The organism is Desulfuromonas versatilis, assembly GCF_019704135.1.
GTDB classification, from domain to species: Bacteria; Desulfobacterota; Desulfuromonadia; order Desulfuromonadales; family NIT-T3; genus Desulfuromonas_A; species Desulfuromonas_A versatilis.
Map to the genome: position 1 here is coordinate 1,194,216 of NZ_AP024355.1, position 57,110 is coordinate 1,251,325.

General features: G+C 61.9%; 47 protein-coding genes, 1 tRNA gene and 1 pseudogene (2 of these 49 cut by a window edge). 23 read left to right on the forward strand and 26 right to left on the reverse strand.

Annotated features, from left to right (window positions below; all coding sequences use genetic code 11):
- The 3 genes from DESUT3_RS05255 to tpx all read left to right on the forward strand — a co-directional run.
- Positions 1-768: the 3' end of an SBBP repeat-containing protein gene (locus DESUT3_RS05255; RefSeq protein ID WP_221251403.1), read on the forward strand. The gene continues 1,257 nt to the left of window position 1, outside the view; the window shows 768 of its 2,025 coding nt (coding positions 1,258-2,025); the start codon falls outside the window, past its left edge; the stop codon is at positions 766-768.
- Positions 769-880: 112 nt separating this feature from the next.
- On the forward strand, positions 881-1,387 hold the full coding sequence (locus DESUT3_RS05260; RefSeq protein WP_221251404.1) for a cytochrome P460 family protein: 507 nt from the start codon (positions 881-883) through the stop codon (positions 1,385-1,387).
- Between the two features lie 192 nt (positions 1,388-1,579).
- Positions 1,580-2,098, forward strand: coding sequence for a thiol peroxidase (gene tpx, locus DESUT3_RS05265; protein WP_221251405.1), 519 nt, complete (start codon positions 1,580-1,582; stop codon positions 2,096-2,098).
- Between the two features lie 75 nt (positions 2,099-2,173).
- Here tpx and DESUT3_RS05270 read toward each other — a convergent pair whose 3' ends face one another.
- Positions 2,174-2,365, reverse strand: coding sequence for a Sec-independent protein translocase family protein (locus DESUT3_RS05270; protein WP_221251406.1), 192 nt, complete (start codon positions 2,363-2,365; stop codon positions 2,174-2,176).
- 154 nt (positions 2,366-2,519) lie between these two features.
- On the opposite strand from DESUT3_RS05270, the gene DESUT3_RS05275 reads away from it, so the two are divergent.
- The 3 genes from DESUT3_RS05275 (at position 2,520) to DESUT3_RS05285 (ending at position 5,286) form a co-directional block, all read left to right on the forward strand.
- Positions 2,520-3,581, forward strand: coding sequence for a hypothetical protein (locus tag DESUT3_RS05275; RefSeq protein WP_221251407.1), 1,062 nt, complete (start codon positions 2,520-2,522; stop codon positions 3,579-3,581).
- A 27-nt stretch (positions 3,582-3,608) separates the two neighbouring features.
- Complete coding sequence (locus DESUT3_RS05280) at positions 3,609-4,790, forward strand: vWA domain-containing protein (protein WP_404827032.1); 1,182 nt, start codon at positions 3,609-3,611, stop codon at positions 4,788-4,790.
- Between the two features lie 91 nt (positions 4,791-4,881).
- The gene (locus DESUT3_RS05285; RefSeq protein WP_221251409.1) at positions 4,882-5,286 is read left to right on the forward strand and encodes a hypothetical protein; all 405 of its coding nucleotides are present in this window, start codon (positions 4,882-4,884) and stop codon (positions 5,284-5,286) included.
- A 118-nt stretch (positions 5,287-5,404) separates the two neighbouring features.
- Here DESUT3_RS05285 and selD read toward each other — a convergent pair whose 3' ends face one another.
- The 3 genes from selD to selA all read right to left on the reverse strand — a co-directional run bounded on the left by selD (position 5,405) and on the right by selA (position 9,960).
- Complete coding sequence (gene selD / locus DESUT3_RS05290; protein ID WP_264082190.1) at positions 5,405-6,451, reverse strand: selenide, water dikinase SelD; 1,047 nt, start codon at positions 6,449-6,451, stop codon at positions 5,405-5,407.
- 162 nt (positions 6,452-6,613) lie between these two features.
- Complete coding sequence (gene selB / locus DESUT3_RS05295; RefSeq protein ID WP_221251411.1) at positions 6,614-8,539, reverse strand: selenocysteine-specific translation elongation factor; 1,926 nt, start codon at positions 8,537-8,539, stop codon at positions 6,614-6,616.
- Entirely contained in the window at positions 8,536-9,960 is a 1,425-nt protein-coding gene (gene selA / locus DESUT3_RS05300; RefSeq protein WP_221251412.1) for an L-seryl-tRNA(Sec) selenium transferase, read from the reverse strand. The genes selB and selA overlap by 4 nt, the downstream gene beginning before the upstream one ends.
- Before the next feature lie 374 nt (positions 9,961-10,334).
- On the opposite strand from selA, the gene DESUT3_RS05305 reads away from it, so the two are divergent.
- From DESUT3_RS05305 to DESUT3_RS05330, 6 genes are all read left to right on the forward strand, one after another.
- The gene (locus DESUT3_RS05305) at positions 10,335-10,553 is read left to right on the forward strand and encodes a hypothetical protein (RefSeq protein WP_221251413.1); all 219 of its coding nucleotides are present in this window, start codon (positions 10,335-10,337) and stop codon (positions 10,551-10,553) included.
- Positions 10,554-10,629: 76 nt separating this feature from the next.
- A complete protein-coding gene (locus DESUT3_RS05310) occupies positions 10,630-11,805 on the forward strand; it encodes a thiolase family protein (protein WP_221251414.1) in 1,176 nt (391 codons plus the stop codon).
- A gap of 168 nt (positions 11,806-11,973) precedes the next feature.
- Complete coding sequence (locus DESUT3_RS05315; protein ID WP_221251415.1) at positions 11,974-13,338, forward strand: 3-oxoacid CoA-transferase subunit B; 1,365 nt, start codon at positions 11,974-11,976, stop codon at positions 13,336-13,338.
- Positions 13,339-13,350: 12 nt separating this feature from the next.
- A complete protein-coding gene (locus DESUT3_RS05320) occupies positions 13,351-14,109 on the forward strand; it encodes a 3-hydroxybutyrate dehydrogenase (protein ID WP_221251416.1) in 759 nt (252 codons plus the stop codon).
- 184 nt (positions 14,110-14,293) lie between these two features.
- Positions 14,294-15,619 (forward strand): sigma-54 interaction domain-containing protein, encoded by a 1,326-nt coding sequence (locus DESUT3_RS05325; protein WP_221251417.1) that lies wholly within the window; start codon positions 14,294-14,296, stop codon positions 15,617-15,619.
- 84 nt (positions 15,620-15,703) lie between these two features.
- A complete protein-coding gene (locus DESUT3_RS05330) occupies positions 15,704-17,707 on the forward strand; it encodes a molybdopterin oxidoreductase family protein (protein WP_221251418.1) in 2,004 nt (667 codons plus the stop codon).
- Positions 17,708-17,878: 171 nt separating this feature from the next.
- Here DESUT3_RS05330 and DESUT3_RS05335 read toward each other — a convergent pair whose 3' ends face one another.
- From DESUT3_RS05335 to DESUT3_RS05400, 14 genes are all read right to left on the reverse strand, one after another.
- A complete protein-coding gene (locus tag DESUT3_RS05335; protein WP_221251419.1) occupies positions 17,879-18,088 on the reverse strand; it encodes a YgaP family membrane protein in 210 nt (69 codons plus the stop codon).
- Between the two features lie 90 nt (positions 18,089-18,178).
- Positions 18,179-18,403 (reverse strand): hypothetical protein, encoded by a 225-nt coding sequence (locus DESUT3_RS05340; RefSeq protein WP_221251420.1) that lies wholly within the window; start codon positions 18,401-18,403, stop codon positions 18,179-18,181.
- A gap of 253 nt (positions 18,404-18,656) precedes the next feature.
- Positions 18,657-19,361, reverse strand: coding sequence for a thrombospondin type 3 repeat-containing protein (locus DESUT3_RS05345; RefSeq protein ID WP_225911630.1), 705 nt, complete (start codon positions 19,359-19,361; stop codon positions 18,657-18,659).
- A gap of 156 nt (positions 19,362-19,517) precedes the next feature.
- A complete protein-coding gene (locus tag DESUT3_RS05350; RefSeq protein ID WP_221251421.1) occupies positions 19,518-20,435 on the reverse strand; it encodes a cytochrome c3 family protein in 918 nt (305 codons plus the stop codon).
- Positions 20,436-20,467: 32 nt separating this feature from the next.
- A complete protein-coding gene (locus DESUT3_RS05355; protein ID WP_221251422.1) occupies positions 20,468-21,265 on the reverse strand; it encodes a cytochrome c family protein in 798 nt (265 codons plus the stop codon).
- Positions 21,266-21,327: 62 nt separating this feature from the next.
- Positions 21,328-23,064, reverse strand: coding sequence for a cytochrome c3 family protein (locus DESUT3_RS05360; RefSeq protein ID WP_221251423.1), 1,737 nt, complete (start codon positions 23,062-23,064; stop codon positions 21,328-21,330).
- The gene (locus tag DESUT3_RS05365; protein WP_225911631.1) at positions 23,061-24,128 is read right to left on the reverse strand and encodes an SMP-30/gluconolactonase/LRE family protein; all 1,068 of its coding nucleotides are present in this window, start codon (positions 24,126-24,128) and stop codon (positions 23,061-23,063) included. Before DESUT3_RS05365 ends, DESUT3_RS05360 begins: the two co-directional genes overlap by 4 nt.
- 20 nt (positions 24,129-24,148) lie before the next feature.
- Positions 24,149-26,152, reverse strand: coding sequence for a hypothetical protein (locus DESUT3_RS05370; RefSeq protein ID WP_221251424.1), 2,004 nt, complete (start codon positions 26,150-26,152; stop codon positions 24,149-24,151).
- 10 nt (positions 26,153-26,162) lie between these two features.
- Positions 26,163-26,741, reverse strand: a complete 579-nt coding sequence (locus DESUT3_RS05375) for a cytochrome c3 family protein (RefSeq protein WP_221251425.1) — start codon at positions 26,739-26,741, stop codon at positions 26,163-26,165.
- 12 nt (positions 26,742-26,753) lie between these two features.
- Positions 26,754-27,881 (reverse strand): NHL repeat-containing protein, encoded by a 1,128-nt coding sequence (locus DESUT3_RS05380; RefSeq protein ID WP_225911632.1) that lies wholly within the window; start codon positions 27,879-27,881, stop codon positions 26,754-26,756.
- Positions 27,882-27,883: 2 nt separating this feature from the next.
- The gene (locus DESUT3_RS05385) at positions 27,884-29,239 is read right to left on the reverse strand and encodes a cytochrome c3 family protein (RefSeq protein WP_221251427.1); all 1,356 of its coding nucleotides are present in this window, start codon (positions 29,237-29,239) and stop codon (positions 27,884-27,886) included.
- Between the two features lie 344 nt (positions 29,240-29,583).
- A complete protein-coding gene (locus DESUT3_RS05390) occupies positions 29,584-31,956 on the reverse strand; it encodes a hypothetical protein (RefSeq protein WP_221251428.1) in 2,373 nt (790 codons plus the stop codon).
- Positions 31,957-32,244: 288 nt separating this feature from the next.
- Entirely contained in the window at positions 32,245-35,676 is a 3,432-nt protein-coding gene (locus DESUT3_RS05395) for a cytochrome c3 family protein (RefSeq protein WP_221251429.1), read from the reverse strand.
- Positions 35,677-35,764: 88 nt separating this feature from the next.
- On the reverse strand, positions 35,765-36,520 hold the full coding sequence (locus DESUT3_RS05400) for a cytochrome c3 family protein (protein ID WP_225911685.1): 756 nt from the start codon (positions 36,518-36,520) through the stop codon (positions 35,765-35,767).
- 734 nt (positions 36,521-37,254) lie between these two features.
- Here DESUT3_RS05400 and DESUT3_RS05405 point away from each other — a divergent pair.
- Positions 37,255-37,635 (forward strand): response regulator, encoded by a 381-nt coding sequence (locus DESUT3_RS05405; protein ID WP_221251431.1) that lies wholly within the window; start codon positions 37,255-37,257, stop codon positions 37,633-37,635.
- A gap of 98 nt (positions 37,636-37,733) precedes the next feature.
- Here the strand turns inward: DESUT3_RS05405 and DESUT3_RS05410 are convergent, their stop codons facing one another.
- Positions 37,734-42,146: a PKD domain-containing protein gene (locus tag DESUT3_RS05410; RefSeq protein WP_221251432.1), complete on the reverse strand. Its 4,413-nt coding sequence runs from the start codon at positions 42,144-42,146 to the stop codon at positions 37,734-37,736.
- Positions 42,147-42,234: 88 nt separating this feature from the next.
- Positions 42,235-42,990: a cytochrome c3 family protein gene (locus DESUT3_RS05415; RefSeq protein WP_225911685.1), complete on the reverse strand. Its 756-nt coding sequence runs from the start codon at positions 42,988-42,990 to the stop codon at positions 42,235-42,237.
- A gap of 777 nt (positions 42,991-43,767) precedes the next feature.
- Between DESUT3_RS05415 and DESUT3_RS05420 the strand changes: the two genes are divergently transcribed.
- The 5 genes and pseudogenes from DESUT3_RS05420 (at position 43,768) to DESUT3_RS05440 (ending at position 49,411) form a co-directional block, all read left to right on the forward strand.
- Positions 43,768-43,968 (forward strand): hypothetical protein, encoded by a 201-nt coding sequence (locus tag DESUT3_RS05420; RefSeq protein ID WP_221251433.1) that lies wholly within the window; start codon positions 43,768-43,770, stop codon positions 43,966-43,968.
- 285 nt (positions 43,969-44,253) lie between these two features.
- Positions 44,254-45,410 (forward strand): IS3 family transposase gene (locus DESUT3_RS05425; protein WP_221248485.1). Its coding sequence is split into 2 segments (ribosomal slippage): positions 44,254-44,503 and positions 44,503-45,410, totalling 1,158 coding nucleotides; the frame shifts between segments, so codons are not numbered across the junction.
- A gap of 85 nt (positions 45,411-45,495) precedes the next feature.
- Entirely contained in the window at positions 45,496-46,329 is an 834-nt protein-coding gene (locus tag DESUT3_RS21290) for a transposase (RefSeq protein WP_221251434.1), read from the forward strand.
- A 121-nt stretch (positions 46,330-46,450) separates the two neighbouring features.
- Positions 46,451-47,920, forward strand: a complete 1,470-nt coding sequence (locus DESUT3_RS05435; RefSeq protein ID WP_221251435.1) for a sensor domain-containing diguanylate cyclase — start codon at positions 46,451-46,453, stop codon at positions 47,918-47,920.
- Between the two features lie 239 nt (positions 47,921-48,159).
- A pseudogene (locus DESUT3_RS05440) lies at positions 48,160-49,411 on the forward strand (ISL3 family transposase).
- Between the two features lie 49 nt (positions 49,412-49,460).
- Here DESUT3_RS05440 and DESUT3_RS05445 read toward each other — a convergent pair.
- Positions 49,461-49,865, reverse strand: coding sequence for a GFA family protein (locus tag DESUT3_RS05445; protein ID WP_221251436.1), 405 nt, complete (start codon positions 49,863-49,865; stop codon positions 49,461-49,463).
- Between the two features lie 133 nt (positions 49,866-49,998).
- Between DESUT3_RS05445 and DESUT3_RS05450 the strand changes: the two genes are divergently transcribed.
- Together DESUT3_RS05450 and DESUT3_RS05455 are read left to right on the forward strand one after the other, a co-directional pair.
- Positions 49,999-50,415 (forward strand): DUF4398 domain-containing protein, encoded by a 417-nt coding sequence (locus tag DESUT3_RS05450; protein WP_221251437.1) that lies wholly within the window; start codon positions 49,999-50,001, stop codon positions 50,413-50,415.
- A 27-nt stretch (positions 50,416-50,442) separates the two neighbouring features.
- Positions 50,443-51,327 carry an OmpA family protein gene (locus DESUT3_RS05455; protein ID WP_221251438.1) on the forward strand — a complete coding sequence of 295 codons (885 nt, stop codon included), beginning with the start codon at positions 50,443-50,445 and terminating at the stop codon, positions 51,325-51,327.
- A 164-nt stretch (positions 51,328-51,491) separates the two neighbouring features.
- Here DESUT3_RS05455 and DESUT3_RS05460 read toward each other — a convergent pair.
- The 3 genes from DESUT3_RS05460 to yedF form a co-directional block, all read right to left on the reverse strand.
- Positions 51,492-51,587, reverse strand: a tRNA-Sec gene (locus DESUT3_RS05460).
- Between the two features lie 57 nt (positions 51,588-51,644).
- The gene (locus DESUT3_RS05465) at positions 51,645-52,277 is read right to left on the reverse strand and encodes an outer membrane protein (RefSeq protein ID WP_221251439.1); all 633 of its coding nucleotides are present in this window, start codon (positions 52,275-52,277) and stop codon (positions 51,645-51,647) included.
- A 65-nt stretch (positions 52,278-52,342) separates the two neighbouring features.
- Positions 52,343-52,927: a sulfurtransferase-like selenium metabolism protein YedF gene (gene yedF / locus DESUT3_RS05470; protein WP_221251440.1), complete on the reverse strand. Its 585-nt coding sequence runs from the start codon at positions 52,925-52,927 to the stop codon at positions 52,343-52,345.
- Between the two features lie 167 nt (positions 52,928-53,094).
- Here yedF and DESUT3_RS05475 point away from each other — a divergent pair, with 167 nt between their 5' ends.
- Entirely contained in the window at positions 53,095-53,334 is a 240-nt protein-coding gene (locus tag DESUT3_RS05475) for an outer membrane protein assembly factor BamD (protein WP_225911633.1), read from the forward strand.
- Between the two features lie 183 nt (positions 53,335-53,517).
- On the opposite strand, the gene DESUT3_RS05480 is transcribed toward DESUT3_RS05475, so the two are convergent.
- Both DESUT3_RS05480 and rlmD read right to left on the reverse strand, forming a co-directional pair.
- Positions 53,518-53,841, reverse strand: coding sequence for a hypothetical protein (locus tag DESUT3_RS05480; RefSeq protein WP_221251441.1), 324 nt, complete (start codon positions 53,839-53,841; stop codon positions 53,518-53,520).
- Positions 53,841-55,277, reverse strand: a complete 1,437-nt coding sequence (rlmD, locus tag DESUT3_RS05485) for a 23S rRNA (uracil(1939)-C(5))-methyltransferase RlmD (protein ID WP_221251442.1) — start codon at positions 55,275-55,277, stop codon at positions 53,841-53,843. Before rlmD ends, DESUT3_RS05480 begins: the two co-directional genes overlap by 1 nt.
- A gap of 167 nt (positions 55,278-55,444) precedes the next feature.
- Here rlmD and ispG point away from each other — a divergent pair, with 167 nt between their 5' ends.
- Together ispG and DESUT3_RS05495 are read left to right on the forward strand one after the other, a co-directional pair.
- Positions 55,445-56,509 carry a flavodoxin-dependent (E)-4-hydroxy-3-methylbut-2-enyl-diphosphate synthase gene (ispG, locus tag DESUT3_RS05490; protein WP_221251443.1) on the forward strand — a complete coding sequence of 355 codons (1,065 nt, stop codon included), beginning with the start codon at positions 55,445-55,447 and terminating at the stop codon, positions 56,507-56,509.
- A 6-nt stretch (positions 56,510-56,515) separates the two neighbouring features.
- Positions 56,516-57,110: the 5' portion of a YceI family protein gene (locus DESUT3_RS05495; RefSeq protein WP_221251444.1), read on the forward strand. It continues 77 nt past the right edge of the window; 595 of the gene's 672 nt are visible here — the first part of the coding sequence; its start codon is at positions 56,516-56,518; its stop codon lies off the right edge, out of view.

A 57,110-nucleotide genomic window follows, 5' to 3' on the forward strand; every position in this document is an offset into this window, starting at 1 on the left:
GGGCAGTCTTTTGACTTCGATGATGCCTTCCTGACCAAGTTCGCTCCGGACGGGACCCAGCTCTGGGTGCGGCAGTATGGTACCGACGACGACGACACCGCCAAGGCCCTGGCCCTCGACGCGGCGGGCAACATCTACGTCACGGGCAGCGCCATGGGGGACCTGGAAGTTCCGGCGACGACTTTCCTGGATGCCGATGCCTACCTGGTCAGCTTCGACCCCGATGGGGTCGGGCCGACGCTGATCGAGCAGTTCGGCACCGACGGCAATGACGAGGGCTCCGGAGTGGTGGTCGACTCGCTCGGCAACGTCTACGTCGGCGGGTTTACCGGCGGGGATTTCGACAACGGCGGGATCCTGGCCCCCAGTATCGATGCCTTCATCGCCAAATTCACCAACGGCACGGGAACTTCCGTGATCCGTCAGTTCGGCAGCGATCAATTCGACGACGCCTTCGGCGGGCTTGCCGTAGACTCGGCCGACAACGTCTATGTCGCCGGGGAAACCTCGGGCGATATCAACGGTGAACTGGGCCAGGGCGTTGACGATGGCTACGTGGCCAAGTTCGACGGCAGCCTGACCCTGCAGTGGACGCGGATCATCGGTGTCGCGGGTGCCTCCGGATTTTCCAGCCGAGTCGCCGTCGACCCGGCCGGAAACCTGTTTGTCAGTGGCTCTACCGATGGTGACCTGTTCAAACCCAACCTTGGAGTCATTCCGAGCGACGGCTTCCTGGTCAAATTCGACCCGGATGGAACCGAACTGTAAGCGGCGAGGCACGGCCCGCCCGTCGCCTTGACTCGCAAGGAAATCCTGCTTGATTTAAAAAGGTTTGTCTGTGTCCACACCCCTTGTCTTCAAACGGTTTAAGGAGGGTTGCATGCCGAAGCTGTCCAGAATCATCCACTGTCTGCTTCCCCTGGCTCTGCTGGTCCTGCTGGGCGCCTGCGCGAAGGGCGGCTCGGTATCGGAAGGGTTGCCGGCCGCGGACGGGCAGGCGGTCATCGACTATGTCACCAGGACCAATCCCTACCAGGGGTGGGCGCTCTGGCCGGGCAAGGGCAAACTCTACAAGGGACAACACCCCCACGGCGCATTTCTGACTACCTACATATCAGCGGAGGTTGCCCAGGCCTTTGCCGCCAAGTCCACTTCCGTCCCCGTCGGTGGCCTGATCGTCAAGGAGAACTACACCCCGGACAAGCAGCTGGCCGCCACCACCGTGATCTACCGGATCAAAGGCTACAACCCTGAAGGGGGCGACTGGTTCTGGCTCAAGTACGCCCCGGACGGCAGCATCGAGCAGGAAGGGAAGGTCGAGGGCTGCATCAATTGCCATGCCGCAGTCCAGGCCAACGACTGGCTGTTCACCGGGCCGATAAAATAAACGTCTCTGGCATGCTGCAAGCAACAGGCCGTTCGGGTTTTCCGGGCGGCCTGTTTTGTATCCCCCGCATTGGCACCTCGGTTCGCCTGCCCGGGGGGATAGGGGAAATTTTCTTCCCTGCCTTGACAGCCCAGATCGGGCCGCTAGAATTATGACTTGTTCGATTATATATTTATCCAAGGAGATTACCCGATGACTCAGGAACGTAAAGGCGCCGTTACCTTCAAAGGCAACCCCGTGACCCTGCTTGGTCCCGAAGTGAAAGTCGGCGACAAGGCCCCGGAATTCAAGGCGGTGGACAACGGCCTGCAGCCGGTAGGCCTGGCGGACTCGAAGGGGAAAGTGCGGCTGATCACCGCGGTACCTTCCATCGATACCCCGGTCTGCGACGCCATGACCCGCAAGTTTAACGAAGAGGTCGCCAAGCTGCCGGCCGCGGTGGTGGCCTATACCATCAGCCTCGATCTGCCCTTCGCCCAGAAGCGTTGGTGCGGCAACGCCGGGATCGAAAAGGTCAAGACCCTCTCCGACTACCAGGAGCGCTCCTTCGGCCTCAATTACGGCCTGCTGATCAACGAACTCAAGCTGCTTGCCCGGGCTGTGTACGTCATCGACCAGAACGACAAGGTCGCCTACCGGGAGATCGTCAAGGAGGTGACCGCCGAGCCCGACTACGCCGCCGCCCTGGCCGCAATCAAAAAGTTGGTCTGAGCTGCCCAGGAAAAAAACCAAAAGCCCCCTGCGACCAGGGGGCTTTTTCATTGGTGAACATGGCAGGGGGACTGCTCAGGAATCCTTGTCCTTTTTTCCGAGCAGTCCGTCGAGGCTGACCATGTTGCGCAGCTCCTGCTTGGTCTGGTTCACCTTCTGATAGGTTTTAAAGGCGGTGGAGAATAACTCTCGGGCTTTCGCACCGCCGAAAACCAGGACCACCAGTGCCACCAGAATGCCAATTTCCACCATGCCCAGACCAAACATCCCTCGATCCTTTCACCGCAGACTAGAAGACATCTTAGCTGAAACCACCGCTGGCGGCAAGGGGCCAGCCGGGGCTCATTCCGGTAGACAGGGACGGTCGGCCCGGTTTATTGTAAACCTTATTTGTCCAATTTCGTCTGGAGAGCTGGAGTCAATGAATGTCGAGCAGATGAAAACCGTACTGCGGGAGATCCTCACCAAGACTGACCTTACCCCCTGCGTGGTGGGGCACCGCGGCGTGGGCAAGACCGCGGGGATCCTGCAGGTCTGCCGGGAGATCGGACGGCGCTATGTGCCCCTGCGGTTGGGGCAAATGGAGGTCGGCGACCTGGTGGGGGTTCCCTACCGGCAGGGGGAGGTCATGCACTGGTCACGGCCCAGCTGGTGGCCCACCGAGAACGATCCGGAGACGGTCATCCACTGCGACGAACTCAACCGCGCCCAGCAGGAGGACACCCTGCAGGCGATCTTCCAGTTCGTCGAGCCCCCCGCCGAAGGGCAGCGGCGCGCCCTGCATACCCACCAGCTCGACCCCAAGCACAAGGTGGTGGTGGCCATCAACCCCCCGGACGGCACCTACCAGGTGGCCACCCTCGATCGGGCGCTGCTCGACCGCATGGTGCTGCTCTACGTCGAAACCGACTACCAGTGCTGGGCGCGCTACGCCAAGGCCAAAAGCTTCGATGACGGGGTGCAGCAGTTTCTCTCCGCCAACCCCAATCTGCTGGCCCGTCAGGGAAGCGCCATGGACCTGCAGGTCGAGCCGACGGAGCGGGCCTGGGAGATGGTCAGCACCCTGCGCCGGCGCTGCCGGTTTCCGGCAGAGCTGGAAATGGAGATCTACGCCGGGGTGGTCGGCAAGGAGGCGGCGATCATGTTTCTGCGCTGGTGCACCGAGCAGCAGGAGCGCCCGGTCACCGCCCGCCAGGTGCTCGACAGCTGGGAGGCGGTTGCCGGGCGCATCCAGGCCCAGCGCGACGACCTGCAGGCGGTGACCCTGAACGACCTGGTCACCACCCTGGAGGTGGCACCGCAGTTGGCGCCCACCCAGGAGCAGAACCTGGTCCGCTACATCGGCGCCCTGCCGCGGGACATGCGCTTCGGGCTGGTCAAGGCTTTGGTGAAGATCCCCGCGGTGGCCGAGGCCATTACCCAGGATAAATACGATGAAATCGTGTTCGACGCCATCGCCGAAATCAGCCGGGAAGCGTCTTGAAAACCGTGATGAGTGATGAGTGATGAGATGCGGGGGCTTGAGAATGCCGTGGTACGACTGCTTAAGACCCATCCCTTCTACGGGCACTTTCTGCTGGGCTTTCGGCGGCGGGTGGTTACAGATGGGCAGGCCCTGGGGGCGACCATCCGCAACGGGACGCCGACCTTGTGCGTCGATCCGGAAGCCTTTTTGCGCTTCGAGCCCGGCGAGCAGCGGGCGCTGCTCGAACATGTCCTCAAGCATGTGCTGCACCTGCACATGACCCGCCGCAAGGGGCGCCACAGCCACGACTGGGACCTGGCCTGCGACCTGGCCATCAACCCCGGCATCGAGGGGCTGCCGCCCCAGGCGCTGTTTCCCGGGCGGTTTCGCGTCGAGGCGGGGCTGGCCGCCGAGGAGTACTACCGCCTGGTTTCCTCCTCCTTCGACGTCGGCAACCAGCAGGGGCGGGGAGTCGGCAATGCCGCTCCCGATGCCGGTTCGCACCGGGACAGGGGGGAAGGGGCCGAGCCGCTGCAGGATCTGCGGGACGTGCAGACATTGGACGACCACCGGGTCTGGCAGGAGGCGGACAGCACCCCCGCCGGGCTGGCCGAAGAGGTGATCCGGGGGATGGTGCGCGAGGCCTGGCGCAAGAGCCGCGGCGAGGTCCCCGGCGATGTGCGGGAGCTGGTGGAGGGGATGCTCGCCCCCTCGCCGATCCCCTGGCGGCAGGTGCTGCGGCAGTTCGTGGCCAGCGCCGGGCGGGTCGGTAGGCGCAGCACCTGGAAGCGCGAACACCGCCGCTTCGCCCACGACACGCCGGGCATCCGCAAGCGCCGGCGGCTCAACCTGCTGGTGGGGGTGGATGTCAGCGATTCCACCAACATCCGCGAGCTGCGCGAGGGGTTCGCCCGCGAGCTGGTGCAGATCGCCCGCGGCCGCGAGAGCCGGGTCACGGTCCTCTACTCGGGGAGCCGCATCCAGCGCATCGACAGTTTTTGCGGCAGCCCCGGCGTGGTCGAAGTCTACCAAGGGGGCGGCTTCACCGACCTGCGTCCGGTCTTCGCGTACGCCCGCACCATGCAGCCGCGTCCCGCCGCCGTGATCTACCTCACCGACGGCTTCGGCGAGGCCCCCGAGGCCATGGAATTCCCCACCCTATGGGTGCTGACCAAAGAAGGGCAGAAGCCTGTCGACTGGGGCATGGAACTGCGGCTGGATGTTTGAAGACCGTGGACCGTGAGCCGTGGACCGTGGGCCGAGAAATGCATTTTACTGACCACGGACCACGGACCACGGACCACCGGAGGTTTCAGATATGGATCAACCCCAACCGATGACCGAAGACTCCGTCCGCGAGATCCTGGAGGCGGCCGGGGCCAAGACCATGTCCCGCTCGGGGCGTTCGGAAAACTACGGGGCCCCCCGTGAGTTCTCCTTCGAGGTGAAGGGGGTGTTTCAGAACGGCCTGGCCCTGCACGTGGTCGCCCGCCAGTTCAACTATCGCGACCCCTGGGAGGCCCAGGGCCGGGTCAACGACCTGGTCGACGCAGCCCTGCTCAAGGACGGCCAGTTCTCGGAGCTGCCGAAAGGCTACGACTATTTCCAGGGCCGCGACGAAGAGACCGGCCTCGACGAGATCGCCCTGCGCGAGGTCGTGGCCGTGGTGAGCCGGATCAATCCGAAGATCTTCGCGTTGCAGAAGCTGACGGGGGATATGTAAAGGTCAGAAGTTGGGAGTAAGTAGTCAGTAGACAAAGGACAAAGGACAAAGGACAAAGGACAAAGGACAAAGGACAAAGGACAAAGGACAAAGGACAAAGGACAAAGGACCCATTCTCCTACTCCTCCACCCGCATCCCCCACCCGGGACTCTCCTCCACCCGGCCAATGGCGTAGGCGCCGCAGCCGGCCGCTTGCAGTTTTTCCTCTAGCTCCCGAGCCTTGTCCGCCGCGACGGCGATGAGCAGGCCGCCCGAGGTCTGGGGGTCGGCGATCAGGTCAACGACTTCCGCGGGGATGCTCTCGGCCTGCTCCACCCGCGGCAGGTAGTAGTCGCGGTTCTTGTAGCTGCCTTCGGGCACCAGGCCCATGGCGGCCATCTCTCGCACCTGGGGGTAGGCCGGCAGGGCTTTTCCCTCCAGCACCACGCAAACCCCGCTCGCCTCGGCCATCTCCAGGCCGTGGCCGAGCAGGCCGAAGCCGGTGATGTCGGTGCAGGCCGAAACCCCCACTTCCAGCATGACTCTCGCCGCCGCCTGGTTGAGGGTGGCCATCCCCTCGATGGCCTCGCTCATCTGCGCCTGGTCGAGCACCTCGCCCTTGAGAGCCGTGGTGAGGATCCCGGTGCCGAGGGGCTTGGTGAGGATCAACCGGTCGCCCGGGCGGGCGCCGACGGTGGTGACCATCGCCCGCGGGTCGACCAGGCCGGTGACGGCCAGGCCGAACTTGGGCTCCTCGTCCTCCACCGTGTGCCCGCCCACCACCACGGCGCCGGCCTCGGCGACCTTCTGCGCGCTCCCCTTGAGAATCTCGGTCAGCACCTCCGTCCCCAGGGTACAGGAGGGGAAGCCCACCAGGTTGAGCACGGTCAGGGGCCGGCCGCCCATGGCGAAGATGTCCGACAGCGCGTTGGCCGCGGCGATCTGGCCGTAGCGGTAGGGATCGTCGACCACCGGGGTGAAAAAGTCGACGGACTGCACCAGGGCCTGGTCCTCGGCGATCCGGTAGACGCCGGCGTCGGCGAAGGGGATGGCGCTCGAGAGCAGATTGGGATCATTCGATGGCGGCAGCTGACACAGCACCTGTGCCAGGGGCTCGGGGCCCAGTTTGGCCGCTCAACCGCTGCTGCGCGCGAGGCTGGTCAGTTTAGGTTTCTTGTCCGTCATTGAAGTCTCTCTATGATTCTGATGGGTGCCGCTACGCCCCACCAATCCTGCGACAGGTTTTGCCTTTACCGATCACGAATTACGAATTACGCATCACGGTCTGCTGGGCATCGCTCTGCTCTGCCTAGCCTACGTAGGCCGTTACACATCACTGATTACTAATTACTCGTCACTACCTTTCGGCAGTTTCCACGCCACCCGCTCGTCGCCGCGGCGCATGGTGTATTTGAGGCCGTCCCAGTATTCGAGCAGGGCCTGCACCTGCTTGCGGGCGCTGCCGATGAGGTCGCGGAACTGGGCCAGGGTCAGGGTCTCATTGGCGGCGAAGTGGCTGCGCAGCGCCGCGAGGGCGGCCTGGTAGGTCTCGGCGTGGAGGAAGCTTTCCTCGTTGAGCTTGATCAGCCGGCCGCTACCGAACAAAAAGGCGAAGCAGTCGTCGATCCTGCCCGCCGGCAGGTTGAGGCGATCGAGCATTTCCTGCCGGTTTTTGGCCTGCGGGCCAGCCTCAAGGTAGGCGGACTCGATCAGTTCGATCAGCCGGGCCTGCTCCGCCGAGGGGGTGGGAGCGAAGTCGGGCTGCTTGACCGACTCGCCGTGTTTGAGCAGTTCTCCATCGGCGACGGCAGCTTCGAGCAGGGTGTCGAAAGCTTTGGGCGAGAGCTTGGCCGGCAGTGCCCCCTTGAGGGTGGCGTGGGGGATGCCCGGGTCGAGTGGGTGGACGGCGTGAAAGCGTCCGGTCTCCTCCACCAGCCGCCGGCGCCAGGCGCGAATCGATTCGGCGCTGGCCCACTGGTCGGCGAGCAGGTCGATCCTGGCCTCGGCTCGCAGTTCCTCCAAATGCTTCTCGATGCGCTCGCGGCCGATGCCCGAGGCGACCTCCAGATCTTTCAGCCGGGTGCATTCCTGGTCGGCGAGCTTCTGCAGCAGGAAGGATTTTTCGCCCGATTCGAGCTCGGCCAGCGCGGCCATGACCTCCTGGCGGAAACGGCGGTGCTTGACCGGCCGCGGGTCGATGACCATGCCGCCGCCGATGGTGGTCATCGGCGAGTAGGAGCGGACGATGAAGCGGTCCTGGCGGTGGGCGACCAGCGGACGGTCGAGGTGGATCTGCACGATGGCACTCTCGCCCGGTTTGAGCTCGTCGCGGTCGAGCAGGGCGACGATCCCCACCACCCGGGCGGTGCCCAGGTAGAAATGGACCGGGTCGCGGAACTTCAGCGGCCGCGGGGCCTCGGGCAGCAGGCTCAGGCGGGCGTCGAGCCTCTCGGTCTGCTCGAAAATCCCCGGGGTGCCCACCACCGAGCCGCGCTGCAGCCGGGCGCGGTCGAGGGCCGCCAAGTTGACCGCCACCCGCTGGCCGGCGAAGGCCTGCTCGACCTTTTTGCCGTGCACCTGCACCTCGCGCACCCGCACCTGCTCTCCCGGCGGCAGCACCTCCACGGTGTCGCCGGTGCTCACGCTGCCGGAAAGCAGGGTGCCGGTGACCACGGTGCCGAAGCCGCTGACGCTGAAATGCCGGTCCACCGGAAGGCGCATGGGCCCTTCGGCATCCTTGGGCGTAAGCCCGGCCAGTTCGGTTTGGATGGTCTTGACCAGTTCGGGGATCCCCGCTCCGGTCAGGGAGGAGACTCGGCAGAAGGGCGCTTCCTTGAGAAAGGTTTCCGCCACCTCCTCGCGGATCTCCTCTTCGACGATGTCGATCCAGTCCTCCTCGGCCAGGTCGCACTTGGTCAGCACCACGATGCCGCGCTGCACCTCGAGCAGCTGCAAAATCTGCAGGTGTTCGTGGGTCTGGGGCATGACCCCTTCGCCGACGTCCACCACCAGCAGCACCAGGTCGATACCGCCGATGCCGGCCAGCATGTTGTGGATGAAACGCTCGTGACCGGGCACGTCGACCACCCCGGCCACCTGCCCGCTTGGCAGGCGGAAGGAGGCGAAGCCGAGGTCGATGGAGATGCCGCGTTCCTTCTCCTCCTTGAGGCGGTCGGTCTCCTGGCCGGTGAGGGCGCGGATCAGTTCGGTCTTGCCGTGGTCGACGTGACCGGCGGTGCCGAGGATGACGAAGCGCTGCTGGAGTTTGTTCATTGCGCCTCGCTTCCCGGTTTGCTGGCCTCGGTCACTATCCGGAGCAGATCGTTCTCCTCCCCGGGAGCCAGGGTGCGCGGGTTGAGCAGCAGGCGATCCTCCTGGATGCGCCCCACCACGGGAGTCCTTGCGCGGCGCAGGCGGGCGGCCAGGTCGCTGACGGTCAGCCCGCGCGGGCTCAGGGCCACAGCGAAGCCCCGCAGTTCGGTGAGGGGCAGGGCGCCGCCGCCCACCGCAGAGGGCTCGGGGATGACGGTGATCCGCGCCTGCTCGCCGAGATTCGCAGCAAGCCGGCTTGCCAGAGATTGGCAGCGGGCCTCGATCTCTGTCGCGGATGCGGCCAGCATGCGCAGCACCGGGATCTCGCGGACCGCCTCGGTGCGGTCGAGGTAGTGGCGCAGGGTGGCCTCGAGGGCGGCCAGGGTCAGCTTGTCGCTGCGCATCGCTCGGGCCATGGGGTGGCGGCGAATCTTCTCGATGGCTCCGGCGCGGCCGACGATCAGGCCGGCCTGGGGGCCGCCGAGCAGCTTGTCGCCACTGAAGGTGACCACGTCGACCCCGGCGGCGACGGTCTCGGCCACCGTCGGCTCGCGGGGCAGGCCGAATTCGGTAAGATCCAGCAGCATGCCGCTGCCCAGGTCTTCCATCACCAGCAGGCCGTGTTCGCGGCCGAGGGTGACCAGTTCGGCAGCCGGCACCGCGGAGGAGAAACCGACGATGCGGTAGTTGCTGGTGTGGACCTTGAGCAGCAGCCCCGTCGCCTCGCCGATGGCCTCCCGGTAATCGCGCAGGTGGGTCTTGTTGGTGGTGCCGACCTCGCGCAGGGCAACCCCGCCGGCGGCCATCACGTCGGGCACCCGGAAGGCGCCGCCGATCTCCACCAGCTCGCCCCGCGAGACGATGGCTTCGCGCCCCTTGGCCAGCGCGGTCAGGGCGAGCAGCACGGCGCCGGCGTTGTTGTTGACTACGGTGGCGGCCTCCGCGCCGGTCAGCCGGCAGACCAGCTCCTCGATATGTGCGTAGCGGTGGCCGCGCTCGCCGCTTTCCAGGTCGAACTCGAGGTTGGAATAGCCCCGAGAGACCGCGGCCATGGCTGCAAGCGCCGCCTCGCTCAAGGGGGCCCGGCCGAGGTTGGTGTGCAGCAGGGTGCCGGTGGCGTTGATCACCGGGCGCAGGTTCGGGAGCATTTTCGCCTCGGCTTTTGCCGCGGCCGTGGTGGCTACCCGATCGATTTCCAGCTGCGCCGGGTCAATCGCCTCGATCCCTTGCAGGATGGCGCGCCGCAGGCTTTCCACGGTCTGCTGGGCCGCCTCGAGCAGAATTCGGTGGGGAACCCGTTCGGCCAGGGCGGCCAGCGGGGCCGCACGAAGGATTCGGTCCACGGCGGGTAGCTGTTTCAAAAGGGCCTGTTCGGGTTTCATGTCTGTCCTGGGGTGGGGCGCAGCCCGGGGGATGCGGGAATATGCCAAGGAAAATAACGGACTTGGGATACGGCCTAAAAAGTATCACATGCCCCCGGCAGGAACAAGTGCCGACTGCCTCTTGGCCGTTGCCTGGTTGCTGGTGCTCTGAGTACAATATGAATCATGAGTCAAAAATGAGTCAGTAGCGAAAGGTGAGTGATGTGCCGGAAGATTGAACCATTAAGCAGCGTGTCTTGATCCGACAATGAATCGGAACCCCCGGGGGATGAATCCGGGCCCAATTGCTAAGTAATTGAAAATATTAAGTTAAAAAGTTGGAGCGATGTTTGCTCATAAGCTAGGGGTCACTGCGGATCACATGGGAGGAATTTATGAAGCAAATTTGTCTGGCAAGCGCCCTGGGGCGGGCAGGCAGTGTCCGCAACGAGGACAGTGCCCAACCGCTGCCGTTCTGGACACCCCCGGCTATCGAGTTCATGGCGGCCAAAAACGGCATCGGTGCAGGATGCCCCGACGATGTCCTGATCGGCCGGCTGATCGACAGGAGCATCGTTGCCGGCCTGTGTCGCATGGCAGGTTGCGGCAATTGAAAAACCGAAGGTTCGTTTTAGACTTGTAACTTCTGTTTCCGATAACTTCTCAATCCAGCAACAGCGGAGGTAGCCCATGAAAGACGTGTTTGTCGTCGAGGCCCTGCGGACCCCGTTCGGATCCTTCGGCGGCTCGCTGGCCGATGTTCCGGCCCCGGTTCTCGCTTCCCAGGTCATCGCCGAACTGCTCAAGCGCAACCCCGTGCCGGGCGATCAGGTCGACGAGGTCATCATCGGCCAGGTGCTGCAGGGCGGCTGCGCCCAGGCGCCGGCCCGCCAGGCCATGCGCTTTGCCGGCCTGCCGGACAGCGTCCATGCCATGACCATCAACAAGGTCTGCGGCAGCGGCCTGAAGGCGCTGATGCTCGGCGCCGACTCGATCCGCCTCGGCGAATCGCAGGTGGTGATCGCCGGCGGCATGGAGAGCATGTCCCTGGCCCCCTACATCCTTCCCGCGGGCCGCAACGGTCAGCGGATGGGGCACGGGCAGACCCTCGACCTGATGATCTACGACGGCCTGCAGGATCCCTATTCGGGGCTGCACATGGGCGATATCACCGAGAAGTGGATCAAGGATCACGGCATCACCCGCGAGGAGCAGGACCAGTACGCCGCCCGCTCCTACCGGCTGGCCCAGGCCGCGGTTAAAGAGGGGACCTTCAAGGACGAGTTGGTGGCCGTGGTGAAAAAGTCCCGCAAGGGCGAAGTGACCGTGGCCGAGGACGAAGAGCCCTTCCGCGGCGACATCGATAAGCTTCCCGGGCTGCGGCCGGTCTTCGCCAAGGACGGCAGCATCACCGCCGGAAATGCCTCGACCATCAGCGACGGGGCCGGCATGGCTCTGCTCACCGACGAGGCGGGCCTGAAAAAGTACGGCTTCAAGCCCGCCGCGCGCATGGTCGCCTCGGCCACCCACAGCATCTCTCCGAACCTCTTCGGCGAAGCGCCGGTGCAGGCGGTGCGCAAGTGCGTCGAGCGCGCCGGGCTCAAGCTCGAGGACGTGGGGCTGTTCGAGATCAACGAGGCCTTCGCGGCCGTCGCCGTGCTCTGTGTCAAGCAGCTCGGCGTGCCCCTTGAGCGGGTCAACGTCAACGGCGGCGCGGTGGCCATCGGTCACCCCATCGGCGCCAGCGGCGCCCGCCTGGCCACCACGGTGATCCGCGAAATGAAGAAGCGCAAGGTCAAGTACGGCGTGGCCTCCCTGTGCATCGGCGGCGGCGAGGCGGTTGCGGCCTTGTTCGAGTTGGTTTGAGGCTCAAGGCGGCAGTTGCTCACGCGAAGCCGCGAAGAACGCGAAAAATGCAAAAAGCCCTTTCAACGGGACATCCCTGGGCCTGTCGCAGCGAGGCTTGGGTTTTTCTTCGCGGACTTCGCGCCTTCGCGTGAAACATAGATTTCCCCCATCAGGAGGCACCTTTCCATGAAACCCATCTACACCGATGCAGCCAAGGCCTTGGAGGGCCTGGTCAAGGACGGCATGACCATCGCGGCAGGCGGCTTCGGCCTCTGCGGCATCCCCGAGAACCTCATCGAGGCCCTGCGCGACACCGGGGCCAAGGGGCTCACCGTGGTCAGCAACAACGCCGGGGTCGACAACTTCGGCCTCGGACTGCTGCTGCAGACCCGGCAGATCAAGAAGATGATCTCCTCCTATGTGGGGGAGAACGCCATCTTCGAAAAGCAGTTCCTTTCCGGTGAACTGGAGCTGGAGCTGACCCCGCAGGGGACCCTGGCCGAGAAGATGCGTGCCGGCGGCGCCGGGATCCCGGCCTTCTACACCCGCACCGGCTACGGCACCACCCTGTGCGAAGGCAAGCCGGTGGCCACCTTCGGCGACAAGGAGTACGTGCTCGAGGAGAGCATCGTCACCGACCTGGCCATCGTCAAGGCCTGGAAGGCCGACAAGGCCGGCAACCTGGTTTACCGCTACACCGCGCGCAACTTCAACCCCGCCTGCGCCAAGTCGGGCCGGGTCTGCGTGGCCGAGGTCGAGGAGCTGGTAGAGATCGGCGAGCTCGATCCCCATGAGATCCACACCCCGGGAAACTACGTCGATCGCATCCTGGTCGGCGCCAAGCATGAAAAGCCCATCGAACAGCGCACCCTCGCCGGCCAGACCACGGTCAAGGGGTTCTCGCCCATCCGCGAGTGGCAGGCCAAGCGCATCAGCCAGGAGTTCAAGGACGGCATGTACGCCAACCTCGGCATCGGCATGCCGACCCTGGTGGCCAACTACATCCCCGAGAACATCACCGTGACCCTGCACGCCGAAAACGGCCTGCTCGGCGTCGGCCCCTTCCCCGCCGAGGGCAAGGAGGACGCCGACCTGATCAACGCCGGCAAGCAGACCGTCACCTGGCTGCCCGGGGCGGCCTTCTTCGACAGCGCCGAGTCCTTCGCCATGGTGCGCGGCGGCCACATCGACCTCTCGGTGCTCGGCTCCATGGAAGTCTCGCGCTACGGCGACCTGGCCAACTGGATGATCCCCGGCTCCAAGGTCAAGGGGCCCGGCGGGGCCATGGACCTGGTCTCGGGGGTAAAGAAGATCATCATCATGATGGATCACTGCGCCAAGGACGGTTCGCCCAAGATCCTCGAAGAGTGCGCCCTGCCGCTGACCGGCAAGAACTGCGTCGACATGATCGTCACCGACCTGGGAGTCTTCGAGGTCGACGAGGAGCAGGGGCTGACCCTGACCGAACTGGCCCCGGGCGCCGACCTGGAGACCGTCAAGGCCAAGACCGGCTGCCCCTTCGCGGTGGCCGCCAACCTCAAACAGTGGTAAGGGGAGACTGATATGTCCGAACGCATTGCCATCGTCACCGGCGCCTCCAGCGGCATCGGCCTGGCGGTTTCACAGGCCCTGGCGGCCCAAGGCGACAAGGTGGTCATGGCCGACGTCAACGTCGAGGCCGGCACCCGCGAGGCCGAAAAACTCGGTGGGCTGTTCGTCCAGGCCGACCTCTCCAAGCGGGCCGACTGCAAGAAGCTGGTGGATGCCGCCATCGCGAAGTACGGCCGGGTCGACATCCTGGTCAACAACGCCGGCATCCAGCACGTCAGCCCGGTGGAGGAGTTCCCCGAGGACAAGTGGGACTTCATGATCTCGCTGATGCTGACCGCGCCCTTTTTACTCACCCGCTACGCCTGGCCGTCGATGAAAGAGCGCAAGTGGGGGCGCATCATCCACATCAACTCGGTGCACGGGCTGATCGCCTCCCCCTTCAAGAGCGCCTACATTTCGGCCAAGCACGGCCTCTCGGGGCTGACCAAGACCACCGCCCTCGAAGGCGGCCCGCACGGCATCACCGTCAACTCCATCTGCCCGGCCTACGTGCGCACCCCGCTGGTCGACAAGCAGATCGCCGACCAGGCCAAGGTGCACAAGATCTCCGAGGCCGAGGTGGTCGAAACCATCATGCTCAAGAACGCCGCCGTCAAGCGGCTGATCGAGCCGAGCGAGATCGGCGAACTGGTCGTCTACCTCTGCTCGGACAAGGCCGCCTGCTTTACCGGTTCGTGCATGACCATGGACTGCGGCTGGACCGCCACCTGATCTTCACGGCCCTCCTCCTCCCCGTGAAGGCTAGACTGCCCCGCTTCGGCGGGGCTTTTTTCGTGGCGGGACCCCACGTAGGGCGGGCCTTGCCCGCCGGGTTTTCCAGGTTCCGGGCAAAGATCTTTTGCCTTCGCCCCCGCAACTGTCGTAAATTAAAGGGCATCGCTTCACAAGGGGGCCCATGGACCGCGAACTGCTCGAAATCGTCTTCGACAACGTCGACAACGGCATCTACCTCACCGACGGCAACGGGGTGACCATCCGCGTCAACCGCACCTTCGAGGAGATGTCGGGAATCAGAAACGAGGAGCTGGCCGGCAAGAGCCTCCGGCAGCTGGTAGCCGAAGGGTACTTCACCGGCTCGGCCAGCCTGCTGGTGCTCGAGCGGCGGGCCCCGGCCACGGTGACCTATTCCACCCGCACCAACCGCAAGCTGCTGGTCAAGGGCAAGCCGATCTTCGGTGCCGACGGCGAGATCCGCTACGTGGTCAACACCATCTGGGACCTGACCGTGGTCGACTACAACCGCGAGGTCGACTCGGACACCGCCCGCGACCAACTGCTGGTCGAAGAGGACGTGATCGCCTGCAGCGCGCCGATGATGCAGGTCATCGACCTGGCCCTGCGGGTGGCCGGGACCGACTCGACCATCCTGCTCACCGGCGAGTCGGGGGTGGGCAAGAGCCTGGTGGCGCGGATGATCCACCGCACCAGCGAGCGCAAGGCGGGGCCGCTGATGCACATCAACTGCGCGGCGATCCCCGAGTCGCTCATCGAATCCGAGCTCTTCGGCTACGAGCCCGGCGCCTTCACCGGCGCCGACCGCAAAGGGAAGCGGGGGCTCTTCGAAATGGCCGAGGGCGGCACGGTGTTCCTCGACGAGATCAGCGAGTTGCCGCTGCATCTGCAGTCCAAGCTGCTCGGGGTGATCCAGGACAAGGCTTTTTTCCGGGTCGGCGGCCGCCAGCTGCGTTCGGTGGACGTGCGCCTGGTGGCGGCGACCAACAAGGATCTTGCCCGCATGGTGGCCGAGGGGCGCTTTCGCGAGGACCTCTACTACCGGCTCAACGTGGTTCCCCTCTACATTCCCCCCTTGCGAGAGCGCTGCGAGGACATCCCGCCGCTGGTCGGCTACTTTCTCGAACGCTTTAACCGAAAATACCGTAAGTACAAGCGGTTTTCCGCCAAGCTCATGGCCGCCCTGGAGCGGTTGCCCTGGCGCGGCAATATCCGCGAGTTGGAGAATTTCGTCGAACGGGCGGTGGTCACCTCCTCCGCGGACGAGGTCGCTCTCGAGGTGCTGCCGATGGGCGGCACCAAGGGCGGCCTGGCCGAGGGGATGGCGCTCAAGGGGGCGCTGGCCGAATTCGAGAAGCAGATCCTGCTCGAGGCCGAATCCCGCTACCGCACCACCCGCGGGGTGGCCGCGGCCCTCGGCATCAGCCAGGCGAGCGCGGCGCGCAAGCTCAAGCAGATTAAGGAGAATGGGGGGCTGCTTGATGGGTGAGCCAGCGGTTTTGTCCACCCTCACCCTCTCCCTGAGGGAGAGGAGGATCCCCTTTGGAATGAGCAAATCCCAGGAGTTCAGCCTATGAAACGCAGAATCGAACGCTCGGTGTGCCCCTACGATTGCCCGGATACCTGCGGCATGCTGGTGGAGGTTGAAGGCGACCGGGCGGTGGCGGTCAGCGGCGACCCCGAGCATCCCTATACCCGCGGGGTGCTCTGCCCCAAGATGAACCGCTACCAGGAGACGGTGCACAACCCCCGCCGGCTCACCACCCCTTTGCGCCGCACCGGGCCCAAGGGCTCCGGGGAGTTTGCCCCGATCAGCTGGGAGGACGCCATCGGCTACACGGCCTTTCGCTGGCGGCAGATCATCGAGGAGTACGGCGCCGAGGCGATTTTGCCCTACTCCTACGCCGGGACCATGGGGCTGATCCAGCGCAATGCGGGGCACCCGTTTTTCCACCGCCTGGGGGCCTCACAACTGCTGCGCAGCATCTGTTCGCCGGCCAAGGAGGAGGGGTGGAAGGCGGTGATGGGCAGCACGCCGGCAGTCCACCCCGACGCGGTGGAGCTAAGCGACCTGGTGATCCTCTGGGGGATCCACGCCGCGGCCACCAGCATTCACTTCCAGATCGGCGCCCAGCGGGCCAAGTCCGCCGGCGCGCGGGTCTGGGCCATCGACACCTGGGAAACCTCCTCCACCTCCATCGCCGACCGGGTGGTCCTGGTGCGGCCGGGCAGCGACGGCGCCCTGGCCCTGGGGCTGATGCACATCCTGGTGCGCGAGGAGCTCTGCGACGAGGCCTTTCTCGCCGAGCAGGTGCAGGGGTTCGCGGAGCTGAAAAAAGAGGTGCTGCCCGCCTACGACCCGCGTACCGTCAGCGAGCTGACCGGGGTGTCCGCGGCGACCCTTGAGGAGATGGCCAAGGAGTACGGCCTGGCCCGCGCGCCGCTGATCCGCCTGGGCAGCGGCCTTTCGCGCTACGGCAACGGGGCGATGACGGTGCGTACCATCGTTGCCCTGCCGGCGCTGGTCGGCGCCTACGGCAAGCTCGGCGCGGGCTGCCTGTGCGGCACCAGCACCGGCGGCGCCTTCGCCATAGGCGAGGTGCTGCGCGAGGACTTCATGGAACGGCCGACCCGCATCGTCAACATGAACCGCCTCGGCGAGGCCCTCAACGGACTGGCCGAGCCGCCGGTCATGGCGCTCTACGTCTACCATTCCAACCCCGCCGCCGTCGCTCCGGACCAGAACCAGGTGCTCAAGGGGCTGTGCCGCGAGGAACTGTTCACCGTCGTCCACGAGCGCTTTATGACCGACACGGCCCGCTACGCCGACATCGTGCTGCCGGCCACCAGCTCCCTGGAGCACGCCGATATCTACCGCGCCTACGGCAGTTACTGCATCCAGCGGGCCAAGGCGGTGATCCCGCCGGTGGGGCAGAGCAAGTCCAACTGGGAGGTCTTCGGCCTGCTGGCAGAGGCCATGGGTTTCGAGGAGCCCTTCTTCGGCCAGAGCGCCGACCAGCTCATCGATCACCTGCTGTCGCTCCCCACCCCCATGCGCACGGGGATCGATGAGGCCGGCCTGGCCGCCGGGCGCGGCGTGGAGCTCAAGGTGGCCGCCCATGCCGGCCGCTACGGCACTCCATCCGGTAAAATCGAAATCCTCAACCCGGCCCAGCCCCACCCGCTGCCGCGCTACCTGCCGGTGCACGGCGGCGCCCAGCCGCTGCGGCTGATGACCGCGCCCACCGTCTATGCGCTCAATGCCTCGTTCTACGAGCGCGACGAGCTGCGCGACCTGCAGGAGGGGATGTGCCTGCTGATGAATCGCGAGGACGCTGAAGCGCGGGGCCTGGCCGATCGCAGCCCGGTCGTGGCGTACAACGACTGCGGCGAGGTCGAGTTCGTGCTGCGCATCAGCGACCGCATTCCTGCCGGGGTGGTGGTGGCCGAGGGGGTCTGGTGGCTGGAGTTCACCCCCGGCGCCCGTTCGGTGAATGCACTCACCTCCCAGCGCCTGACCGACCAGGGGGAGGGGAGCACCTTTTATGACAACACCGTCGAGGTGCGCCCGGCCTGAGCAAGGGATACGAAAAACCCCGGGATCTCCCCAGGCTCGCCGACGGTTTTCGGGCCACCCTGGGCGGGCCCCGGCTTGACCTTCAGCCCCGCCGACAAGGATCGACGAGTTCAGCTAAAAAAAAGAAAAAGGCCGCCGGGGCGGCCTTTTCGCATCGAAGGATGCGTGGGGTCAAGCATGTTTTTGCTCCATGCGACAGGTATTGACCCCCAGCATGTGGCTGATCGGACAGTATCTGAAGACGGCTGTGGCAATCGGCACCAGGCCGATCAGGCCGAAGTAGCTCACCGGTGCTTCGAGGAAGAAGAGCATGGAAAGCAGTCCCAGTCCGATGATCGCCCGAACGGTCCGTTCGGTTTTTGAGCAGACATTGTGTAGCATATCCACCTCCCTGTGTTGATTCAGGGGCCGCTCTTGCCCCTGGCGGTCCAACACCTTCAATATAGCACTTTCCTTAAATAAATTGGAGGCTCAGCCAAGAACCAGCGGGTCGCAAACCAGTTCGGCCTGTTCGGCCGGGCGGCCGCACTTGGCGCAGACATAGGGGAGCTGGGCCTTGATGTTCTCGCACAGGGTCCCCCGCTCAGGTGCCGTGCCGCAATATTCCCGTTTTTCCCGCAAAGGGTGGGGCTGGCAAACCTGCTCGACGGCCTCGGAAACGACTCCGCATCTGCTGCATTCATATAACTCTGCCATAACGATGCTCCTCCTCGGACAAAGGCCCTCGAGAGTATCGACCACAATGCTTTTTCTTTTTATTTATTCTATCACGCCGGAATCGCCAGAAGCTTTTTTGCAGCGTTTTCGGAAGAAAAATGAACCCCCTCGGCGGAACGGCACCGAAATTCCGGTTTGCGCTCGGGAACAACTTCCGACGGCAGGTGACGAGGTGCTCCCCGATTGGGGACCATTACACCCCACCTGAACGGTTGGAACCATTTTTCAGGTTTTAATAAGTCTTGACACATCCATTGGCATCGACTCGCAGTCCGGGCGGGTTGTTGGGGCACTTGTCGCGGTAATCGGGAACTCCGTCCTGGTCGCTGTCCGGCGCACAGCCATCGGGCCCGACTTCCATACCTGCCTCGGTGCCGGGGCACTTGTCCAGATAATCGGGAACCTTGTCCTTGTCTCCGTCGGGGGGATTGATGGGGCAGCCGAAGCGGTCGACCTCGAACTGCAAGGGGGTGTCCGGGCAGCGGTCCCGGGCGTCAGGGACCCCGTCCCCATCGGCATCGGCGGGCGGTTTGGGCACTGGCTTGTGCTTGTAGCCGAAATCGTAATGCAGACTCAGCCCCAGTTCCCAGCCATTGTGTTCCTCCTGTCCTAGCCCCCTTACAGGCCGGGCATCCATGCGCAAGGCAAGGGGACGGTTCGGCTGGTAGAAGGCGACCAGGCCGGCGGCGGCCACAGGGTCGAAGTCCGATTCAACCGAGAAGCCGCCGAGGCCAACGGAGACAAATAGTCTCCAGGCCGATTTCTCGTAGAAAGGATACAGGGCATCGGCGCGGAGCATGAAAAGGTCGGGGTTTTGAGCCGAGAGCGCCGCCAGTTCCAGGCCGAGCTTGTCGCGGGGATCCTTCCCGTCGATCCAGTAACCGACCTTAGCCCCTCCGAAGACCGTTCCGCTGGGATAAATATCCGATAGAAACAAGGCACCGCTTCCCATGGTCACGCTCGGATGGTCCGCCCCTGCGCATACCGATGTGCTGAGCACGATGCCTGTCAGAATGCAGGCAGCTCTTCCCCTTAGATTCAAGCTTCGGCCCTCCTGTTCTCATTGCAGAAAATACGCTGGCTGCAGGCCTGCTCAATTGGCGGCAGGATTTTTCCGGTCGTACTCCATCTTGGGGTGGCAACCGGGTGCACAGCTTCCTCCCGTGGCGGTCGATTCAAAGCGGATCGGTATCTGCCAATCGCCGAACCGCACGCTTTTCTTGTCGATCAGCTGCGGGGTTTCCGCGCCATGGGGGGTATGGCAGGTACGGCAGGTGCGTCCCTTGCGCGGATCGGCGACGTGAAGGTAGTGCAGGTTTCGATTGCCGTTGCGAAACTGGGTGTAAATCGTTGTGTCGGCGAACCTTAGCAGGTACTTGTCGTGGCACTGGAGGCAGAAATCGTAGATCCCCTCGCTGTAGGCCGCGTAAAACCCCGCCGGGTAGCTGCCGGTCAGCAGTCGGTAATGCTCGGAGCCGTGCGGAAGGTGGCAATCGGTGCATCCCCCTTCGGCGAGCGGCCCGTGCAGATACGGTTTGCCGTTGATTTCCTCGGCGATGTTGCTGAGCGGGGTCGAGGTGGTGTGATCCACCCGGTCGTGGCAGGAGAGGCAGAGGTCCTTCTGGTCCCGGACGAGCAGCCCGGCAGCGTCCGAGGTGTGCCCGAGGTGGCAGCCTGTGCAGCCATTTCCCCGGTAAAGAGCCGCGTGTCGGTACCTGGAGTCCTTCATCGTTTTGCCGATGGCCGGGTGGCAGGTCAGGCAGACAGCGTCGTCCATGGGCAGAAAAGCCGGATGCTCTGAAGCCGCGGGTGATGAAGCCTGCTGCGCCGGGCGGTGACAGCTCACGCAGTTGCCCTCGGCGGCTGGAGCATGGCTGAGTTCGGGAGAGTTGAGGTCGGCATGACAGGCCGCACTGAGGCAGCTGCTCTCCCCGGCGTAGGCCGGAAGGGCGGCGATCAGGCAGACCAACAGGGTCAGCACGAGTTTCAGGCTTCGAATCTCACGGGCCATAGGAATCTCCTGGCAGCAAGGGGCGTTTCTGCTCATGGCAGCCCGCCGTGCACGGGATCGTGGCAGATGCGGCAATCGGGCCGCCGCACGAGCATCGGTTCCGGATGCGGGGCATGGTGACACAGACGGCAATCCGGGACGGACGGGTGGGGCCCTGAATGGCAGCCCAGGCATCCGACGGCCAGGTGCGGTCCCCCCGCGGCCTGCAGGCTTTGGCCTGCCTCCTGGTGACAGCCCAGGCAGGCCCCGGCGTCGGCGGTATCGTCGGGTTCCACAGCCAGGGGGCGATGGGGCGGGTGGCATTCCTGGCAGTTCTGCCTGGCGGGGTCGCCCCCGGCGTGGGGGGTATGGCACTCCAGGCAGGGGAAGGCTTCGCCGTGCTTCTCATGGCAGGCCAAGCAGGTAAACCGCGCATGAATCGAAGGGGCCGAGGCGAATTCCTCCCCGACCCCAGGATGACAATCCAGGCAGGCCGCCAGCGCGCTGCGGGCCAGGGTCAGCTCGCGGGGGCGGTGGGGATTGCGGTGGCAGGCAAGGCATGGGCCGCCGGGTTTGAAATGGGGTCGCCCCTGATGGCAGTCGCTGCAGGGGCTGATGACTTCCATGTCCTGCGGAGGATGTCCGTGGTGACAGTCGAGACAGGTCACCTCGGTCAGGTGTCCCTCGCCGGCTTCCTGCAGTTCCCGGCCCTGGTCTTCATGGCATTTGCCGCAGTCCTGGATCGATAGCCCCGGGGCGGCCGGCGCGGGCTGGCACGCCGCCCGCGTGGTGAGCCCGCCCGCCAGCGTGGCACAGAGAACACCGATCAGGATCCCGCATTTGCGTATCATTGAATCTCCGAAGTCGTCACCTGTTCGCTTTGCCGCTCGGGACGAGGGACCCGGGCGCCTGTTCAATAGGTTCGCGGATTATTGGTATGGCAAGCCACCGTGCAGGTTCTGCCAAAGGCATCGTAGGAGGGCGTCGCCCCTGCGTAACGGGTGTCGAAGTTGATCAGGTGTCCGGCGTTGGCCGCCGTCGCCCCTCGCGAGGCGGGAACACCGTGGGGGTCGTGGCAGACCGAGCATGGGATATCCTTCCCTTTGACGTGGGTCTTGTGCAGGTCCGCCGCGCTGGAACTCGGGATGGTCAGCGGATCCCACAGGTATTGCTGATCGTGGCATTTGAAGCACAGGGGGTAATCCGGGACCGCCGCCGGGTAGGCGTCCTGGTTGGCCAGCAGGAGAAAATGCGGTTCGTTCGAACCGTGCGGCGAGTGGCAGTCCACACAGTAGACCCTGATCGTGCCGACCTGGTACGAGGAGAGCAGGCTCGCGCCGTTTCCAATGCGATCCTCCGTCACCGGGTGGTATGAGGGGTTGCCGATGTAAAAACGCTGGCTCTGGTCGAAGCTCTCGAACTGGCGCACCGGCCGGCCTGCAAAACCGATGAACTGGTCCGCCGAAGGGCCGGCGTGGCATTTGAAGCAGATCTCGTATTCGGCGCTGGCCTCGCTTACCGGCTGGGTCCCGGTTTTATCCACCCCCCTGACACCCCGCAGGGCCCCGCTGACTTGGGGTGCGGTAGTGGCGGGCGGCAGCGAAGGTGTGCTCGAGCCGAGGGGGGACCCCTGCCAGCCGGCCTGGTGGGGATTGTGGCAGTCGACGCACTCCACGTGCTTTTCGGCGGCCGCCACCGGTACGTCCTCCATACCGGTAGTTGGGTTGGCCCGGTGCACCCCCAGGTAGTTCTCCACCGGATGGTGATAGGCCGTCGCCGAAAACTGGCTGGCCACGTCGGAAAAGGGAAAACCCTGATGACAGGCCGTGAGGCAGTTCGCCTCCTCTTCGGCGGCTTCCAGCAGGTAGGGGCTGCCAGCGGCGCTGTGGGGACGGTGGCAGTTCCGGCACCCCCTCTGAGCGACCTCGGCGCCGACCCCGGGGAACCGGCTGCCCCCCGTTCGGTGGACCGAATCGGCAAGCTCCCAGCCGTACTTTTTATGGCAGGTGGTGCACAGGGCGTCCTCCTGGCCGGAGGAGTCAAGCACCAGGAAGTTGCCGTACTGATTATTGTGGGGGTCGTGGCAGGCAGTGCACTCGAGATAATCCGCCTCGGCCTGCTTCATGGCCTCGGGCAGGGTGCTCGGGTCATTCAGCTCGGGGTTCATGCCGGGCAGAAAGGCGATGGAAATCGGGTGATCGTCCGACAGATCAGTCCCCAGGCTCGCGTTGCGTGCTGGATCGGAGTGCTGGGGGATGGCGGGCAGTGCCGGATCCAGATTCACCCCCCCGGCCAGCAGCCCCAGGGCGATGGTGCCGTCGTGGCAGCTGAGACAGACCCGCGATGCGCCCTGGGGCTGCTGGGTGCCCGCCTTGAGTGTGGGTGACGAGTAGGGGATATAGATGGTCAGCACGTCGGCATCCCGGCTCCAGAGCGGCGCAATCGCTTGGGCGTGATGGGGAGTGTGGCAGAAGATGCAGACGCGGGACTCCTCGGTTGAGTGAATATCATGCTCGCCCCCGCCGCCAGAAATGGCTAGGTTGTGCGGCGTGGCAAGCAGGCTGCGGCTCGGCGGGCTGCTCTGGGCGAAAGCAGCTGTGCTCCCGGCAAAGACTGCAAGGCCGGCCACGATGAGTGCTGAACGTCTCATCTCGATCCCTTTTTAGCGGTCACCCCGTGGGGGGCGTGCTGAGGCACGTACTGAAAGATCTGGATCCGCCGATTGTAGGTGTCGGTGACGTAAATGCGGTCGTTTTGGTCGATGCAGATGCCCGAAGGCATCCAGAATTCCCCGTCGCGGCGGCCATGGGTGCCGAAGGTCAGCAGCAACTGCCCCTCATCGTCGAAAACCTGCACCGAACCGAGCAGCGCATCGACCACGTAGATGTGTCCCTCGCTGTCGGCAGCCACCCCCTTGGGTTTTGCGAAATAACCCATCGAGTCTCCGCTTCTGCCGAATTGGGTCACCAACTGTCCTTCCGGGGTCAGAACCTGCACCCGCCAGTTCAGCGAATCGGTGACAAACACCTGCCCTCGGTTATCGACGAACAGGTCGGTGGGAAAGTTGAACTCCCCCCATGCACTGCCGCGGGTGCCGATGCGGAACCGCTCGATGCCGGCCAAATCGAAGGCGACGACCTGGTGGGCGGCGGTGTCCGATACGTAGACATGCTGGTTATGCCTATTAAAGGCGATGCCGGTGGGGCGCAACAGATGCCCCTTGGTAAACTTCGCAAGCACCCCAGTGCCCGGGGAATAGCGGAAGACCATGCCCCGGGACGAATCGGTGATGTAGTAATGCCCCAGCCCGTCCCCGGTGATGGCGATGGGGGTTTTCAAGGTGCCCTCTTCCGTGCCGGTCAGAACCTCGTAACGCCCCCGGGCCGTATCCAGGTCGAGAACCCGGCTTCCGCCGGTATCCGCCACCAGCACCCGTCCGTTCCCGTCGGAATGGATGCCGTACGGGCGAACCAGCCGGGCGGGCTCACCGCCGCTGAGCAGATCCACCACCTTGGTCCAAAGGGTGGGCTTGCGGGTGAACAGACGGTAATCGTCGATTTCACCCACCCGCACAATCCTGGCGGGCAGCGGCGGCGGCGGCCACTGCAGGGCCGGCGCAGCTTCCTCCCCCGGCCCGGAGGCGAAGGGGGCGCAGCCGCAGAGCAGCAGGCAACTCAGAAGGTTGAGCACAATCCAGCGAGACATGTCGGTCATTCCGCTCCTGGGAGGCGGCTTCAGAAATACCGCGTCAGCTTTGTAAAAACATAATCCTCCCGGCTCGACTCCGTGTCGGTGAGCCGCCAGGTGACCTTGGCCTCGAGAAAAAGGGCGAATTTGCCGTAAGATGTCTGGTAGTCCATGCCGAGGGACACGTTGTCCCGTTCGACGAAATCCCCACGCGAGTTGAAGTAATTGGAGGTCAGGCCGAAGCGCCCCCGGCCGTAGAATGCCCCCCGGTAGGCGGCGTTCACGTTGATGCTGTTCTGCTTTCGCCGCGGCAGGCCGCCCTCGCCTGCGTCGCTGGGCTCGAAAATGGTGTAGGTGTCGGAAAGCCCGAAGCTCAGCAGGCCCCTGGGCATGGGCCGGGTCGCCCGGAAGAACGCGTAATAGGTGAGGTGCCGGTCGAAGGACAGTTCGAAGTCCCTGTATTCGGCGCCGGCCGAGTAGGATTGCTGCAGCCACTCCATCCCCAGGGTGATCTGCCGGGAGTCGTTGAGGCGAAACGCGTCGATATCCCCCGAAACCAGGTCCTGCCGGGTCTCCTGCCAGCTGCCGTAGAGCCGCAGCTGGTTGTCCAGCAGTCCCAGGGACGAGCCCACCCGGGTCGACTTCTCCCGATACTTGGCGTCAGACCGCTCGCGAAACCGGTAGAAAATAAGCAGGTTCGTCCCCGGCGGGATCTCGGGCAGAATGGTGATGATGGTCAGCAGGCCGCTCTGGGTGACCTGGTAATCGAAGTTTTCCTCGAAAACAATTTCCGGAGAATCTGCGCTTCTGATCTCGATGGAATCGAGAAGGATGTTCGGGTTGCCCAGGATGATCTGTTCGAAGGGGGCCGTGACGGCATGCACCTCCTCCTCGGGAATGTCCTCGTCGAACTCCCGGTCGATCTCTCCGTATCGTTGGGTAAACTGCAGGGTGAAGTTGTTCTGCTGGCGGAGCTTTTTTTGATAGAAGAGGCTCAGCGAACCGAAAGCCTCGTTTTCACTGCCCCCCGAGAGGGTTTCTTCCGAGGCTTCCAGGTCCAGTTCGGTGGTCAGGCTTTTCACGAACTGGTGGCGCAGAAACGCTCTGCCCGAGTGGGATTCCCGGTCGAGAAAGGTGCCTTCCTGGTCCAGCATGGTGTAGGCGGCGCCGGCATAAAGGGCCTTGCCCAGCTGCCAGTTCAGGGCTTCGTTCCAGGTGAAATAATCTGTTTTGCGGGGTTCGGCGTTGAGGCGCCCCTGCTCGGATCGGCCTGTCACCGACGAACTCAGGATCCGGTTTTTCTGGCCCGACGACCAGGTCAGCGAATTGCGCAGGGAGCCGGTCCGGATATCGACCCGGTCGGTATCGGGGTCGCCGCGCAGGGAAAAGCGGCTCTGGCTGTTCTGCACATTCAGGTTGGTCTGGCTCAGCGAGCCGTAGCGGTGAGAGACGCCCAGGCTGTAGGTTTCGCTCGTCCTGTTGAAGTCCCTTTCCAGGCCGCCGGTGTCGACCTCCGTGGAGGAATAGTTGATGTGAAAGGGCAGATGGTGGTTTTTCGCCAACAGGGTGAACCCGTAGGACGTCAGGTCCTGATCGAAGCTGTCGGCGAATTCACGCTGAATGCGGTCGGTTCCCTGAGAGCTGTAAAAGTCGATGGTGATCGGCTGCCACTTGAAAAACGTCCCGTTGAGGTTGTGCCTGAAATTCTGGGCTTCGCTGTAACGGTTCCGCGAGGATCCGCCGCCCGAGGAGGTCGAAAGATGATCCTGCTCGAGCCCCCCCTCGAAGGAGAAATGACCATTCAGGATCCCCGGTTTGAACACCACGTAGTCCATATCAAGGCGATAATTTTCCTCAAAATTGTTCTTGGTCCGCGTCGACTTCGAACTGTCCTCCAATTCGAACCGCCGGTAGTTGTACAGGTAGCTGAAATTGACACTCTGCCGCAGGTTGTCCAGGAGCAGAAACGTCTTATCCTCGGCCAGCGCATCGGAGAGCGGCAGGGCCAGGAGAAGCAGAGAGATCAGTATGGTTTTTCTGTCTGGTCCCACGTCAAATTCGCTACTTCAGGAAATATCGTGCGTTTCCGAAATGGGGGTCATGGCAGTCCACGCAGACCATCCCCTTCTCTCCCACCGCTTCGTGCATGCCCGCCGCCATGCGCCGCTCCTGGTGACAGATGGCGCAGATTTCGTCCTTGGCGGCGGTGAGCAGGGAAGGGTTGGCGGCCGAATGCGGTTTGTGGCAGGCGAGGCATTCCCCCACCGCCACCGGGCCGTGCACCTGGGTCCCCTGGATGAAATCCTTGTGACAGACAAAGCACAGCTCTCGCTGGGGGCGGATCAGGCCGTTCTGCTGGGCCTGGTCATGGCAGTCGTTGCAGGCCTTCTCCTCGTAGGGGCGGTGCTTCGAGGTCTTCTGCTGCTTGACGGTTTCCGGTGCCTCATCGGACCCGGTCCCCGGCTCCTCGGTTTTTTTCGCCTCGGCGAAATCGCGGCAGTACTCTTCTGCCGGCGGCAGCGCCGGGTAGCCGTCGAAGAGGGTCGACATGACCTTGTGCCGGCCAGCTGCGTCGCAGCCGGCACAGCAGAGGACCAACAGGGCCGCGTACAGGACCCAGCGGAAAGTTCTTTTCGCCATTTGGCGCCTTCCTTACTTTTCAGCTTCCTTTGTTTCCGGTACGTCGGAGCCGGGTTCCTCGCCCACCCGGTGGCCGAGGCCGTAGACCGAGATCTTGCTCTCCCCGTACTGGTTGGCGACCAGGATCAGGGACTCCAGTTCGAAGGACGGGTCGGCGTATTTACGGAAAAAATCGAGGTTGTCCGTGGTGACGGTGATGCCGATCGGCAGGTTGAGCGACCCCTTGGGCAGGCCCGGGTCGCCGAAGAAGGCCAGGATGCGTGACTGGGAGTTGAAAATCTGCACGTTCTGGTGGCCGTTGTCCACCACGTAAATGCGTCCCTTGTCGTCCACGGTGATCCCCTTTGGCCGGGCGAACTGCCCCACGAAATCGCCGAGCTGCCCCATGGTCATCAGGATGTGGCCGTCCCGGTCCATCTTTAGCACCTTGCCCGAGCCGAGATTGGTGACGTAGATGAAGCCGTCCTTGTCCAAGCACATGTTGGTGGCCAGTGCAATGCCGTCCTGGCCGTCGATCCTTCTGCCGATGCTGCGCAGGTAATCCCCGGTTTTGCGGTCGAGCAGTTTGATCTCGTGCTGGGAAATATCCAGAACGTAGAGGATGTCGTCATCCACCGCGACGTCGGCCGGCTTCATCGCTAGGCTCTTGCCGAAGGCCGTGACGTAGTCCCCCTGCGGATTGAACACGACGATTTCCTTTCGCGCCGCATCGGCCACATACATGAGCCCTTCCTTGTCGATAGCGACGTTAGCCGGCTTCTTCAGCTTGCCCAGGCTGTAGTTCCCCTTGAGGAAATCGAATTTTTTCTCGGCGGGATCGATGATGATCACATTGCCCGCGCCGATATCGCAGATGTAGATCTTGCCGCCGTGCGAAAGAATTCCGTAGGGCTTGTAAAGGCCCTTGAGCTTCTCCGTGTCCTGGCCACCGAAGGCGACCAGGGAAAACTGGCTGCTTTTACCCTGGATGTCAGTTGAATCGTTGATGCTGGTCAGGTATTGGATGCGCGGCGGGTTCGGCGCCGGCGGAAAGAACACCGCTTCTGAGCCGACCTTGGGGGCCGTGCTGCACCCCTGGAGGGCAAGCAGGGTCAGAAATGCCAAAAACGTCGTCCAGCCGGTCTTGCCTGCGATACGCATTTTCATCTCCTTTTGAAAAGATCCTGTTGACGGTTCCAGGGGTTCTCCTGTTTTTCCCGGTTGTAGCTGAGGGGTTTGTGACAGCCCGGGGCGCAACTCCCCCCCGCGGGTGAAAGCTGGAGCCGGATCGGTATCTTCCACTCGCCGAAGGCGACCCCGTCGGTGTTGATCAGTTTGGCCGAGTCGCTGACATGCGGGGGGTGGCAGAACCTGCAGCTGCGCCCCTTCTGCCGGTCAGCCGAGTGAACCGCGTGCAGGTTCCGCTCGCCGTCGCGGAATCGAGTGGGCGGCTCCTGCTCTTCCTGGCGCAGCATCCCCTGGTCGTGGCAGCGCAGGCACAGAGCGTAGGCGGTCGCGTCATAGGGGAAATAGCTCGGCTCCGGAAAGTGATCGACCAACATGCGAAAGTGATCCGACCCGTGGGGGTTGTGGCAGGGGGCGCATTTGCCGTCCTGCAGGGGGCCATGGGCAACCTTGGCCTTGTTCAGCTCTTTTTCGATGGCTTCGAGGGCCGGTTCGCCCAGCCTGCCCCTGCTGTGGCACTCGAAGCAGAGGTCTTTTTCCCGCAGGGGCAGCAGCCCCTTTGTCTGTGAAAAGTGGGTGCTGTGGCAGTTGCCGCAGCCCTTGGCGTCGCGCGTCGGGCCGTGCTGGTGGACCGCCTCGGCAAGAATGCGCCCGATCTCCCCATGACAGCCGATACACAGTTCGGGCATGCTCTCGTTCAGCAGAAACCCGGCCTCCGAGGCATGAGGCGCGTGGCACGAGGTGCAGGGCGAATCGGTAACCGGCGGGTGAACTATCCGCGCCTCCCGCAGTTCCCGGGCAAAGTCGGCATGGCATCGCAGGCAGAGCTGACGCGGAGGCAGACGCAGGAGTCCCTCCTGTTCCGAATCGTGCGGCGAATGGCATTGGCTGCAGGCCCCTGAGGCAAACGGGCCGTGGATGTTCCCCCCCTGCCTTGTCGTATCGGGATGACAGCCGAGGCACAGGGACGAAACATCGTCCCGGTCATTCAACAGAAAACGGTCAGCACCCCCGTGGGGCTGGTGGCAGGCAAGGCATCGTCCCTGCTTCACCGGGGCGTGCACGAACTTTTTCTCAGCAATGAAGGGATGGCACTGGCGGCAAAGGCCGGCTCCCTCTTGGATCAGTTCGAAGGTTTTACCCCCCGGACGGGGGTGATCATTCGTCGTCTGCCGGTGGCAGGCCAGGCAGTCGCCATCGGCAGAGGGTGAGTGCGGAGCCTTGAACTCCGTCAGTTGGCTGTGGCAGGTGTCGGTGAGGCAGGATTGGGCGAAGGCTGCGGAACTGGGGAAATAAACAATTGCAACAATGAGAAACAGCTGGGACAATTTCATGCGGCCCCCCCAAAAAGCTTGTACCGTCCTGCATCTTTGGTCCCATGCATTGGAAAAAGTTACACGTCCATTAAAATACGTGTCTATTTGAGTTCTGTAAACAAATTCGACATCAAAGACGAGCCTGTTATTGAAGCTTTGACAGGCCTCATTTGTAAAAATCCAAATGGCTCTGCCCCTTTCGGACGCAATTCGGGTTCACACAGGCATCCTCACCCTGTCCAGCGCGTGGATTTCCCTGCCTGCGGTGATACCTAGACCCGAAGGTCGGCTCGCTGGGCGAAAAAAAGCCCCCGTCGCGGGCCGGGGGCTATAGACACAGGAACTGGGTGTAACGTGGTCGATTAGAACGGCGGGTCGGGGTAACGCTGGATTCCCGGGGCGGAAAGGCTGCCGTCGAGGTAGGTGGCGGCACTGGCGGCGTCGCTTGCCGAGTAGCCTGCCGATAGCATCAGGGAAGTGATGTCGATGATGCCGTTGAGTACCCCGTTGTCGAGAAAGTCGATGGAATCGAAAATCAGACGCTTGGTGTAGACGCTATTGTGGGTGTAGGCGCCGGGTTCGTTGGCGAGCAGATTGAAGTTGAACGCCGCCCCCATGAGGTCCTTGCCGCGGCCGGGATAGGGCTGGTTCCAATTGGTGACCGGCGTGTTGCCGGCCCCCTCGACATACGGCGCGGTGAAGAAATAGGGGAAGCTGTCATGGTAATGGATCCCCCTGGCGGCCAGCTGGGCTTTGAGGGCGTTCAGGGCGTTGCTGAACCCCTGCTTGCGGGCCCTCAGGCCCTCGGGGCTCATCGCCTGCAGATGGCAGAAGGCGCAGACTGGAGAGACCGAGGTGATCAGGCCGGTCGCGGGGTTTATTTCCGTCGCCCTGAAGGTATGAGAACTGTTCCCCAGGTTCATGTGGCAGCTGGCGCAGGGGCCGCCGTTACCGACCCCGATCCCTGGGTGGGCGAACAGGACCGGGTTTTGGTAGCTCAGGCCGGCATATTGGTAGCCAGCTTTCCACATGACCGCGGCGGTTGCGAGCTTATGGGGATCGATGACGCTCGAATTAGAGAAATCGGCAGTGGAAGATGCGATGGTGCTGCCGCCGGCCCTGCCGCTGTGACAATTGACGCAGACGTTGGACGGGCCCAGGTTTGGAAAAGTGTTCGACGGGGACAGGGTGATGTTGTAATTGAGGAACGAGACCGTAACGGGGTCAAGCACCCGGACTTCCCCGGTGGCCACGCTGAGGTGGCAGGCGTTGCAGGCGAGAATCTGCCCTGGCTGGCCGGCCGTGACGGGTGTGGGCGTGCCCGTGACTTTTTCGATAAAGCCCGGGGTGCTGTGGCAGTTTCGACAGACCGGCCGAACCGGCCAGTCGAACACAGGGCCCGCAATCCAGGCTGGGCTGCTGGTGCTGGCGTGGCCCGAAGTGGCGAAGTCATCGAGGATCTGCGAATTGGCCGAAAAGCTGCCGTCGGCATGGCAGTCGGGACAGGCGGCATTTTGCGAAACATACTGGGCGCCGGTGCCGAAAACGCCGTCGAAATGGTTGGCGATATTCACGGCGGTGACCGCCGTGGAATGGGGGTTGTGGCAATCGAGACAGAGGTCCGCCATCTCGGCGGTGGCGTGGGTCGAGCCCGGCACGTTGGCGTGGCAGGGCTGGCAGACGCCGGTGGGGCGCCCGATGCTGTAATGGCCATTGCTGGTCGGGTCGTGGCAGGCCTGGCAGACGGCCATGGTGCTACCGGGGCCGGTGGTCTTGTGCTTGCTGAGGCCGTAGGCAGCCGTCACGTCCGCGTCCCTGGTGACGTGGCAGGGGGTGCAGTATCCTTGCAGAAACGCCGCGCGCGCGGGGATGTTGACCAGGGCCGAGTCGGTGCTGGTGTAACCTCCCGATGTGATACTGAGGGTGGCCGTGTAGACCCCCGGGGTGTCGGAATAGACTTCGGTAATTTTGGCGTTCGGCGTGGCGAAAACTAGCTCGGGTGGCCCGCTCCAGGCGTAGACGATGGGCCCTTGGTTGCTGCTGCTCTGCCGGGCGTCAAGGTAAGCGGGGAACGCGGCCCCGTTGCCCTGGGCATAGACATCCGGCCCGGCGTGGGCCGTGACCCGGGGAATCGGCTCGAAGGCGGCCGAAACGCCCTGGCTGGCCTGCAGGTTGGTGTAGGTCGCCGACCAGGTGCTGTTGCCGTTATCGACCAGGTCCGCATTGGGCGCCGTGATGGTTGAAACGCGGTATCCGTTATGGGGACTGAACAGCAGGGTGCGATCCGACCCTGGGGTGATGCCGCTCAAGGACCGTCCGCCAGTTTCGCTGCAGGCCCCGCCGCTGCCGAGGGTGACCGAGATTTCGAGGTTTCCGGCGACGACCTCGAAATAGGCGACCAGGTAGCGCCAAGCCTTGCCGTTGTAGGGGACCACGTAGACCGAAGGAGTCGAAGGGCTCTGCGGCGCCTGGGCCGGGGCGATGTTCTGGCCGTCGAGGGTGACCCGGGCGACTTGGAAGCCGCTCTGGGGGGCGACGGTGACCTGGGCGCTGGTTCCCGTGGCCCCTGCCACATAGGTGTTGCCCGCCGGGGTAACGCTGCCGGGTTCGGCGGGGGAGGATGTCTTGGCGTTGACGAACCAGGCCTGGGCGGCCGGCGCCCCGGCCAGCAGCAACAGCAAGCCGATCAGGGGGCAGGCAATGGCGGCCTTTTTGAAAAGTGAAGTACGAAACATGGGGAAGTCCCTCCTTTTCTGGTTGTGACCCCTCCGGGCGAACAAGTTCTTTGCGCCGCAGATGCGGCGTTTGCCTAGCCTTTGAAGGATACAAAAAGAGGGCATGCCTAATAGGACATTATCAAAGCAAAATTAAAGAACAATAATTTGATGTGTCGGGGCGTGAACTTTTTCGGGGGGGATAATCGGAATTTGGGAGAAAAAAAGCCCCAGCCGAAGGGGCGGGGGCGAGAAGACGACTGGCTCAGGCGGTGCTTGCGCACCGCCTGAGGTGGTTGTTCCGCGCGGTTAGTGCGGAGTTGCCAGTTTCTGCATCTGCAGCGGAGTCATCGGGGTGACCCAGGCATTCGGCATGTGGATCGTGTCCGCACCGTTCTTGAACAGCACCCGCGGGCTGCCGATGTTGCCGGTCGCTGAATTGTAAGGGGCGGCCGGGTTGGTTACGTCGACGAAGTCGAAGTTCAGCAGGTAGGGGTTTTCGGGCACGGGGATTACCCCCTGGGGCCCCTGCCATGTGGTACCCATTGCTGTGGGCGCTATCGCTTCGCCAGGGGCTGCGGTCCATTTGACGACGTCCACCGCGGTGCCGTTGTAGAGGTCAATGGCCTTCTGGGTGCCGTGGCATGAGGCGCAGCGCAGCGCGTCTACGCGGGTGATGGCGTGGCTGTAGTAGGGGGCGATGGCCACGAAGGTGGCGCCCAGGCCGTCGTCAAGGCCGTCGCCCTTAGCGGTCACGTCCGCCACTAGCGACTGCATGCTGCCGGGGTAGACCTTAGTCGAGCCGTCGGACATTACCCGGTTGACCAGGAACCGCCAGGATTTGCCGGAGGCGGGAGGACCACCGAATTTGGCGCTGGCGAACTTGGCGTGGGTCACGCTGCCGTCGTCGATGCCCTCGTTGTCGAAGTGGCAATTATAGCAGGTTACCACCGACTGCATATGGCAGGTCGAGCAGTGAATGTCATCCTTGTGCATGTTGTGTTCGGGGGTGGTGCTGAGTCCTGCGGGACTGTGGCAGTTTTCGCACTTGGCCGAAATCGCGTCATCGAACATGGTGAGCGGGGTGCTGCCGGAGCCGTGCACATCGCTCTGCGGGTGGCAGGCCTTGCAGCTCATAGCGCTGTGTACGTCGGTCAGGCCGATGGATGCCTCTGCTCCAAGTCGGGCATGGCAGCCCTTGCAGTTGGCGTCAGCCACCTGGGCCGGATCGGCCTTGTCGTGGCAGTCGGTGCAGACCGGGTCGCCGGGCCAGGTGTCCTGACCCGTGACGGGGTCAGTCCACATGGCGGCATTGTGGCAATCGACGCAGGGCAGATTGCTGTAGGGGACATCGACGAAGTTGCCGAAACCCATCTGCAGGTTCTGTGGATCTGCAGTGGGGTCGTTGATGCTGTGGTTGTAGAAAGTCTCTTTACCCAGCCGGGTCATGTGCAGGCTGGTGGTGAAAACGTCGGTAACAGCCTGATGGCAGCCGGTGCAGTTGTTGCCACCCTGCGCCAGTGCGGTGCCGGTGTGGGTGGTGCCGGGCAGTGCCTCGGCAATGATGGTAGCGGTCACGACCGCCGGGATGCCGTTGCCGTCCACGACGCCGTCGGCCAAAAAGTCGATGGAGTCGGCCACAAGCTTCAGGGCATACCCTCGGTTGTGGGCATAGGCGCCCGGATCATGGTCGAGCAGGTTGTAGTTGAAGGCCGCGCCCATTACGTCCTTGCCCATTCCTGGGTATACCCCATCCCAGTTGCGGAATGCAGTGTTGGTTCCGTCGACAACGTAAGGAGCCGTATAGAAATAGGGATGGGCGGGATAGAAGTAGATCCCCTTGGCCTCAAGGGCGGTTTTTAGAGCAGCGAGGGCGGTGTGGAAATCGTCAGCCGAATCCTGCAGAATGGCAGGAGTCAGGCCGCCGTGGCACTGAGCGCAGGCGTTGCTGTTGACGGCGGTGACTGCGCCGGTCACATCGTCCTTGGTCACGACTTCCCAGGTGTGGTCGGCGATGTCGGTGCCCATGTGACAGGCCACGCAGGGGCCGCCGATGCCGGTGCCGTAGGCATCGCTCATGCCCACGCTGCGGTGGTAGCCGACGTCGTAGTTCTGGCCTTCGTACTCGTAGCCGCCACCGGCGAAGATCATGCTGCCGGCCGCCAGGTAGTGCGAGTTGATAAAGCCGGTGTTGCCAAAGTTGGCGGTGCTCAGCTTGATGCTGTCGCCGCTTTCACGGGCGCCGTGGCAGCGCACGCACAGGTTGGAGGCGCCCACGTCGGGGAACTGCTGGGTGGCACCGTTGGAGTAGGTGGCGGTGTAGGCGCCGGGGGCGCGCAGGGCGCCGGTGGAGAGCTCGGTGTGGCAGCCCTTGCAGGAGAGCACTTCCATCGGGGCGACGGCGGTGGTGGAGCCGGTCACGTTGTTGATGAAGCCGGTGGTGCTGTGGCAGCGCTGGCAGGAGGCGCGGTTGGAGGCCGACCAGTCGTAGTGCATCCAGCCTTCGCCCAGGACGTCGCCGTGGCCCGAGTGACCGTATTCGGCGTTGATGGTGTTGTCATGGTTGGCATGGCAGTCTGCGCAGGCTGCGTTGGCCGAGAGGTACTGGGCCTGCACCAGGACGGTGCCGCCGCCGTGGGGCTCGCGCAGGGTGGCCATATCGGACTCGTAGATGCTGTAGTTGGCCTCGGGCGAGCCGGGATACTGGGCGCCCGGCGCGTAGTACTTGTGGCAGACGGCGCAGCCGCTGGCGTTGTCGCCGTAGGGGTTTGCGATGTAGTGACCGTTGGTGCCGGCCGGGTCATGGCAGGACTTGCAGGTGACCGGGCCGTGGGCCGAGGCCTTGTGCGAGGAGGCGTCGTAGAAGGACAGCGCCTCGGGGCTGCGGGCGGTGTGACAGACGGCGCACTCGGCCTGCACGTAGTTGACCCGGGACTGAACGGTGACCTGGGCGGTGTCGGTGGCGACGGTGCCGCCGGAGGTGACGGTCAGGGTGGCCAGGTAAAGCCCGGGGGCGTCGGCATAGACGGTGGTCAGCGCCGCAGCGGGGGTGCCGAAGGAAAGGCCGGTGCCGCTCCAGGCATAGGTCATCGCGCCCTGGTTGCTGGTGCTCAGCCCGCCGTCGAGGGTAGCGGCGTAGGCGGCGCCTTCACCGGTGGTCTTGACGTCGGAGCCGGCGTTGGCCGAAACCACCGGGGCCAGCTTGAAGGTGGCCGAGACGCTCTGGTCGGCCTGCAGGTTGGTGAAGGTGACGGTGCGGGTTCCGTTGGCGTTGAGGACGTCGGAGGCGGCGCCGGGGGCGCTATAGGTGTCGATCTGGTAGCCGTAGTTGGGCGAGATGATCAGCGCGCGGGTGGCGCCGGCCGGGATGTTGACCAGCGACTCGTAGGTGTCCTCGCGGATCGCGCCGCCGGGGCCGGGGCTGACGGTGATGTCGATGGTGTCGCCGGCGAAGTAAGCTACCAGGTAGCGCCAGGACTTGCCGTTGAAAGGCACCACGTACTTGCCGTTGGCGTTGGGGGTGACGTTGGCGCCGTCGACGGTGACGCGGCTGACCGCGAAGCCGGCGCTGGGCACCACGTCGTATTCGACGCTGTCGACGCCCGTCGCATAGTATTTGTTGCCCGAGGGGCTGACGACCCCCTGGCTGGACACTGCCGCCTTTGCGTTTACGAACCAGGCCTGCGCAAAGCTCGGCAGCACAAGAAGCAAGGTCAGTGCTGTGAGTAATTGCCTGTACATACGTTCACTCCTTTTTTTCGAGATTTACTCCGCTTAACCTGCGGCGGGGCGGCCGAAGCCGCCCCGCCTCCAAGGTTTTTGCATCCGCTTAGAACTCGTCGACGCCGTTGCCCTTGTTGTGGCAGGTCAGGCACAGGGCCGAGTTGTCCTGGGGCGCGTAGACGAAGTAGTTGCGGCCGGGAGCGGCGGTGTTGTTGGCGTTGTCCTTGTTGTGAACGTCGTGGCAGGTGGCGCAGGTCATGATGTCGCCGTACAGCAGCACGTCCTCGACAGTGAGGGCCGCGTTGTTGGTGTTGCTGAGGAACTGGCGGCCGGAGGCGGCGAACAGGCCCTGGCCGATGTCGTTGGTCTGGGCGTCGTTGTAGCTGAAGCCGATCGGGTGGTCGTTGCTGAAGTCGGCGTTGCCGCCCGCGTCGGCCAGACCGATGTCGCGGCCGCCCCAGCCGTCGCCGCCGAGCCCTGTCTTGGTGCCGGCCATGCCGTAGTGCTGGTCGACGGCGACCAGGCCGTCATGGCAACTCATGCACAGGCGGCTGGGGCCCATGAGCGGATCAATCCAATTATCTCCGCCTTGAAAAGTGGGCGAGGCGTAGGGTGTCCAGTTGCTGATATAGCTGGTGTACTGGTGAGACCACAGCGGCTGCTGCTCGCCGGTGGGGTCGGCCATGGCATGGTGCGGGGTGTGGCAGAAGGCGCAGACGCGTGCCTGCGGGTCGTCGGTGGCCCCGGAAATGGTGTTCATGTCATGCAGCGAGCCGACGACCCCGGTGCCGGGCGCGGTGCCGGCCAGCGAGGGCGCGGCGGTCAGGGTGAGCAGCAGGGCGCTGAGCAGAAGCCTCTTCATGTTTTTCACGTTGTACCTCCCTTTGAAATCGACCAGGTTGATGATACGGACCTATTGGGTCCGGTCTGCCCGCTTGCGAAAATATGAGCCTCCCTCCTTTCCGCATCGGTCCCGAGGGGGTGGCAGGTCCGCTTGACGCGGCCCCTCGGAAAATGCTGCCTCATCAGGTTGACAGCGTTGGTGGTGAAAACGTGGGGGCGGGGTCAAGCCGGCGGATTCCCGGTTTGCGGTTCGAGGCCACCGGAAACTCTTGCCGGGACGCCTTGATCCCTCCCATCGCAATAGCTTTTCGGCTAATTAAGAAAATAAAAACATAAATGTCGAGGGAATTGCCAATGGGGCATTTGCTCCTGGATTTGTGCTGTAAATCGTTGGTATTACCTCATGTCAACTAGGAGAATTATCATTCGAGAGAAAAGAAGGTCAATCCTTTGGGCTAACAAAAAGTCAGGGTATGATTAGAAAATGGCCTGTAAAATTAAGGTTTTGATGGGATCTTTAAGCGTTGTCAGCCCTCTGCAAAGATTGGCAGGTCCCTCCTAGGAAACCGTGATTAAACCTTAAGCAGTGAGGATGCTTGGAATTTGGCGAACCCAGAATCTGAATAGTCAAGTTTTGGAATTTAAAATTAAGCATTTAAAATGTTGACAATTTTTCCTTTAATTAAAATAATAAAAACGCCTGGATCTTGAAGGTATTGGTAATCAGAAACTGATTTAGCGGGGGAGGGGGGCATGGGGGTGTTGAGAGTTCTTGTACTCGCGGATGACTGGTCGATGCAGGAGATGCTGGAAAGGGTTCTGCGCTATAGGGGCTGGTCGGTGGTGTCGGCCCAGGACCGTGACCGGACGCTGCGGCTTTGGCGAAAGGGGAGTTTCGACGTGGTGGTGGCCGATCTGCAGATTCCCCGTGGGCGGGGATGGGAGATGGTCAAGGCGATCCGCTCAGTGGAATCCGGCCTGGAACCGAGGATTCCCATCATCGCCCTCGCCGATGCCTGGCGGAGTGATTGCAGGAAAGACCCCCAGGACGAGGTAGTTGACAGGTATCTCGACAAGCCGTTTCGGGTAGTGGCTCTCTACAGCACGATCGAGGAGTTTGTGGGGCAGGGCTGAAAAAATCCCGGCCAAGAGAACGCAAAAGCCCCCGCCATCGGCGGGGGCTTTTGCGTTCTCTTGGCCGGTTAAAAACGGCCGGCCCTTTTGGTTTGAAGTTACGGACGAGTCATGCCCAGCCAGGTTGCGGCGTGGGGATAGGCCGCCGGATCGAAGGTGATCGAGCCGTCCAGCACCTGGTTGTCCATCCAGTCGAGCGAGTCGAAGATCAGGCGCTTGGCCAGGTAACGGTTATGGGCGTAGGCGCCCGGCTCGTGGTGCAGGTAGCTGTAGTTGTACATGGCGCCTGAATGTCCCTGGTTGGCAGGAGTGCCGCCGAAGTAGGGGTAATTGGACTGACGGACTGTTCCGGCAGCGTCCAACACGTCGCCGAGAAGTTCGAGGGCGTCATGGAACCCTTCGGCCTCTTCTTCCAGGGCGGCGGCGGCCCCTACGGCAGTGAAATCTCCGTGGGCGGTCGTGGTGTCGGCGGCCACAAAAGCAAAGCCGTGTTCGCCGTCATGGCATTCCACGCACTTGGTGGAGGTGATCTGCTGGATCGCGCCAGCGGCGTCCTTGCTCACCACGTTGAAGCTGTGGCTGCGGTCGCTGCTCATGTGGCACTCGGCGCAGCCGAGGCTGTTGTGAGCGTAGTAGACCGGGTCGGCATAGTCCTCGGCCGGGCGGCCGAAGGTGTAGCCGGCGTTAACTGCCGCCTGGTTGATGGTCAGGCCGGCGGCCAGGTAGTGCGACTTGGTCCCCGGGCTGGAGACTGCGGCAGCGGCGGGATTGGCCAGGGTCGCGGCCCCGGTAATGGCTTCGGCGTTGCCGCGGCCGCTGTGGCACGAGAGGCAGGCCGCGCTGTTGCCGTCCGGAGCGGTCAGCTGTTTGGCGGCGCCGTTGACGTTGTAACCGAGGGTGATAGGGCCGGTGTGGCGCAGGGCGCCGCTTTCGACGCTGCTGTGGCAGCCCCAGCAGTAGAGCAGTTCGCTCTGGTCAGAGCCCGTGGCCGCGCTCCAGCCGGCAAGGTGGCTGAAGTCGTTGTTGGCCGAATTGTAGGTGACGTCGTTGGCCGGGTCCGCATCGGCCAGAGAAGCGGCCGCGTCGAGGAAGTTGGCGGCACCCGTCGCGGTGTGGCACTGCTGGCAGCTGGCGCGGCTGCCGGCATCCCAGTTGTAGTGAGCCCAGGCGTTGCCCAGCGCTTCGTCGAGAACCCCGACTGCCATGATGGCGGCGGCGTTGGCGTCGGTGCGGGAGTGGCCTTGTGCTGCAAATGTAGCGACTTTCTTGCTCAGCAGGCCGCCGGCATGGGCCGAGCCGGCCCAGTCGGTGTGGATGGTGAACCCGCTGGGTGGGGTAGTCGCCGAACCGGCGACGCTGCCGGTGTTGGTCCGCAGCTCGTGGCCGTGGCAGTCGGTGCAGGCCGAGTCGCGGTCTTTGCGCACCACGTAGCCTTCGATGATGTTGCCAAGCGCCTGGACCGTCGAGGACGAACCGGTTACGCCGGTGGTGGGCAGGTCGTAGTGGGTGCTGGCGATGTTGCGATACCAGTCCTTGGAGTGCTGCTGCTTCTTGGCGGTCTGCACGTCGCTGACCAGCAGGCCGGAGGCGACGACCTGGCCCGCTTCGTTGGTCAGGTTGTGGCAGCTGGTGCAGAGGTTGTACTGGGTCGACCCGACGTTCCAGTCGCCGGTGGTGCGCAGCGCCGAGGTGTGCGGGTCATGGCAGGCGGCGCAGCTGACGTTGTTGATCGCGGTGACGCCGGTGAAGCTGCCGTTGCTGCTGATGTCGAAGTCCTGGCCGGTTGCCGCGAAGCCCAGGTAGCCCTCGAGGGTGTGGCAGCGCTGGCAGTTGGTGGAGGTGTGCCCGGCCTCGGTGGTGATGTTGTGCTTGGAAACCGCCACCTTCTCTGGGATGGTGTTCGGCGATGCTGGCATGCCGTGATGCTCGGGGTAGAAGTGGCAAATTCCGCAGCCTTCCACCGAGGCCTGGTAGCTGACGCCGTCACCGTGGCAGCCGGTGCAGCCGATGGCTCCGGGCACGCTGACTGTGGTGTCGTTGAGGTCGCCGGTAAAGTCGTCGCGCACCTCGAGGTTGGGCGCGTGACAGGAAGCGCAGCTTCGTACGATGCGGTTGCCGTTGGCATCGACGTAGTCGTTGGGAGCCGGGTCGGTGGTGCCCCGATAAATGGCGCTGCTCGGCCCGCCGGTGGCGTGACGGCTGACAGTCCACTCACTGAGGGTGCCGGTATGGCAGGTGCCGCAGTAGTTAGATTCGTACTTTTTTGCGAAGGGCTCCGCATGGCCAGGGAGCGGCGAAGATGGCACCGCCGGGTAGAGATTATCGTTCTCGACCAGGGCGTACTGGTCGATCACGCCGTCGGCCAAGTAGTCGATGGAGTCGGCGACGAGCATGAACGCGTACTGCTTGTTGTGGGCGTAGGCGCCCGGGTCGTGCTCGAGCAGGTTGTAGTTGAAGGCGGCGCCCATCACGTCCTTGCCGTCCATGGTCCCGCCGAGGGTCCAGTCTTTGATAGCGTTGGCGGAAGTCGCCTCGGTTGCCGGATCAAAGGTGCCGTCGCCGTTGGCGTCCTTGAAGAAGTAGGGGTGGGCGGGGTAGAAGTAGATTCCCTTGGCCTGCAGCGCGGTTTTGAGATTATCCAGCGCGGCGTGCAGGTCGGCCTTGACGGCATCGAGAGAGGCGGGGGGGATGGCGCCGTGGCACTGAGCGCAGGCGTTGCTGTTGACGGCGGTGACTGCGCCGGTCACATCGTCCTTGGTCACGACTTCCCAGGTGTGGTCGGCGGTGTCGGTGCCCATGTGGCAGACCACGCAGGGGCCCTGCCCGTCGGTGCCGGCCATGTTGCCGGTCCCGATGGTCTGATGCAGACCGACGTCGTAGTTCTGGCCTTCGTACTCGTAGCCGCCACCGGCGAAGATCATGCTGCCGGCCGCCAGGTAGTGCGAGTTGATAAAGCCGGTGTTGCCAAAGTTGGCGGTGCTCAGCTTGATGCTGTCGCCGCTTTCACGGGCGCCGTGGCAGCGCACGCACAGGTTGGAGGCGCCCACGTCGGGGAACTGCTGGGTGGCACCGTTGGAGTAGGTGGCGGTGTAGGCGCCGGGGGCGCGCAGGGCGCCGGTGGAGAGCTCGGTGTGGCAGCCCTTGCAGGAGAGCACTTCCATCGGGGCGACGGCGGTGGTGGAGCCGGTCACGTTGTTGATGAAGCCGGTGGTGCTGTGGCAGCGCTGGCAGGAGGCGCGGTTGGAGGCCGACCAGTCGTAGTGCATCCAGCCTTCGCCCAGGACGTCGCCGTGGCCCGAGTGACCGTATTCGGCGTTGATGGTGTTGTCATGGTTGGCATGGCAGTCTGCGCAGGCTGCGTTGGCCGAGAGGTACTGGGCCTGCACCAGGACGGTGCCGCCGCCGTGGGGCTCGCGCAGGGTGGCCATATCGGACTCGTAGATGCTGTAGTTGGCCTCGGGCGAGCCGGGATACTGGGCGCCCGGCGCGTAGTACTTGTGGCAGACGGCGCAGCCGCTGGCGTTGTCGCCGTAGGGGTTTGCGATGTAGTGACCGTTGGTGCCGGCCGGGTCATGGCAGGACTTGCAGGTGACCGGGCCGTGGGCCGAGGCCTTGTGCGAGGAGGCGTCGTAGAAGGACAGCGCCTCGGGGCTGCGGGCGGTGTGACAGACGGCGCACTCGGCCTGCACGTAGTTGACCCGGGACTGAACGGTGACCTGGGCGGTGTCGGTGGCGACGGTGCCGCCGGAGGTGACGGTCAGGGTGGCCAGGTAAAGCCCGGGGGCGTCGGCATAGACGGTGGTCAGCGCCGCAGCGGGGGTGCCGAAGGAAAGGCCGGTGCCGCTCCAGGCATAGGTCATCGCGCCCTGGTTGCTGGTGCTCAGCCCGCCGTCGAGGGTAGCGGCGTAGGCGGCGCCTTCACCGGTGGTCTTGACGTCGGAGCCGGCGTTGGCCGAAACCACCGGGGCCAGCTTGAAGGTGGCCGAGACGCTCTGGTCGGCCTGCAGGTTGGTGAAGGTGACGGTGCGGGTTCCGTTGGCGTTGAGGACGTCGGAGGCGGCGCCGGGGGCGCTATAGGTGTCGATCTGGTAGCCGTAGTTGGGCGAGATGATCAGCGCGCGGGTGGCGCCGGCCGGGATGTTGACCAGCGACTCGTAGGTGTCCTCGCGGATCGCGCCGCCGGGGCCGGGGCTGACGGTGATGTCGATGGTGTCGCCGGCGAAGTAAGCTACCAGGTAGCGCCAGGACTTGCCGTTGAAAGGCACCACGTACTTGCCGTTGGCGTTGGGGGTGACGTTGGCGCCGTCGACGGTGACGCGGCTGACCGCGAAGCCGGCGCTGGGCACCACGTCGTATTCGACGCTGTCGACGCCCGTCGCATAGTATTTGTTGCCCGAGGGGCTGACGACCCCCTGGCTGGACACTGCCGCCTTTGCGTTTACGAACCAGGCCTGCGCAAAGCTCGGCAGCACAAGAAGCAAGGTCAGTGCTGTGAGTAATTGCCTGTACATACGTTCACTCCTTTTTTTCGAGATTTACTCCGCTTAACCTGCGGCGGGGCGGCCGAAGCCGCCCCGCCTCCAAGGTTTTTGCATCCGCTTAGAACTCGTCGACGCCGTTGCCCTTGTTGTGGCAGGTCAGGCACAGGGCCGAGTTGTCCTGGGGCGCGTAGACGAAGTAGTTGCGGCCGGGAGCGGCGGTGTTGTTGGCGTTGTCCTTGTTGTGAACGTCGTGGCAGGTGGCGCAGGTCATGATGTCGCCGTACAGCAGCACGTCCTCGACAGTGAGGGCCGCGTTGTTGGTGTTGCTGAGGAACTGGCGGCCGGAGGCGGCGAACAGGCCCTGGCCGATGTCGTTGGTCTGGGCGTCGTTGTAGCTGAAGCCGATCGGGTGGTCGTTGCTGAAGTCGGCGTTGCCGCCCGCGTCGGCCAGACCGATGTCGCGGCCGCCCCAGCCGTCGCCGCCGAGCCCTGTCTTGGTGCCGGCCATGCCGTAGTGCTGGTCGACGGCGACCAGGCCGTCATGGCAACTCATGCACAGGCGGCTGGGGCCCATGAGCGGATCAATCCAATTATCTCCGCCTTGAAAAGTGGGCGAGGCGTAGGGTGTCCAGTTGCTGATATAGCTGGTGTACTGGTGAGACCACAGCGGCTGCTGCTCGCCGGTGGGGTCGGCCATGGCATGGTGCGGGGTGTGGCAGAAGGCGCAGACGCGTGCCTGCGGGTCGTCGGTGGCCCCGGAAATGGTGTTCATGTCATGCAGCGAGCCGACGACCCCGGTGCCGGGCGCGGTGCCGGCCAGCGAGGGCGCGGCGGTCAGGGTGAGCAGCAGGGCGCTGAGCAGAAGCCTCTTCATGTTTTTCACGTTGTACCTCCCTTTGAAATCGACCAGGTTGATGATACGGACCTATTGGGTCCGGTCTGCCCGCTTGCGAAAATATGAGCCTCCCTCCTTTCCGCATCGGTCCCGAGGGGGTGGCAGGTCCGCTTGACGCGGCCCCTCGGAAAAATGCCGTGAAAATAGATTGAAAAGGACTAAAGTTGATTTCCAGGCCAGAAAATTGTCCGTTATGCCGGAATTTTGTTCGCTAAAAAAACTAAAGGCGGTTCAATTCTGATCCTGCAGTTTGTTTAGGATTTATCTTTTGGGGCTAGCGGACTTTTGAATCAAGCCAGGTGCGGATTAGTTAAAAGCTGGAATCTGACTAAAGAAAAAACTCTATTTAATACCAATTGCTTATCTAAGAAAATGAAGTCATTTGTGACTAAATTAAAAGACCAATAGAGTGCAGGTTTGTAGACCATTTTTCTTGACGGGGACGCTACATCATATTGATTTAATAATCAAACTTTCGGCTTAATAATAGCGGGGTAATGTTCATGGATTGACAAGGAACAACGAACCGAAAACAGTAGAAAAAAACAAAAAATATATATATAAAAAATGACCAAAAACCCTTATTAAGTACTCGGAATGTGATGAGAAATTACATGTCGAAAAGATTAAATTTTTTCCAAAAAAAGGATAGAGACAATTTGGACAAGGAATTTAACATGGGGAATTGCTAATTAGCGGTGTGGTGCGGTGGGGTATGCGAAATAGTATTTGCAGCAGTATAAAGGTGGGATATCGATGCTGGATACGGTTGGCAAGGAAGATGCCTTGTTGGTCGGGGAAATGTTGTTTTCAGTATCCATGAAAAGAACGAAAAAACAGTCACTTAGGTGGTGGTGGTGGATCTTCAGTTATTGCTGGGGAGCCAGATTTGAATTGCGAAGTTTAGGTAGCAATGCGACATGGATATCAATTAAATTTGTGCCAGATGGTGAGTGAGATATGGAATTATTTTAAATCTTAGGTTTGACAAATTTTTAAAAAGTTCATATAAGTCTAGTCAAAGTTTCACCATTGCCAGTAGTTGCAGGAAGGCGGTGTCCCCCCTTCCTGCGGGAAATATACTTTATAAAATGACTATATAAAGGGTATGCTTGCCATCCGGGCTTAGCTCCATTTAATGTCGCTTTTTAAAGTTTGTCTGTTTGGCTTTGAAGTGGTCTACTAACCCCGGACACCAACTAAGGTGGTATATTGAGCCACCTTCAAGGAGTGTTCAGAGTTATGGGAAGACGGACCTTTACCAAAGAGTTCAAACGCGAAGCCGCCGGACTTGTTGTGGATCAGGGCTATTCAATAGCCGAAGCCTGTCGTGCGACAGGTGTCGGGTCAACGGCCATGAGCCGCTGGGTTAAACAGCTTCAGGGCGAATATGGCGGAGTGACACCGAAAGCACAGGCGTTGACACCCGAGCAACAACGAATCCAAGAGCTAGAGGAACAAGTCAGAAAACTGGAAAGAGAGAAATCGATCCTAAAAAAGGCTACCGCTCTCTTAATGTCGGACGATCTAAAATCTTCGCGCTGATCGACCACTTAAGGGAGCATGGAAACGTCCAGCAGCTGTGTTCATTATTGGAAATTCCCCGTTCGAGCTATTACGACTATCGGGATCGCCGCAAAAAAATTGATGTCGAGCGTTTGCGGTTGCGCGCTAAAGCTACTGAAATATTCAACAAAAGTCGCCAGTCCGCAGGCAGCCGAAGCATTATGAGCAAGCTACGCCAAGACGGTGAAATTGTCGGGCGCTTTAAAGTTCGGCGGCTGATGAAAGAAGCTAATCTCGTCAGTAAACAACCCAGGCCACCCGCCTACAAAGTGGCAAAAGTTGAGAGGCCGGACATACCGAATCACTTAGATCGACAGTTCGATGTTCAGCAGCCAAACCAGGTCTGGTGTGGCGATATCACTTATGTCTGGGCACAAGGGCGATGGATATATCTCGCCGTGATCCTGGATCTGTACAGCCGCCGAGTCGTTGGTTGGAGTCTGTCTGAAAAAGTCGATGCCGATTTAACTATTGCGGCACTTGACCATGCTTACCAGTTGCGCGGGCAGCCTACGGCTGTGACGTTTCACTCAGATCAAGGCTGTCAATATGCCAGCAAATCATTTCGCCAACGCTTATGGCGTTATCGGATAAAACAGAGCATGAGCCGGCGGGGCAACTGCTGGGACAACGCACCGATGGAGCGTGTGTTTCGCAGCTATAAAAGTGAATGGATGCCTTCAGCCGGTTACACATCTTTCGATGAGGCCCAAAAGGATATTGGCCGATATCTTATGGATTATTACAACTGGTACCGCCCCCATCAGAGAAATGGCGGGCGTGCTCCTGCTGTCGCGGAAAAAAATCCTATTTTACTGTCCGGAAATAGTTGACCACTTCACTTTAACCTAATTGAACAATATGTAGAGGAGTTATAAAAAAATATGAGCATTTAAAAATAAAGTTAAAGGGGGGGGGATGGACTGTAGGCAGATTGAGAAAATTAAGTCCGAAGCAGCAGCGAAAAGGCTTCTCAGTAAGGAGTGTTGGAATAGCAAAAAACGTATTTGCCCAAGATGCAGCGAACGTAAGATATATAAACTTTTAGATAAAAGATACAGATGCAAAGGGTGTGGGTACACCTTTCACGATTTCACTGGAAGGTGGATCAATAAATGCAACTTGTCTTGCCTTCAGTGGATTAAGATAATAGGGCTTTTTGAGTCTGAATGTTCCATCCTTGGAATTGCAAAATCTCTCAAGATATCCTATAATACTGCCTATAAAGCTGTTACTCATCTTCGTTTATCCATTTTATCGCACTCTCATAATTGGCAGCAGTGGGCCTCTAATATAGAAACCAGTGCTGCCAGTCACAGAATCGGATCATGGAAGAATGCCCCCAAAGAAACGTTTCCTCCTGTTTTTGGGGCTATCAAAAATGGTGATCAGATTATCTCAGAATACCTACCGTGTCTCACTGTTGAAGATGTTTTAAGTCTAGGCCTAAGACTAATTAGACGAAATAACCTAATCTATTCCAGTTCCTTTGAGAATTATCATAGTATCTTTTTTTATGGTTTGTTTGATCATGAAAATTTTGACAGTATTGAATTTTCTAGGGTTAAATTTCACCAGGAATTGCATGATTTTTGGCGGTACGTAGCTAAACGATTATGCGTAGGAGTTTCTGCGAATAAGTTTCCACTTTTTTATAAAGAAATAGAATATAGATATAACAATAAAGGAAAAATATCTGAAGAGATTGTTAGATTTCTTTGTGATCATATACCTGAGACAATAGCCAAGTAACTTGAAAAACAACCAGTATGACTGTGAAAATTTAAGTGTACTAAAAGCGTAGCGTATAATAATAATTTATTGCGGGTGAATGATGGGTGCAATAAAATCAAATCGGCAAAGACTCCCCCTCTTGCCCGCAGTGGCTCAGAAAATTTTAGCCCAAACGGGCGATGCGGGATCTGGGATTGAGGAAATTGCATTTACCATCTCCCGTGACCCTTCCCTTGCCAGCAAGACGCTTCAATTTGCAAACTCTCCAATTTGGGGTTCTCCCAGACGGGTGGGCACAGTCAGGCAAGCGGTAATGATCCTTGGGACCGAAGCTGTCCGAAGTTTGGTTTTATCCTTTTATCTGGTGGCGACGGAGCAATGGTGTGGGAGAAATTCCACTTTTCACCGCCGGTTTTGGGAACGTTCTCTTGCCGTTGCTGTCGCGACAGCTTCCCTTTCCAGATTGATTCAGGGCGTTGAGCAGGAAAAGGTTTTTCTTTCTGGTTTATTGGCCAATATTGGTGAGGTCTTCCTAGTGGAGAGGTTTTCCAGGGCTGTTGGGTGTGACATTTTAGATTCATCCTTTTCTGGTGGGCAACAAGCCGTGTTTTGGGACGGATTATCTAAGGAGGATCATGGCGAGTTAGGCGCTGAGGTCGGGGAAGTATGGAATCTTCCAAGGTTTTTGACTACGGTCATGCGATATCACACGTCACCTGAGTCTCTCCGGGGGGGGGAGCCTGGGGTGAAAATGTTGGTTGATCTAGTTTTTCTTGGGGAATTTGCTGCGGGAATATGGATTGCGAGGGCATCAAGACCAACTGTAGATCGGTTTGTTGGACTAACGAGCGAATTACTTGGAATTGAGAATTTTGAACCAGACGATTTTTTTAAAAAAATCGGGAATGAAGTGGAGCAAACGGCAGAAATTTTTGGCATCCGTAGAAGGCCGAAGTTGTCTAATGAAGACTTGCTTCAAAAGTCTCTTCTTCGTTTAGGTCAGATCAATGCCAAGCATCTATCCAGAATTCACGAACTGGAAAAGGAATATAATCAGGCATTGGCACAGGCCAGGGTGTTGGAGAATGAAAATCTCAAACTCCAGGCCCTCGCAAATGTGGACGGGTTAACTAAGGCATACAACCATAGGTTTTTTAAAGAGTTTCTCTCGCAGGAAGTTCAAAGAGCCGCCAGGCAGGGCTGCTTTATTAGCTTGATTCTAATGGATGTTGACAATTTTAAGCCTCTTAATGATTCCTACGGTCATCAAGTTGGGGATGCCATCTTGAGAGAGCTATGTCAGGTTACCAAAAGGGCTATTCGCGAATATGATCTTTTGGCTCGCTATGGAGGGGAGGAGTTTGCCGTCGTTTTGCCTGAGACGGACCTCGTGGAGGCTGCAAGAATTGCCGAACGTATCCGGAATCTTGTGCAAGAGCATATTTTTGATTGCAGAGGGAATCTGATTAAAATTACTCTCAGCCTAGGAGTGGCAGCCTTCCGCCCGAAGCCAGATGAACGGATTTCGAGTCTGCTCATTGAATCCGCCGACCAGTCTATGCTCCAAGCCAAACTAAATGGGAAAAATTGTGTTGTCGTAAGTGCATAATATTTTGTTCCCACTGTTTTAGTAGTCTCCTTCCCCGCCTATATCGCACAAAATTGCCTCGGACCCCCAATAGTGTTTTCTCTTTTTTGAGGCTCTTCCGCAGAATTTGTGGGTAAATTCCCCCCGCTGTGAGGGGGCTGAGCAGCCAATCGGTTGCTGAAAATAACGCATCCCGATTCCATGTCACGCATTATGGACGTCGACCAAGACTAACCCATAACCAGGCGGAGGGAACCGGGATGCTGGTCAAATCGATCCTGAATCAAATCCAGAAGCATAGAGGTTTTGCTTACGGTTCGTCCCGCTGGCGGGAACCGGGAAAATCCACGGTCCTTGATATCGATATTCGGCCCCGGGACGGCAGCCGGCCGATCTGCTCGGGTTGCGGGCGAAGCTCCCCCGGCTACGACACGATGCCGGCCAGACGTTTTGAGTTCCTTCCGCTGTGGGGCATCGCCGTCTTTTTCATCTATGCCATGCGCCGGGTCGATTGCCCGCGCTGCGGCGTGAAGGTAGAGACGGTTCCCTGGGCCGAAGGCAAGAACCATTTGGCCACCACCTATGCCTTGTTCCTGGCCCGCTGTGGCGGCGCCTGTCCAGGTAGGAGGTCGGAGAAGCCTTCCAGATCACCTGGGACAACGTCTTCCGTTCGGACAAGATGGCCGTCGCCTGGGGCTTGGCGCATCGCGATCTGGAGAGCGTCACCGCGAACGGCATCGACGAGATCGCCTGGAAGAAGGGGCATAAGTACCTCACTCTCGTTTACCAGGTCGACGCCGGCTGCCGACGGTTGCTGTATGTTGGCAAGGAGCGGATCCAGAAGATGCTGCGGCAGTTCTTCAAGGCGTTCGGCAGAGCACGAACCGCCCAACTCAGGTTCATCTACAGCGACATGTGGAAGCCCTACCTACGGGTAGTCGCTGAGGTTGCCGGGCAATCCCTCCACATCCTGAATCGGTTTCATATCATAAGCCAGAGGAACAAGGCTCTCGATAAGGTTCGTGCCCAGGAAACCCGGGAACTGAAGGCCAAGGGAGAGCAGCCGGTTCTCACCCGCAGTCGCTGGTGCATTCTCAACCGCCCCAAGAGCCTGAGCTAGAGGCAGTGCGTCAAACTCAAGGAGCTTCTGGCCTGCAACCTCAAGACGATCCAAGCCTAACTGCTCAAGTGGGATTTCCAGCATTTCTGGCAGTTTCAACGGGCGGTTTGGGCCGGAACGTTCCTCGATGACTGGTGCCGGCGTACCATGCGCTCCCGCATCCAGCCGATGAAGCAGGTTGCCAAGATGTTGCGCTCTCACCGGGCGCTGCTGCTCAACTGGTTTCGAGCAAAAGAGCAGATCGCCCTGGGGGCCGTTGAGGGTTTAAGCAACAAAGCGAAGTGACCTGGCGAAAATCCTATGGTTTTCGCAACTTCGAAGTCTTAAGATTTGTCTTATATCATACACTTGGTGAGCTTCCCGAACAGGAGGTCACCCATAGATTCTGCTGACGAGCCTCTCTTTCGGGAGATATTTTCGGCGGGCAGGCCGAAGGTCGAATCATAGGTGGCTTGTCTCCGCCGGTGGCGACTGCCAGTTATCATTCCGTCCGTCCACATAGCTGACGGGGGCGGCGAGCAACTCCTCGGGGTTGAGGTCGTCAAGGCACAACAGGTTGACGGCGTAGGACTTGCCGCCGAACTCCGGGGCGTCCGCCCAGCCGAAGGCGCGGATGCCACAGCGGCGGCAGAACAGGTGGTGGATGACCTTTCGGCCGAACTGGTAATCGGTAAGGTCGGCTTCGCCCGACTGCAGCCGGAACTGTTCGGGCTTGACCATGGCGAGCCAGTTTCTCCCCTTGATGCAGATCGAACAGTTGCACTTGAAAGTGCCCTGCCCGAGGTCGATGTCCGCCTCGAAGTGGACCGCGCCGCAGTGACAGCTTCCCTGGTAGGTTCTGGTCATGGCATGCTCCTGTATTGGGGGTTCTGCCAACCATTATAAACTCAGATCAAATCAATCGCCCCTTTGATCTCAGAAACTGGCCCTCTCATCGCGCGGTGTTTGACAAGGGTCGGCAATGTATTAGAGTTGGCTTATGCTGATGGAGAAAGCCAATCCAAATTACGAAGGGAGAACGGGGATGAAATGGACAAATCATCTGAGCGCTCTGCTGACAATCGGTGGCTTGGCTCTGGCAGGTTGTGCTGGTACTCCTCCCCCCAATGAGCAGATCAGGGTCACCAAGGCGGCCATCGTCGGCGCGGAGAGTGCGGGCGCTCATCAATTCGCGCCGTTGGAATTCCGTTCTGCGGAGGAGAAAATCAAACAGGCCGAAGCAGCCATGCAAAAAGAGGATTATGATAAGGCCCGGCGACTGGCCGAACAGGCCGAGGTCGATGCCAGGTTGGCCGAAGCCAGATCCCGCCGGGTGAAAACCGAGAAGGCCGCCCAGGAACTGAACCAGAGCATTGAAACGCTGCAGCGGGAGATCGAACGGAGGAGCAGTCCTTGAGCATCTTGCCAACCACAGGAGAGGACAATGAAACAGTCAATCATGCTTAAGTGGTGGTATTGGGCCCTGGCTGGAGTGCTGATCCTTCAGCTCGGTTGTGCCAAGAAGGTCGAGAATCAGGCCTTGGAACAAGCGCGGGCAGCCTACTCCTCGACCCAGAGCGATCCTGAAGTCCATCAGTATGCCCCGGTGGCGCTCACCGAGGCCAAAGAGGCTCTCATCAGGGCGGAGGCAGCCTGGGTAGCCGGGGGTGAAGACGAAGTGATCGATCATTACGCCTATCTTGCCCGGCAGCGGACCGCCCTCGCCCAGGAGGTCTCCGACCTGCACAAGGCCGAGGCCGTAGTGGAAAAGGCCGCCTCCACGCGCACCCAAGTCCTGCTCAGCGCCCGGGAAGCCGAGGCCCAAAGTGCGATCCAGCGGGCCGAAGAGGCACGACGGCAGGCAGAGGAGCGGGCCCGCGCCATGGAAGAGGCCCAGGCGCGAGCCCGACAGCTCGAAGCGGAACTCTCCGAACTGCAGGCCAAACCGACCCAACGGGGAATGGTCCTGACCCTGGGGGACATACTTTTCGACGTCAACAAGGCCGTCCTCAACCCGGGCGGACTGCGCACCGTGGAAAAACTGGCGGATTTTCTAAAGGAATATCCCGAGCGCAGGGTGATGGTCGAAGGGTTTACCGACAGCACCGGTTCGGAAGACTACAATCTTCAGCTTTCCCAGCGGCGTGCCGAGGCGGTAAAATACGCGCTGCTGGATGAAGGGATCAGCCTGGAGCGCATCCAGGCCCGAGGCTTCGGAGAATCCTACCCCATCGCCAACAATGAATCGGTGGCCGGGCGGCAGCAGAACCGGAGGGTGGAAGTAATCATCAGCGATGAGGCGGGCCAGATACCCGAACGGGTTCAGTAAGGACGCGTCGACGCAACGGATTAACACGAAAGGTCTGCCCAGCCCGGGCAGGCCTTTCGCGCTTTAAGGCGCGGGCCGTGGGGAATTGCCCACGTCGCTCGCTGCGTTTCGATTCCCATGGCAGTGAAAAAGGCCCGACCCTAGCGGGCCGGACCTTTTTGATTTGGCGGGAGCAGATGGGAATCGAACCCACCGGGGACGGGATACGCCCCCCACCGGTTTTGAAGACCGGGAGCGTCACCAGACTACTATCTGCTCCCAAATAAGCTTCCTTTTGATACCACGATTAGGTTGGACAGGCAAGCCTGTTCAGGGATTTAGAAAGCCACCCGGAAGCCGGCCATGAGGTTGTGGCTGTCGTACTCGGTCTTGAACTTGGCACCATCCTCATCTTCGATGCGCGGGTCGCCGGTGGCGAAGTAGCGGTAGCCGAGATCCAGGGTGAACTGGGGGGTGATGTCCACGCCGACACCGGCACCGAGCTGGTAGGCGAAGACCGTGGTGTCGTCGTCGATAGAGAAGGCGGCGAGGTTGACGTCGAGCAGAACCAGGGCGATGCCGGCGCCGCCGCCGAAATAGGGGGTTACCGGTGAGGGATTGCGGATATCAAAAAAGGTGTTGAACAAGAAGCTGAAAACCGAAATGTCACCATCAAAGGCGTAGCTCTGCGTAGCATCTTTGATTTCGCTGACATCATTGGTGCGGTAGCCCAGCTCACCCTCGACCCGGAAGCCGTTGTCGTATTTCTTGCCGAAAATCGCCGCCAGGCCGAGGCCGGTGTCGTATTCGCTGTCGAGGCGCAGGTTGAGCTTGTCGTAGCTGTTGCCGGAATCTTCCAGGAACACGGCGCTCACCTGCCCCCCGAGGTAGTCGGTGGTGGCGGCGCGGGCCGTGGGGGTGCTGAGCAGAAACAGCAGCAGCGGGAGCAGGGCGAAGGTGATGCGGTGCATGGTGGCCTCCATGGAAATTACAGGAATACAGAACAACGGGCGCCCGGGCGGATGGGGCAAATCGATCAGGGGCGGATGACCCGCCCGGCCTTCTGCAGGGTTTCGACGATATCCAGCATGTTGGTGGCGCGGCCCGCGGCGAGCTTGTCCTTGAGCTGATAGAATTCCAGGCACAAGCCGCAGGAGGCGATGTCGCTGCCCATGCAGGCAATTTTTTCCAGAGCTTCGAGGACTTCGGAGCCCTCGGTGGTGAGCTTGACCCCGGCATTGGCGAACAGCAGGGTGTCGGGTGGGGCGTCGAGTTCGGCGAGGGTGAAGATGAAGTTCTTCATCAGGATCCGGCCGAGCTCCTCGTTGCCGTCGCCCAGGGTGTCGGCGGTAATGAAGGCGACGGTCTTCCCCGCAGCCGGTGCATCCGCGACTGTGGAGGCGGGGGCAGTGCCCGGGCTCAGCTGCAGAGTGAAGCCTCCCTCGCTGGGGGTTGCCTCAACCTGGTAGCCCTGGCTGCGGGCCAGGCGGCTGACGTTTTCGCGGGCCGTTTCGTCCCCGACCAGCACGGTCAGGGGGGTGCCGGGGGAAGCGAGGAGCAGCTTGCGGGTTTCGACGACGGGGTGGGGGCACTTGTGCGCCCGGCAATCCAGGGTGGTCATGGTTTGGCCTTCTTCGGGAAAATTCGTGGAACTGGCCCGACTATAGAGGATTATCCCCGCATTGACAAGGGGCATTGGGGGCGGTCCTGCGCCGAGGGCTGGCGGTGGGCGGCGAAGCTGGTAGAATGGTGCGAATATTCAGCCATACACGCTGGGAGGATTTTGCTATGCGGAAATCGCGCTGGAGAGGTTGGCGCCCCCTGCTGAGCGCGCTGTGCCTGGGGCTTGCCCTGGCCGGCTGCGGCGACAAAGCCAAGGATCTCTACGAGACGGCGCAACTCGAGGAGCGTCAGTACAACCCCGACCACGCCGCTGCCCTTTACCGGCAGATTCTCGACAAACACCCCGGCTCGCCTTATGCCGAAAAAGCACAGCAGCGGCTGACCGAGCTGGAGGGCGGCCAATAGACTAGTGGCCGTCCGGAAACTTCGGACGGCAACGACGTAGTTTTCATATCGGAAACGAGGAATTTTTCGCAAGGCCAAGGAAATCAAGGGCTTGAGCGGAGGCGTACATCGGTACGCCGCACAAGCAAGGCCGCAGATTGACGCAGGGTTTGCGGAAAAGGGCCGTTTCCGGATGAAAACTAGCTATTGGCCGCGGTCCACCGTTTCCAGGTAGGCACGCAGGGAGGCAAAGCCCATCATGCGGGCCATGGGCGGTTGGAAGACGAAGGGGAGCACCACGAAGTAGACGACCGCCGCCAGGATGCCCAGGGTCGTAGAAATCTGCAAGGCAAGCCAGGCTCCGGTCAAAAACAGCAGCAGCCAGGTCAGGTCGAGCAGAACCCGGGCGCCGCCCGAGCCGGGGTAGAGCCGTGGGCGGCGCCCGGCGGGAAGCTTGCGGCACATGAAGCTGAAGGAGTGCAGCAGCGCGGCCAGAAACAGCAGCAGGGCGCTGAGGGTCGGCAGCATCACCCCTGTTTCCCGCGCGGGTGGGTGGGCTTTTTTGTCTCGCGCGGGGCCTGCACCAGGCGGGCCACCGACTCGACGTGCGGGGTCTGGGGAAACATGTCGACCGGCTGAACCTCCTCGGTGCGGTAGCCGAGTTGGGCGAAGATGTCCAGGTCGCGGGCCAGGGTCCCGGGATTGCAGGAGACGTAGATCAGGGCCCTCGGCTGAAGGCCGGCGAGGGCTTCGAGCACCTCGCGTTCGCAACCGCTGCGCGGCGGGTTGACCACGGCCACGGCGCCGGGTTCAACCTCGAGGCTGAGATCTTGCACCAGGTCGGCGGCGTCGCCGGCCCGAAACTGGCAGTTCGGCAGCTGGTTCATGCGGGCATTTTCCCTGGCGTTGCGCACCGCCTCCTCCACGGCCTCGATGCCGATCACCCGCGCGCAGTCGCGGGCCAGGTTGAGGGCAATCCCGCCGATGCCGCAGTACAGATCGACGGCGGTATCCTTCGGGCTCAGGCGGGCCCACTGGCGCACCAGCGCGTAGATGCGCGCCGCCTGGTCGTGGTTGACCTGGAAGAAGGAGGTCGGCGAGATACGCAGGCGCACCTCGCCGACGGCGTCGATCAGGTCCGGCGCGCCGAGTACCCGCAGCGTCTCGCGGCCGAAGATGACGTTGCCGGAGGAGGGGTTGACGTTCTGCTGCACGGAAATCACCTCGGGCACCTTTTTCTTGAGCCACTTGGCCAGATGGGTGACCTCGCGAAAGTTGCGCTCGGTGGTGACGAAGGTGACCATGGCCTTGTTCGCCCCCGGGCTGACCCTTACCAGCAGGTAGCGCAGCAGCCCGCGCAGGCGGATCGGGTCGTAGACGTAGACGTTCTGCCGTTGCACCTCCTCGCGCACCGTCTGGGCGATGCGGTTGATCAGCGGGTGGTGCAGCGGGCAGTCGGCGATGTCGACCACGTCGTGACTGCCGCGCCGGTAGAGTCCGACGCGCACGGCGCCGCGCTGCTTGCCGAAAGCCAGTTTGGCGCTGGTGCGGTAGCCGAGGGGCTGCGGGGCCTCCCAGAGCGGGTTCACCCTGGTCTGGCGCAGACTCGGATAGGCGGCCAGGGCCTCGCCGACCTGCCGCTGTTTGAAGGCGCTCTGGGCCGGCTGCTGCAAATGAATAAGCGAGCAGCCGAGGCAGGCGTTGGCATGGGCGCAGGGCGAGGGGCGGCGTTCGGGGCTGGGCTGGAGCACTCGGCGCAGGCGGCCGATGATGCGCCGCTGGCCTTCGTGCTCGATGCTTACGGCGACCTTTTCCCCGGCCAGGGCCCCGGCGACCAGCACCTGCTTGCCGCCGCTGCGGCCGGTACCGATCCCCTGTTCATCGAGGTGCTCGATGTCGATTTCCAGCACCGGCGCCGGGGGCCGGCGGGAGCTTTTTCTGGCGTTGTTCTGCTTTTTTTCCATGGTATATGTGTACCCTGATTGCCGTGTTGGTAAAGCGTTGCTGCACCTTAAACCCTCGGCAACACCCTGTCAATGACTTCGCTGCTTGACTTGGCGGTCGGACGGCCGCTACACTCAGGCGGTTTTCAGTATCGTTTTCTTCAGTTTTTTCCACCGAAGGCCGATTCATGTCCAGAGCGACGCGCCAGATAACCGTTGGCAAGGTGAGGGTCGGGGGGGACGCACCGGTCTCCGTCCAGTCCATGTGCAACACGGACACCCGGGACGCGGCCGCCACCCTGGCACAGATCGGGCGGCTGGCCGAGGCCGGCTGCGAGATCGTGCGCTGCGCCGTGCCTGACCAGGAGGCGGCCCGGGCGCTGGCGAAGATCTGTCCCCAGAGCCCCATGCCGGTGATCGCCGATATCCATTTCGACTATCGGCTGGCCCTCGGCTCGCTGCAGAGCGGGGTGGACGGTCTGCGGCTCAACCCGGGCAATATCGGCGAGCGCTGGAAAGTCGAAGAGGTGGTCAAGGCCTGTGCCGAGCGCCGGGTGCCGATCCGCATCGGGGTCAACGGCGGCTCCCTGGAAAAAGAGCTGCTTGAAAAGTACGGCCACCCGACTGCCGAGGCGATGGTCGAGAGCGCCCTCGGCCACATCCGCCTTCTCGAGGACCTCGGCTATCCGGAGATCAAGGTCAGCCTCAAGGCCTCGGACATCCGCCGCACCGTCGAAGCCTATCGACTGCTCGCGGCCAAGGTCGACTACCCGCTGCACATCGGCATCACCGAGGCCGGCACCACCTGGAGCGGCACCATAAAAAGCGCGGTTGGCCTGGGCACCCTGCTCTACGAGGGGATCGGCGACACTTTGCGGGTGTCGCTGACCGGGGACCCGGTCGAAGAGGTGCGGGTCGGATGGGAGATTTTGAAAAGTCTCGGGCTGCGTGAGCGCGGCCCGGTGTTCGTGAGCTGTCCCACCTGCGGCCGCTGCCAGATCAACTTGATCGAGGTGGCGGAGGAGGTGGAACGACGTCTCCATGATCTGCCAAAGAAGATCACTGTGGCGGTCATGGGGTGTGTGGTCAACGGCCCCGGGGAAGCTCGTGAGGCCGATGTCGGTATCGCCGGCGGCAGGGGGCAGGGGCTGCTGTTCCGCAAGGGGGAGGTGGTGCGCAAGGTCCCCCAGGAGCAGCTTGCCGATGCCCTGGTCGAGGAGGCCCGGCAGCTGGCCGGCCTCGAGGGAGAATAGCCAAGTATGCGCCACGGTTTCTGGATGACTGGGGTTCGCATCCGCCTTGCCGCCGCGATGATTTTCGCCCTGCATTGGCTCTGCCTTCCGGCGCTGGCGGCGGAGTCTGCCGACCCCACGGAAAAGGCCATCTACCAGTTCGACCCGGTGCAGAGCCGCTTTACCGTGCGCGCCTTCACCGGGGGGGCTCTGGGGATGTTCGGGCATGACCACACCATTGCGGTGCGGGATTTTATCGGCAAGGTCGAAATGGGCCCCGAAGGGTTCGATCCGCTGCGCCTGGAGATGACCGTGGCCAGCGAGTCGTTGACGGTTATCGACCGGATCAACGAAGAGGATCGGCAGAAAATCGAAGTGCAGATGCGCCAGAATGTGCTCGAGACCGGCCGCTTCCCGGCGATCCGCTTTCGCAGCACCAAGATCGAGCGCCTGGCGGGGGAGGACGGCAACTACGATGTGCGGCTGTGGGGGGATCTCGAACTGCACGGGGTGACCCACCGGATCGCCATCGACGGGCGGGTGACCGTGGAAGACGGCTTGCTGCGGGCCAGCGGCGAATTCCCCCTGCGCCAGAAGCCTTTCGACATCGAACCCGTCACCC

Excerpts from the sequence above, each read along its gene's own strand:
- yedF (WP_221251440.1), bottom strand. The coding sequence starts at position 52,927 with ATGACCACCCTGGATTGCCGGGCGCACAAGTGCCCCCACCCCGTCGTC.
- DESUT3_RS05285 (WP_221251409.1), top strand. The coding sequence starts at position 4,882 with ATGGATCAACCCCAACCGATGACCGAAGACTCCGTCCGCGAGATCCTG.
- DESUT3_RS05350 (WP_221251421.1), bottom strand. The coding sequence starts at position 20,435 with ATGGCCCGTGAGATTCGAAGCCTGAAACTCGTGCTGACCCTGTTGGTC.
- DESUT3_RS05395 (WP_221251429.1), bottom strand. The coding sequence starts at position 35,676 with ATGTACAGGCAATTACTCACAGCACTGACCTTGCTTCTTGTGCTGCCG.
- DESUT3_RS05410 (WP_221251432.1), bottom strand. The coding sequence starts at position 42,146 with ATGTACAGGCAATTACTCACAGCACTGACCTTGCTTCTTGTGCTGCCG.
- DESUT3_RS05320 (WP_221251416.1), top strand. The coding sequence starts at position 13,351 with ATGTCCGAACGCATTGCCATCGTCACCGGCGCCTCCAGCGGCATCGGC.
- DESUT3_RS05325 (WP_221251417.1), top strand. The coding sequence starts at position 14,294 with ATGGACCGCGAACTGCTCGAAATCGTCTTCGACAACGTCGACAACGGC.
- DESUT3_RS05450 (WP_221251437.1), top strand. The coding sequence starts at position 49,999 with ATGCTGATGGAGAAAGCCAATCCAAATTACGAAGGGAGAACGGGGATG.
- DESUT3_RS05270 (WP_221251406.1), bottom strand. The coding sequence starts at position 2,365 with ATGTTTGGTCTGGGCATGGTGGAAATTGGCATTCTGGTGGCACTGGTG.
- DESUT3_RS05365 (WP_225911631.1), bottom strand. The coding sequence starts at position 24,128 with ATGACCGACATGTCTCGCTGGATTGTGCTCAACCTTCTGAGTTGCCTG.
- DESUT3_RS05455 (WP_221251438.1), top strand. The coding sequence starts at position 50,443 with ATGAAACAGTCAATCATGCTTAAGTGGTGGTATTGGGCCCTGGCTGGA.
- DESUT3_RS05480 (WP_221251441.1), bottom strand. The coding sequence starts at position 53,841 with ATGCTGCCGACCCTCAGCGCCCTGCTGCTGTTTCTGGCCGCGCTGCTG.
- DESUT3_RS05355 (WP_221251422.1), bottom strand. The coding sequence starts at position 21,265 with ATGATACGCAAATGCGGGATCCTGATCGGTGTTCTCTGTGCCACGCTG.
- DESUT3_RS05380 (WP_225911632.1), bottom strand. The coding sequence starts at position 27,881 with ATGCGTATCGCAGGCAAGACCGGCTGGACGACGTTTTTGGCATTTCTG.
- DESUT3_RS05330 (WP_221251418.1), top strand. The coding sequence starts at position 15,704 with ATGAAACGCAGAATCGAACGCTCGGTGTGCCCCTACGATTGCCCGGAT.
- ispG (WP_221251443.1), top strand. The coding sequence starts at position 55,445 with ATGTCCAGAGCGACGCGCCAGATAACCGTTGGCAAGGTGAGGGTCGGG.
- DESUT3_RS05390 (WP_221251428.1), bottom strand. The coding sequence starts at position 31,956 with ATGTTTCGTACTTCACTTTTCAAAAAGGCCGCCATTGCCTGCCCCCTG.
- DESUT3_RS05415 (WP_225911685.1), bottom strand. The coding sequence starts at position 42,990 with ATGAAGAGGCTTCTGCTCAGCGCCCTGCTGCTCACCCTGACCGCCGCG.
- tpx (WP_221251405.1), top strand. The coding sequence starts at position 1,580 with ATGACTCAGGAACGTAAAGGCGCCGTTACCTTCAAAGGCAACCCCGTG.
- DESUT3_RS05360 (WP_221251423.1), bottom strand. The coding sequence starts at position 23,064 with ATGAGACGTTCAGCACTCATCGTGGCCGGCCTTGCAGTCTTTGCCGGG.
- DESUT3_RS05275 (WP_221251407.1), top strand. The coding sequence starts at position 2,520 with ATGAATGTCGAGCAGATGAAAACCGTACTGCGGGAGATCCTCACCAAG.
- DESUT3_RS05465 (WP_221251439.1), bottom strand. The coding sequence starts at position 52,277 with ATGCACCGCATCACCTTCGCCCTGCTCCCGCTGCTGCTGTTTCTGCTC.
- selB (WP_221251411.1), bottom strand. The coding sequence starts at position 8,539 with ATGAACAAACTCCAGCAGCGCTTCGTCATCCTCGGCACCGCCGGTCAC.
- DESUT3_RS05280 (WP_404827032.1), top strand. The coding sequence starts at position 3,609 with ATGCGGGGGCTTGAGAATGCCGTGGTACGACTGCTTAAGACCCATCCC.
- DESUT3_RS05305 (WP_221251413.1), top strand. The coding sequence starts at position 10,335 with ATGAAGCAAATTTGTCTGGCAAGCGCCCTGGGGCGGGCAGGCAGTGTC.
- DESUT3_RS05340 (WP_221251420.1), bottom strand. The coding sequence starts at position 18,403 with ATGGCAGAGTTATATGAATGCAGCAGATGCGGAGTCGTTTCCGAGGCC.
- DESUT3_RS05375 (WP_221251425.1), bottom strand. The coding sequence starts at position 26,741 with ATGGCGAAAAGAACTTTCCGCTGGGTCCTGTACGCGGCCCTGTTGGTC.
- DESUT3_RS05400 (WP_225911685.1), bottom strand. The coding sequence starts at position 36,520 with ATGAAGAGGCTTCTGCTCAGCGCCCTGCTGCTCACCCTGACCGCCGCG.
- DESUT3_RS05315 (WP_221251415.1), top strand. The coding sequence starts at position 11,974 with ATGAAACCCATCTACACCGATGCAGCCAAGGCCTTGGAGGGCCTGGTC.
- DESUT3_RS05420 (WP_221251433.1), top strand. The coding sequence starts at position 43,768 with ATGCTGGATACGGTTGGCAAGGAAGATGCCTTGTTGGTCGGGGAAATG.
- DESUT3_RS05385 (WP_221251427.1), bottom strand. The coding sequence starts at position 29,239 with ATGAAATTGTCCCAGCTGTTTCTCATTGTTGCAATTGTTTATTTCCCC.
- DESUT3_RS21290 (WP_221251434.1), top strand. The coding sequence starts at position 45,496 with ATGGACTGTAGGCAGATTGAGAAAATTAAGTCCGAAGCAGCAGCGAAA.
- DESUT3_RS05260 (WP_221251404.1), top strand. The coding sequence starts at position 881 with ATGCCGAAGCTGTCCAGAATCATCCACTGTCTGCTTCCCCTGGCTCTG.
- DESUT3_RS05335 (WP_221251419.1), bottom strand. The coding sequence starts at position 18,088 with ATGCTACACAATGTCTGCTCAAAAACCGAACGGACCGTTCGGGCGATC.
- rlmD (WP_221251442.1), bottom strand. The coding sequence starts at position 55,277 with ATGGAAAAAAAGCAGAACAACGCCAGAAAAAGCTCCCGCCGGCCCCCG.
- selA (WP_221251412.1), bottom strand. The coding sequence starts at position 9,960 with ATGAAACCCGAACAGGCCCTTTTGAAACAGCTACCCGCCGTGGACCGA.
- DESUT3_RS05405 (WP_221251431.1), top strand. The coding sequence starts at position 37,255 with ATGGGGGTGTTGAGAGTTCTTGTACTCGCGGATGACTGGTCGATGCAG.
- DESUT3_RS05475 (WP_225911633.1), top strand. The coding sequence starts at position 53,095 with ATGCGGAAATCGCGCTGGAGAGGTTGGCGCCCCCTGCTGAGCGCGCTG.
- DESUT3_RS05445 (WP_221251436.1), bottom strand. The coding sequence starts at position 49,865 with ATGACCAGAACCTACCAGGGAAGCTGTCACTGCGGCGCGGTCCACTTC.
- DESUT3_RS05310 (WP_221251414.1), top strand. The coding sequence starts at position 10,630 with ATGAAAGACGTGTTTGTCGTCGAGGCCCTGCGGACCCCGTTCGGATCC.